53 protein-coding genes and 1 pseudogene (2 of these 54 cut by a window edge) are annotated in these 57,517 nt (G+C 56.1%); 28 read left to right on the top strand and 26 right to left on the bottom strand.

The window, feature by feature from the left end:
* On the top strand, nt 1-961 hold the 3' portion of the coding sequence (locus ABNV41_RS07740; RefSeq protein ID WP_349934526.1) for a DUF6538 domain-containing protein. 575 nt of this gene lie to the left of the window's left edge; 961 of the gene's 1,536 nt are visible here — the last part of the coding sequence; its start codon lies beyond the left edge, outside the window; it ends in the stop codon at nt 959-961.
* 161 nt (nt 962-1,122) lie between these two features.
* Here ABNV41_RS07740 and ABNV41_RS07735 read toward each other — a convergent pair whose 3' ends face one another.
* The 6 genes from ABNV41_RS07735 to ABNV41_RS07710 all read right to left on the bottom strand — a co-directional run bounded on the left by ABNV41_RS07735 (nt 1,123) and on the right by ABNV41_RS07710 (nt 6,781).
* Nucleotides 1,123-1,752 carry an HNH endonuclease gene (locus tag ABNV41_RS07735; RefSeq protein ID WP_050819419.1) on the bottom strand — a complete coding sequence of 210 codons (630 nt, stop codon included), beginning with the start codon at nt 1,750-1,752 and terminating at the stop codon, nt 1,123-1,125.
* Nucleotides 1,753-1,898: 146 nt separating this feature from the next.
* A complete protein-coding gene (locus ABNV41_RS07730) occupies nt 1,899-3,149 on the bottom strand; it encodes an IS701-like element IS1452 family transposase (protein ID WP_012812328.1) in 1,251 nt (416 codons plus the stop codon).
* Nucleotides 3,150-3,194: 45 nt separating this feature from the next.
* On the bottom strand, nt 3,195-4,190 hold the full coding sequence (locus tag ABNV41_RS07725; RefSeq protein ID WP_087652154.1) for an IS481 family transposase: 996 nt from the start codon (nt 4,188-4,190) through the stop codon (nt 3,195-3,197).
* A 106-nt stretch (nt 4,191-4,296) separates the two neighbouring features.
* A protein-coding gene (locus tag ABNV41_RS07720) for an IS5 family transposase (RefSeq protein ID WP_087651418.1) occupies nt 4,297-5,051 on the bottom strand; the annotation gives its coding sequence in 2 pieces (ribosomal slippage) (nt 4,297-4,712 and nt 4,712-5,051; 756 coding nt in all).
* A gap of 73 nt (nt 5,052-5,124) precedes the next feature.
* Nucleotides 5,125-5,970 (bottom strand): hypothetical protein, encoded by an 846-nt coding sequence (locus ABNV41_RS07715; protein ID WP_349934525.1) that lies wholly within the window; start codon nt 5,968-5,970, stop codon nt 5,125-5,127.
* 14 nt (nt 5,971-5,984) lie between these two features.
* Nucleotides 5,985-6,781, bottom strand: a protein-coding gene (locus tag ABNV41_RS07710) for an IS5 family transposase (RefSeq protein ID WP_082779839.1) whose coding sequence is annotated in 2 segments (ribosomal slippage) — nt 5,985-6,442 and nt 6,442-6,781 — 798 coding nt in all. Because the reading frame shifts where the segments join, the coding sequence is not laid out codon by codon here.
* 1,215 nt (nt 6,782-7,996) lie between these two features.
* Here ABNV41_RS07710 and ABNV41_RS07705 point away from each other — a divergent pair.
* From ABNV41_RS07705 to ABNV41_RS07680, 6 genes and pseudogenes are all read left to right on the top strand, one after another.
* Nucleotides 7,997-8,653 carry a recombinase family protein gene (locus ABNV41_RS07705; protein WP_310257829.1) on the top strand — a complete coding sequence of 219 codons (657 nt, stop codon included), beginning with the start codon at nt 7,997-7,999 and terminating at the stop codon, nt 8,651-8,653.
* Between the two features lie 344 nt (nt 8,654-8,997).
* Entirely contained in the window at nt 8,998-9,399 is a 402-nt protein-coding gene (locus ABNV41_RS07700; RefSeq protein ID WP_349934524.1) for a hypothetical protein, read from the top strand.
* 76 nt (nt 9,400-9,475) lie between these two features.
* A pseudogene (locus ABNV41_RS07695) lies at nt 9,476-9,904 on the top strand (recombinase family protein); the annotation flags it as partial.
* A 571-nt stretch (nt 9,905-10,475) separates the two neighbouring features.
* Nucleotides 10,476-10,748, top strand: a complete 273-nt coding sequence (locus ABNV41_RS07690) for a hypothetical protein (protein WP_050819422.1) — start codon at nt 10,476-10,478, stop codon at nt 10,746-10,748.
* Between the two features lie 751 nt (nt 10,749-11,499).
* Entirely contained in the window at nt 11,500-13,095 is a 1,596-nt protein-coding gene (locus tag ABNV41_RS07685) for a hypothetical protein (RefSeq protein ID WP_003628469.1), read from the top strand.
* 69 nt (nt 13,096-13,164) lie between these two features.
* Nucleotides 13,165-14,535, top strand: a complete 1,371-nt coding sequence (locus ABNV41_RS07680) for an amino acid permease (RefSeq protein ID WP_004448887.1) — start codon at nt 13,165-13,167, stop codon at nt 14,533-14,535.
* 29 nt (nt 14,536-14,564) lie between these two features.
* Here the strand turns inward: ABNV41_RS07680 and ABNV41_RS07675 are convergent, their stop codons facing one another.
* The 3 genes from ABNV41_RS07675 to ABNV41_RS07665 all read right to left on the bottom strand — a co-directional run bounded on the left by ABNV41_RS07675 (nt 14,565) and on the right by ABNV41_RS07665 (nt 20,002).
* Nucleotides 14,565-15,248, bottom strand: a complete 684-nt coding sequence (locus ABNV41_RS07675; protein WP_050819423.1) for a YoaK family protein — start codon at nt 15,246-15,248, stop codon at nt 14,565-14,567.
* Between the two features lie 205 nt (nt 15,249-15,453).
* Complete coding sequence (putA, locus tag ABNV41_RS07670) at nt 15,454-19,179, bottom strand: bifunctional proline dehydrogenase/L-glutamate gamma-semialdehyde dehydrogenase PutA (RefSeq protein ID WP_080986759.1); 3,726 nt, start codon at nt 19,177-19,179, stop codon at nt 15,454-15,456.
* 109 nt (nt 19,180-19,288) lie between these two features.
* Nucleotides 19,289-20,002: a GntR family transcriptional regulator gene (locus ABNV41_RS07665; RefSeq protein WP_349934523.1), complete on the bottom strand. Its 714-nt coding sequence runs from the start codon at nt 20,000-20,002 to the stop codon at nt 19,289-19,291.
* Between the two features lie 538 nt (nt 20,003-20,540).
* Here ABNV41_RS07665 and ABNV41_RS07660 point away from each other — a divergent pair.
* Nucleotides 20,541-20,975 (top strand): DUF4148 domain-containing protein, encoded by a 435-nt coding sequence (locus ABNV41_RS07660; protein WP_003628464.1) that lies wholly within the window; start codon nt 20,541-20,543, stop codon nt 20,973-20,975.
* Between the two features lie 217 nt (nt 20,976-21,192).
* Complete coding sequence (gene acs, locus ABNV41_RS07655; protein ID WP_050819426.1) at nt 21,193-23,115, top strand: acetate--CoA ligase; 1,923 nt, start codon at nt 21,193-21,195, stop codon at nt 23,113-23,115.
* A 24-nt stretch (nt 23,116-23,139) separates the two neighbouring features.
* Here the strand turns inward: acs and ABNV41_RS07650 are convergent, their stop codons facing one another.
* A complete protein-coding gene (locus tag ABNV41_RS07650) occupies nt 23,140-23,403 on the bottom strand; it encodes a DUF1653 domain-containing protein (RefSeq protein WP_230844482.1) in 264 nt (87 codons plus the stop codon).
* A gap of 99 nt (nt 23,404-23,502) precedes the next feature.
* On the opposite strand from ABNV41_RS07650, the gene ABNV41_RS07645 reads away from it, so the two are divergent.
* Together ABNV41_RS07645 and ABNV41_RS07640 are read left to right on the top strand one after the other, a co-directional pair.
* Nucleotides 23,503-24,078: a hypothetical protein gene (locus ABNV41_RS07645; protein ID WP_174714313.1), complete on the top strand. Its 576-nt coding sequence runs from the start codon at nt 23,503-23,505 to the stop codon at nt 24,076-24,078.
* Between the two features lie 10 nt (nt 24,079-24,088).
* Nucleotides 24,089-24,376 (top strand): hypothetical protein, encoded by a 288-nt coding sequence (locus tag ABNV41_RS07640; RefSeq protein ID WP_050819427.1) that lies wholly within the window; start codon nt 24,089-24,091, stop codon nt 24,374-24,376.
* A 64-nt stretch (nt 24,377-24,440) separates the two neighbouring features.
* Here the strand turns inward: ABNV41_RS07640 and ABNV41_RS07635 are convergent, their stop codons facing one another.
* Both ABNV41_RS07635 and ABNV41_RS07630 read right to left on the bottom strand, forming a co-directional pair.
* On the bottom strand, nt 24,441-25,415 hold the full coding sequence (locus tag ABNV41_RS07635; protein WP_087651435.1) for an SAM-dependent methyltransferase: 975 nt from the start codon (nt 25,413-25,415) through the stop codon (nt 24,441-24,443).
* A complete protein-coding gene (locus tag ABNV41_RS07630) occupies nt 25,412-25,870 on the bottom strand; it encodes a DUF423 domain-containing protein (protein WP_080986761.1) in 459 nt (152 codons plus the stop codon). Before ABNV41_RS07630 ends, ABNV41_RS07635 begins: the two co-directional genes overlap by 4 nt.
* 70 nt (nt 25,871-25,940) lie before the next feature.
* Here ABNV41_RS07630 and ABNV41_RS07625 point away from each other — a divergent pair, with 70 nt between their 5' ends.
* The 3 genes from ABNV41_RS07625 (at nt 25,941) to ABNV41_RS07615 (ending at nt 27,939) form a co-directional block, all read left to right on the top strand.
* Nucleotides 25,941-26,507 carry a cob(I)yrinic acid a,c-diamide adenosyltransferase gene (locus tag ABNV41_RS07625; protein ID WP_050819429.1) on the top strand — a complete coding sequence of 189 codons (567 nt, stop codon included), beginning with the start codon at nt 25,941-25,943 and terminating at the stop codon, nt 26,505-26,507.
* Nucleotides 26,508-26,781: 274 nt separating this feature from the next.
* The gene (locus tag ABNV41_RS07620; protein WP_050819430.1) at nt 26,782-27,438 is read left to right on the top strand and encodes a hypothetical protein; all 657 of its coding nucleotides are present in this window, start codon (nt 26,782-26,784) and stop codon (nt 27,436-27,438) included.
* A gap of 33 nt (nt 27,439-27,471) precedes the next feature.
* Entirely contained in the window at nt 27,472-27,939 is a 468-nt protein-coding gene (locus ABNV41_RS07615) for a hypothetical protein (protein WP_003628451.1), read from the top strand.
* A gap of 89 nt (nt 27,940-28,028) precedes the next feature.
* Here ABNV41_RS07615 and ABNV41_RS07610 read toward each other — a convergent pair whose 3' ends face one another.
* From ABNV41_RS07610 to cysQ, 4 genes are all read right to left on the bottom strand, one after another.
* On the bottom strand, nt 28,029-29,498 hold the full coding sequence (locus ABNV41_RS07610) for an FAD-binding oxidoreductase (protein WP_349934522.1): 1,470 nt from the start codon (nt 29,496-29,498) through the stop codon (nt 28,029-28,031).
* Between the two features lie 15 nt (nt 29,499-29,513).
* Entirely contained in the window at nt 29,514-30,077 is a 564-nt protein-coding gene (locus ABNV41_RS07605) for a hypothetical protein (protein WP_050819432.1), read from the bottom strand.
* Nucleotides 30,074-31,075, bottom strand: a complete 1,002-nt coding sequence (locus ABNV41_RS07600) for an L-threonylcarbamoyladenylate synthase (RefSeq protein WP_050820363.1) — start codon at nt 31,073-31,075, stop codon at nt 30,074-30,076. Before ABNV41_RS07600 ends, ABNV41_RS07605 begins: the two co-directional genes overlap by 4 nt.
* A gap of 89 nt (nt 31,076-31,164) precedes the next feature.
* Nucleotides 31,165-31,935, bottom strand: coding sequence for a 3'(2'),5'-bisphosphate nucleotidase CysQ (cysQ, locus tag ABNV41_RS07595; protein WP_012812650.1), 771 nt, complete (start codon nt 31,933-31,935; stop codon nt 31,165-31,167).
* A gap of 143 nt (nt 31,936-32,078) precedes the next feature.
* On the opposite strand from cysQ, the gene ABNV41_RS07590 reads away from it, so the two are divergent.
* Complete coding sequence (locus ABNV41_RS07590; RefSeq protein WP_050819433.1) at nt 32,079-33,563, top strand: leucyl aminopeptidase; 1,485 nt, start codon at nt 32,079-32,081, stop codon at nt 33,561-33,563.
* A 61-nt stretch (nt 33,564-33,624) separates the two neighbouring features.
* Here ABNV41_RS07590 and ABNV41_RS07585 read toward each other — a convergent pair whose 3' ends face one another.
* Complete coding sequence (locus ABNV41_RS07585) at nt 33,625-34,071, bottom strand: DNA polymerase III subunit chi (RefSeq protein ID WP_050819434.1); 447 nt, start codon at nt 34,069-34,071, stop codon at nt 33,625-33,627.
* Between the two features lie 106 nt (nt 34,072-34,177).
* Between ABNV41_RS07585 and ABNV41_RS07580 the strand changes: the two genes are divergently transcribed.
* A complete protein-coding gene (locus tag ABNV41_RS07580) occupies nt 34,178-35,032 on the top strand; it encodes an aldo/keto reductase (protein ID WP_050819435.1) in 855 nt (284 codons plus the stop codon).
* A 15-nt stretch (nt 35,033-35,047) separates the two neighbouring features.
* On the opposite strand, the gene ABNV41_RS07575 is transcribed toward ABNV41_RS07580, so the two are convergent.
* From ABNV41_RS07575 to ABNV41_RS07545, 7 genes are all read right to left on the bottom strand, one after another.
* Nucleotides 35,048-36,166 carry a S1C family serine protease gene (locus tag ABNV41_RS07575; RefSeq protein WP_050819436.1) on the bottom strand — a complete coding sequence of 373 codons (1,119 nt, stop codon included), beginning with the start codon at nt 36,164-36,166 and terminating at the stop codon, nt 35,048-35,050.
* A 138-nt stretch (nt 36,167-36,304) separates the two neighbouring features.
* Entirely contained in the window at nt 36,305-38,872 is a 2,568-nt protein-coding gene (gene hrpB / locus ABNV41_RS07570; RefSeq protein ID WP_349934521.1) for an ATP-dependent helicase HrpB, read from the bottom strand.
* Between the two features lie 100 nt (nt 38,873-38,972).
* A complete protein-coding gene (locus ABNV41_RS07565; RefSeq protein WP_230844484.1) occupies nt 38,973-39,962 on the bottom strand; it encodes a hypothetical protein in 990 nt (329 codons plus the stop codon).
* 101 nt (nt 39,963-40,063) lie between these two features.
* A complete protein-coding gene (locus ABNV41_RS07560; RefSeq protein WP_050819439.1) occupies nt 40,064-41,014 on the bottom strand; it encodes an Hsp33 family molecular chaperone HslO in 951 nt (316 codons plus the stop codon).
* A 124-nt stretch (nt 41,015-41,138) separates the two neighbouring features.
* Entirely contained in the window at nt 41,139-41,456 is a 318-nt protein-coding gene (locus ABNV41_RS07555; RefSeq protein WP_050819440.1) for a hypothetical protein, read from the bottom strand.
* Nucleotides 41,457-41,460: 4 nt separating this feature from the next.
* Nucleotides 41,461-42,447 carry an ornithine carbamoyltransferase gene (gene argF, locus ABNV41_RS07550; RefSeq protein ID WP_349935099.1) on the bottom strand — a complete coding sequence of 329 codons (987 nt, stop codon included), beginning with the start codon at nt 42,445-42,447 and terminating at the stop codon, nt 41,461-41,463.
* Between the two features lie 11 nt (nt 42,448-42,458).
* Nucleotides 42,459-43,706, bottom strand: a complete 1,248-nt coding sequence (locus tag ABNV41_RS07545) for an aspartate aminotransferase family protein (RefSeq protein WP_197687353.1) — start codon at nt 43,704-43,706, stop codon at nt 42,459-42,461.
* Between the two features lie 199 nt (nt 43,707-43,905).
* Between ABNV41_RS07545 and ABNV41_RS07540 the strand changes: the two genes are divergently transcribed.
* The 12 genes from ABNV41_RS07540 to ABNV41_RS07485 all read left to right on the top strand — a co-directional run bounded on the left by ABNV41_RS07540 (nt 43,906) and on the right by ABNV41_RS07485 (nt 56,037).
* The gene (locus ABNV41_RS07540; protein WP_050819443.1) at nt 43,906-44,565 is read left to right on the top strand and encodes a RecX family transcriptional regulator; all 660 of its coding nucleotides are present in this window, start codon (nt 43,906-43,908) and stop codon (nt 44,563-44,565) included.
* Entirely contained in the window at nt 44,562-45,020 is a 459-nt protein-coding gene (locus ABNV41_RS07535) for a CHAP domain-containing protein (RefSeq protein WP_050819444.1), read from the top strand. Before ABNV41_RS07540 ends, ABNV41_RS07535 begins: the two co-directional genes overlap by 4 nt.
* 128 nt (nt 45,021-45,148) lie before the next feature.
* The gene (locus tag ABNV41_RS07530; RefSeq protein ID WP_050819445.1) at nt 45,149-45,406 is read left to right on the top strand and encodes a twin-arginine translocase TatA/TatE family subunit; all 258 of its coding nucleotides are present in this window, start codon (nt 45,149-45,151) and stop codon (nt 45,404-45,406) included.
* Nucleotides 45,407-45,439: 33 nt separating this feature from the next.
* Nucleotides 45,440-46,063 (top strand): methylthioribulose 1-phosphate dehydratase, encoded by a 624-nt coding sequence (locus ABNV41_RS07525; protein ID WP_128105051.1) that lies wholly within the window; start codon nt 45,440-45,442, stop codon nt 46,061-46,063.
* Nucleotides 46,060-46,605: an acireductone dioxygenase gene (locus ABNV41_RS07520; RefSeq protein ID WP_349934520.1), complete on the top strand. Its 546-nt coding sequence runs from the start codon at nt 46,060-46,062 to the stop codon at nt 46,603-46,605. The genes ABNV41_RS07525 and ABNV41_RS07520 overlap by 4 nt, the downstream gene beginning before the upstream one ends.
* An 11-nt stretch (nt 46,606-46,616) precedes the next feature.
* The gene (gene mtnC, locus ABNV41_RS07515; protein WP_080986856.1) at nt 46,617-47,321 is read left to right on the top strand and encodes an acireductone synthase; all 705 of its coding nucleotides are present in this window, start codon (nt 46,617-46,619) and stop codon (nt 47,319-47,321) included.
* 3 nt (nt 47,322-47,324) lie between these two features.
* Nucleotides 47,325-48,272: a bifunctional riboflavin kinase/FAD synthetase gene (locus ABNV41_RS07510; RefSeq protein WP_196332534.1), complete on the top strand. Its 948-nt coding sequence runs from the start codon at nt 47,325-47,327 to the stop codon at nt 48,270-48,272.
* Between the two features lie 172 nt (nt 48,273-48,444).
* Complete coding sequence (ileS, locus tag ABNV41_RS07505; protein ID WP_050819448.1) at nt 48,445-51,360, top strand: isoleucine--tRNA ligase; 2,916 nt, start codon at nt 48,445-48,447, stop codon at nt 51,358-51,360.
* Nucleotides 51,357-51,872 carry a signal peptidase II gene (gene lspA, locus ABNV41_RS07500; RefSeq protein ID WP_050819449.1) on the top strand — a complete coding sequence of 172 codons (516 nt, stop codon included), beginning with the start codon at nt 51,357-51,359 and terminating at the stop codon, nt 51,870-51,872. Before ileS ends, lspA begins: the two co-directional genes overlap by 4 nt.
* 46 nt (nt 51,873-51,918) lie before the next feature.
* Entirely contained in the window at nt 51,919-52,449 is a 531-nt protein-coding gene (locus ABNV41_RS07495) for a DUF3035 domain-containing protein (RefSeq protein ID WP_050819450.1), read from the top strand.
* A 17-nt stretch (nt 52,450-52,466) separates the two neighbouring features.
* Nucleotides 52,467-54,401: a DNA mismatch repair endonuclease MutL gene (gene mutL, locus ABNV41_RS07490; RefSeq protein ID WP_080986764.1), complete on the top strand. Its 1,935-nt coding sequence runs from the start codon at nt 52,467-52,469 to the stop codon at nt 54,399-54,401.
* Between the two features lie 118 nt (nt 54,402-54,519).
* A complete protein-coding gene (locus tag ABNV41_RS07485) occupies nt 54,520-56,037 on the top strand; it encodes a NuoM family protein (RefSeq protein WP_050819451.1) in 1,518 nt (505 codons plus the stop codon).
* 24 nt (nt 56,038-56,061) lie between these two features.
* On the opposite strand, the gene ABNV41_RS07480 is transcribed toward ABNV41_RS07485, so the two are convergent.
* Nucleotides 56,062-56,988, bottom strand: coding sequence for an EamA family transporter (locus ABNV41_RS07480; protein WP_349934519.1), 927 nt, complete (start codon nt 56,986-56,988; stop codon nt 56,062-56,064).
* Between the two features lie 69 nt (nt 56,989-57,057).
* Nucleotides 57,058-57,517, bottom strand: partial view of a DNA topoisomerase IV subunit B gene (parE, locus tag ABNV41_RS07475; protein WP_050819453.1) — the 3' end only. Its footprint extends 1,580 nt past the window's final position; 460 of the gene's 2,040 nt are visible here — the last part of the coding sequence; its start codon lies beyond the right edge, outside the window; its stop codon occupies nt 57,058-57,060.

Here is a 57,517-nt window from a genome sequence, read left to right as displayed (position 1 = left end):
CAGGAGAGTCTTGGCGATCTTCTTGGAATACCTGGATAGCGTTGGTGTGGCGCGTGTTGTGCAGAAGGTGGACAAGAGGCAGGCAAGGCGCTTCAGGGAGTGGCTGATAGCCCAGGGCAAGGAAGCCAACACCGTCAATTCGTATTTGTCCTCTTTGCGGTCTTTCTGGACGTGGCTGGATGATGCTGGGGAGGTGAGTGACAGCAATCCTTGGTCTGGCATGTCTGGGGGCTTGAAGAAGCTAGCCAAGAAGGATGCAAAGGCAAGAGGTGAGAAGCGGCCCTTCACTGATGATGAATTGCTGCTCCTGCTCAAAGGTCAGCCTAGCAGCCGACAGCGTGCCCAGATGATCAAGGATGTGTTCCGCTTGGGCTTGCTGACAGGGGCAAGGCAGAATGAGCTTTGCAGCCTCACAAGAGGCCGTGTGGTGGTGCCTGATGATCCTGCCGAGCTTTGGGGCGTTGAGGTGACTGAGGATGTCAGCAAGACGGAAAACAGCGTCAGGACAATCCCGCTTCATCCCTTGGCAAGAGAGATTGTGGAAAGACGCCTGAAAGACTGCACAAGCCAGCTAGACGGTGACTTGGATGCGTCCTTGTTTCCTGAATGCCCGCCGGGTGGTGAAGATAACAAAAGGGGCTGGACGTTCTCAAAGGACTTCCTGCGCTATCGAAAGGCTGTCTTGGGTGATGAAGGCAATGGCACAGACTTCCACAGCACCAGAAGATGCTTCTCCACCTTCATGGAAGTGGCAAGGGCCAATGGTGTGACTGCCTGCACTGATTTGGTGATTGATCACCTCATTGGACACAAGGCGGAAAGGCTTGCAGCAAACACCTATGCAGCAAAGCAGCTTGATTGGTCTCTCTATTCAGAAGCCATCCTTGGCATGGTTGAAAAGGGCATGTCTGAGAAGGTGAGGGCTGCAATGCTTGATGAGAGTCAAAAAGAAGCCCGCTGAGAGCCTTGCAGCCTTTCCGTGGTGAATGACACCATGAGAAGGTCTTGAAAGCTATCAGCGGGCAAATATGAGGCTGTATGGGCCTATATGGCTCACCTGTGGCTTCGTTAGTTTCTAGAGTGCGGGCAATCTATCAGCTAGCGGCCTGAGAATGAGGTTGATTAGACCGATAATTCAAGCTGCTTGATGTGACGGGCAAGATTTTGCAGTTCTTCAACGGCCACAATATCTTTGTAGCTGAAAATCAGTCTGTATTGACGCAAATATGTTGCTATTTCATCCCCGAAAACTGCCTTTTGAGCTTCGTAAAGACTGGCATCCTCAATGTTGAACTCTAGCAGCCGTTCAACTTCATACGTCGGTATACTCAGATCATCAGCAATATCATTAAGTGATGAGCCGTTAGCAGATAGTTCCACCGCTTTATTGAGTTTGGTCAAAGGCTTGCCAGTGGTGTGTCTGCCTTTCGCAATGCAATCCTGCATGTTTTCTTGCTGTGTCCCATCTACAAGGTGATCAGGGCTGACGCATAGATGGTTGTCGCACAGATGGTTAACGGTTTTCCCTGCTGACAACGGGTGTTTGAAATGCTCGAAAGCCCAGCGGGCAGCTGTCGTGTTTTTCTGCTGGCTGCCATTATGTTGATTGAACTGAGGACGGCCTGCACCATCACAGCTTGCAGTCCATTTCCAGCAAGGAGAATGCAGCTTTGAATCTTCCGGTGGTGGTGTTTCGGTGACATGCGACAGGAATCGTTTTTCTGCTTCGTTCTGAGGAGTTGGTAGGGTCATAATGTTCGTTCCTTTTGTGTATGTTTCTTACCACTACAGTTGCATTTTGTGTCGTGAGTGAGCGCGGATAGCACTGGCCTGATGCGTTCGTCGAAAGACGGACCATCTGAGGATGTGAGAGACGGGTAGTCTGCGTTGTGCAAGTTTTACGACGAGGCGCCTGATCTCCTGAATGGACCAGCGGACAAGGACTGTCGTGTTCTGAGTTGTGTTTTTTTCGGTTTCAGTGAGTTTGCCTGGTAACGGACACTGGCCATGACGGCATAGGCCAGCATGACCAGAGAGACATGCCGATGCCAACCATGCCAGGAGCGGGTCTCGTTATGATCAAGACCAAATTCGTTTTTGGCCGTCTCGAACCCTTCTTCGATCCTCCAGCGCGTCCCTTCAACGTTCACCAGTTCCTGCGTGGTTGTCCCTTTCGGGCTCCAGGTCGTAAAATAGGCAAGGTCCCCGTCAGCGATGTTTCGGCGGATCAACAGGCCACGTGTCCATGGTCCGGCTATAGGGCAGTCAAATTCTTCAGCATCCAGATCAGCAAGCGGAAGATACGCCCAGTCATAAAGTCGCTCACCTTTTGTGCCGTGCCCCGCTGACAGACGACGCCAGGCCTGGTCTGGCAGTCCTGCTGCAATATCTTTCGCCTCTCCGGCAATCAGCGGTTCCGTTGCCCATGATCCGAACCAGTGATTGCCCTTGACCCCAAGCACATATCCAATTCCTGCCCGGCGAAGCGTGCGTTCTACGTCGCCCACGCCATACACGCTGTCTGCTGCAACCCAGCGGAACGGCACACCGGCCTCAATACTTCGCTCAATCATCATCGAGGCTAACGCCGGTTTGGTTGCAAACACCACGTCATCGGGAACGTGGGCCCGCTTCAGACGCTCAGGCTTTGATGTCCAGTCTTTCGGGAGATACAGGGCGCGGTCAATAAAGGCATGCCCCCGTTCCGAAACATAAGCGCCAAACACACCAATCTGGCAGTTCGTGATCTTGCCGGCAGATCCCGTATACTGCCGCCCCACACCGCAGGACGCCTGACCCTTCTTCAGAAAACCGGTCTCATCAATGACCAGCACGCCCTCTTCAGTGCCCAGATGCTCAATCACATAATCCCTGACGACGTCACGAAGGGCATCGGCATCCCAGTGCCCGCGTCCCAGAAGCGCCTGCTGCCGCCATGGACCAGGATCTCCTGCGGCTTCCGCTCGCATCCATCCCGTCTTGCGTGGTTCATTGCCAATCAAAACATCAAGAAAAGCACAGGCCGAATCTACGACACGTTTTTGCGTGAACAGCGGCGCCATCCGATCCTTGGCGGACCGAAGCGAGCGCGCCCATAATTCCAGCGTCTCTTCAACAGACGTACCGCCACTCATCATATCCTGAATCATGGTTACCCATAGATTCAGAACTCAACACAAAATGCAACTGTAGTGTTACGTGTCAGGTTGTGAGACGTCATTGGCGTAATCAAGGATTTCGTCGACCTGTTTCATGATGTCACGACCAGCCGGTTTGATATAGTCTTGATTACGTGACGCGGGATGTTTTTCAAGCCATGAGATGATGCATTGGGCGGGAGCGATGCCGCCCAGAACACGCTGCGGGCGATGATTGTAGGCGAAACAGAAGCCTCTGAGCAGAATTTCCAGATCTTCATGGTTTGAGACACAGACCTGCAGTACTTCTGTAGCGACACGGCCATTGAAGCGTTCCACCATTCCATTGGTCTGAGGGGAGTAAGCCTTGGTCCGGCGTCGGTCGATTCCCATGTCATGACAGGCTTTTTCGAAGGCGTCCGCTGTAAAGCAGGAGCCACGATCGGTCAGGATATGGGTGATCCGGAAAGGAAAGGCCGATTTGACGGCATTGAGGAAATCAACGGAATTATCCGCATTTTCCGCGTCATAAACAGCCAGGTGCACTGAACGGGAACAGCGATCGATGGCGACATACAGAAAACGTTTCCGCCGGTCCCCATCTGCTGTCTGTAATTTTGGCAGATGTTTCACATCGATATGGACATAACCGGGATCGTAATCGCGGAACTTTCCCTGTCCCCGAACTGGTCCGGCCTTTGGAACAGGAGGCAGCCTGTTCAATCCGGCGTCTTTCAGTATCCGCCAGATATTGTCCCGGTTCAGATGCGGCAGGAAATGCCGTAAGACAAAGGTCAGATCATCCAGACCAAAACCGGTAGAACGCCGAAGCTGACAGACAATGGCGCGCTCCTCCTCCGAGGCTTTCCAGGCCAGCCTCCAGGGACGGCTGCTGCGGTCCTGACAGGCGTCCGAACCACGCCTGCGCCACTTGCGGACTGTTTCATCGCTGATCCCGTAGCGTCTGGCGAGCACGGATGTCGGTTCTGACGAACGAGCTATCTCAGCCCGGACAGCCGGTGTCGTGCGTGCCTGTGGGTGGATCTGAAGCATCATTCGGTCTCCCTGCAAACGGAAGAAAACAACGAAGCATAACGCGGTATCGCCCACGCTACATCATCCCAATGACGTCTCACAACCTGACAGTTACGGCGTGTCGTCAGTTAAGCAGGATGATGATTGAGGCGAACTGCACGGCTGCGAGGAAGGTCGATTTCAGTTTATCGTAGCGGGTTGCGATAGCGCGAAACTGCTTGAGTTTATTGAAGAACCTCTCAACAAGGTTCCGTTCGCGATAGAGAGAAAAATCGGTTTTCCGTCGTGTCGTTCTGTTGCGTTTTGGCGGGATGACCGGGGTAATCCCGCGCTGTATCAGCCGATCGATCAACCTGTCCGCGTCATACGCCTTGTCAGCAAGGAAAGCATCCGGTTCGATGTTTTCCAGAAGTGGTTCTGCCTGGGTGATATCGGCATCCTGTCCCGGTGTGATGCCGAGTTCCACTGGATTGCCCAGAGCGTCGCAGATGGCATGGATCTTTGTAGTTAGCCCGCCTCGTGATCGTCCGATGGCCTGATCCGTGCCCCTTTTTTGAGAGCTCCGGCACTATGCTGATGCGCTCGGACAATTGTGCTGTCGATCATCATGTATTCGTTGTCGTAATCAGCGGCCAGATAACGAAATATCCGTTCGATGACGCCGCTTTCACACCAGCGGCGCAGACGCCGGTGCACGTTTTTCCAGTCACCGAAACGGGCAGGAAGGTCGCGCCATGGAATACCCGCGCGATAGCGATACAGCACCGCCTCCACGAACAGACGGTTATTCACCGCAGTGCCGCCGACATAGCCTTCTCGACCAGGAAGAAGATCCTTTATCCGCTCCCACTGGTCATCGCGTAAACTATAGCGCCGCATCTGTCTGTCTCCCCAAAAAATGGGAAAACAGTCAGCACACGCAGACACAAAGTACAACCCTCACGTGCCACTCTCAGGGCTTAACTGACGACACGCCGTAGTTGTTTGTTGGTTTGGCTTTGGCCCGCTTTACCGATGCTAAGGCCATGCCTGAGAGGTCAGATAAGGTGTTGGTGGGTAAATAGGCGTGACGGTTCATTAGCCATCCCAGACGCTCTTGCTTGCGTGGAAAGGCTGACACGTTGCTGATGATTTGTGGCCACCCCAGAGAAGCAACCACCTCCGGCACACGTGCTGTCCAAAATACCGGAAAGGGAAAGCTCCGCTTGGCACCACTAAGCCTGATGCTGTGTATTGCTGATGGGTCTATGTTGTCGCCATAGCCACCATTGATTGTCTTGTCTGTTGCTAACGTGCGGGCCTGATTGCGCCCATATGGTGCAGTCGTTAGCCAACCATGCTCAATCATGAGGCGGCGGACGGCTTCTGCGGATGGTGTTGCTGCTTTATCAGCGCCAGCCCAGAAACCATCAGTTTGCCACAGTGCTGCATCCTCAGCTATTTCAGAAACGGTAAGCCCTTTCTGCGTCTTTGCGGGCTTGTGGTTTCTTGCTGACTTAGACAGCCGTGGTCGTTTTGCAGCCACATATGGCGTGCAAGACATACCATCATAGGCGCAATCATAACTCGCTGGCCCGAAATGGGCGTCACGGTTCCTCTGCGTCTCCGTGAATATGCTGGCCACTAGATGTGGGTCATCACGGTATAAGCGGTGCTGTGCTTCTGCCACGTCTGAGCAGCCGTCCATGATCATGTCATGTGCGGAAAGCCTTATGCGAAGCGTGTCTGGTGTGGTGCCTTGCTGAAGGGCATAACAGACCACAGGGGCCTGCTGGCTCTGGTTGAGAGGCAGGTGCAAGATACTAGGGCCTGTTAGGGCTTGATCCAGTCTGCTGCGGCAGCGATGTGGATGACCGCGAGGAACGACGTTGCTGTTTTTTCATATCTGGTTGCGACAGCGCGCCACTCCTTGAGGCGAGCCCAGAGGTTCTCAACGAGATGCCGACACCGATAGGCCCATTTGGGGCAGGCGACCGGGCCATCGCGTCGTTTCGCAGGAATGGCTGGCCGTGCTCCCATGTCCCATATCCGTTCACGCATGGCGTTCGACGCGTAGCCCTTGTCCGCTACTACCCACAGGGGAGTGGCGGGAAGGCTGTCGAGCATGGCTGGTGCCAGAGGCAGTTCATGAGCCTGTCCAGGGGCCAGCGCAAAACCGAAGGCTTTTCCATGTCCATCAGCGATCACGCAGACTTTTGTGCCATAGCCGCCGCGAGAGCGGCCAAGTGCTTCACGATGGTCTCGCTCTTCGAAAGAGGCCCCTTTTTTTGGGCTCCCGCCGCTTTGTGGTGAGCCCTGATGTTTGTGCCATCCAGAAAAGTCATTCCGAATGCCACTCCCTGTTGTTCCTGAACCAGTGCGAGCAGCCGCTCCCATACGCCGAGCTTCGCCCAGCGGATGAAAAGCTGCGCAGCCCGCCACCACGGACCCAGTTCAGCGGGGATACTCCGCCATTTCGCGCCATTCTCATGACGCCAGAAAATCGCTGCTATCGTCCGCCGCAGATCATGTGGCGGCGTCTTGCCCCTCGGGCGAACCTCCTCAATCAGAGGTTCCCAGATCGCCCATGTCTCGTCCGTAAAGGTGCCTGTTCTGTCTCCTTCTTCCATCCCTACAATATGGGAAGAAATTCAAGATCTAACAGGCCCTAGAAGTTCCTAGAAACAAGTTTTACGGATTTACGACACCCGCAAGAACTCCTGCGGATGTCAGCAAGGATATGTGGCGATTGCTTTATGTAATGCAAGTCATTTTTTGATGATTTAGTGTTTTTATAAATGTTGATTTTATTTTACGCATGTTTGATTTGCGTCCACGTCATTACTAATATTTGGTTCTAATGGTCTTTATTGCTGTAATAGATAAATGAGCCTCGTAAGTTATAATATAGTGTCTGCCAGTGTTCTCAGCAGCAAACCTTCGGTGGTATCGCTGAGAGTGCTTAGCAGAAGGTCTTGCAGCCCTTACGGTGTTTAACACCAAATAAGCATATTCATGCTTCAGCATTATGCAGCATTTATAAATGCCTCTCTTAGCATGGGTGTTATTAAGACATAAGAAAACCCTGCAAGATTACCTTACAGGGCTTCTTTAAGATGTCTTATAGTAATGGTGGACGGTACAAAGCTGTTTTGAGCAACCTTCTAGTATATATCTACAACCTTATGAAATCCTTAAGCGAACGCATATTTGGCCTCCAAGACCCCTTCGAGACACAAGTCACCGGGCAGTGGAGGAGGACCAACTGGCTTCCTTTTATCGCCCTCTACAGGCTTTCCTTGAAGCAACTGAAAGCCCTCATCTGAGAGCCTCAATCCTGCCTCATCATAGATGGCCCACATGCTGGCCTTGTCAGCCCTTGGGCGACCACTTCTCATAGAGCCTCCAGAGCATCTCCAAGATGATCTTACGCATCCCCTGCATGTTCCCTGCGTGGCTCATGAACTCATCGTGGACAAAGAGGAAGTCTTGTATCCAACACCACCAGTAAGGCAGGCTTTAATCCCCCTTTTTGAAATCCTCCTGAAACCATGAAACGGAAACAAGGAACCTTCTAGGCCTCTTTCAGTTTTTCTAAAAGCCTCACAGATGCCCGCTGAGTGCGGTCTGCTTCTTGTCTGCTGTCATTATGCTGGAATGTCTGCAAGGGCACTGTGCGGGCTTCTATGAGCTTATATGAGCCAGCAAGGCATGACGTGCAGGAATCCCAGCGATTCCAAAGTGTGCATGGTTTCTTGTCTGCTTGGGTGTGTATCAATACCGCACAACCAACGTTGCAGATGATGAAACACAAGGAAGCCGTGATGCAGGACTTGCCAACCTTCGTGACATATCTCCGTGTCAGCACCCAGAGGCAGGGGCAATCTGGCCTTGGTCTGGAAGCTCAGAAGAAGGCTGTGCAGGATTATGCGGCTTCCTCTGGTGGCAAGGTGCTGGCTGAGTTTGTGGAAGTGGAAAGCGGCAAAAGGAATGACAGGCCACAGCTTACGCAGGCCATGCAGCGTTGTAGGCTGACAGGTGCCGTGCTGCTTATAGCCAAGCTCGACAGATTGAGCCGTGATGCTCATTTCCTGATTGGTTTGGAAAAGGCTGGGGTGGAGTTTGTGGCTGCTGACATGCCTCATGCAAACAGGCTGACGGTCGGCATCATGGCCTTGGTGGCACAGCAGGAGCGGGAAGCTATTTCAGCACGCACCAAAGCGGCCCTTGCAGCGGCAAAGGCTCGTGGCGTGAAGCTTGGGGGCTATCGTGGAGGCCCTGCACTCAATCCAGCGGAGGGCACACAAGCAGCCTCAGAAGCACGCAGGAAAGCAGCACAGGGCTTTGCTGAGCAGGTGGGGCCGATGGTGAAGGAATTGACCGGACAAGGTCTGTCATTGCGCCAAGTGGCTGCAAAGCTCACAGAGCAGGGAATCAGGACGGCAAGAGGCGGGAAAGTCTGGACGGCAGCGGGTGTTTCTCGTGTGATGATGCGGATTTGATGCTTGTTATAACACTCTTCGGGCATCGGCTTCTGATGAATGAAGCAAAGGAGAAGAAAACGGCTCTCTTGCCGGGTCTGCTTTGCTCCGTTATGGCTGTCTCATTGATGGCAAAAAGGTGTGACCAACCTCACAACCGCACAGATACAGACTGAAAACGTTACAAGTCCTTGCTGATTTTTGGCAGTTTTCTGCGGGTTCTATGAAGGTGGAGTTTTTCCAAGGATATTCCCTTCATCCGCTCCAATGTGCATTTTCCCAATGAAATCAATGGCTTACGAACATCACCCAGCAGCACGATATACCGTGTTGGTAGTGGGTCAGCGGTAGTTCTTCCTATGGGTATGAAGAAGGATGCCGAGAAGATGTTCGGACTGAGAAGGGCTGCAAGTGGCTTGTGGTCTGCCCGCCTGTCTATTCCAAGAAACCGCTGGAAGGACGTGGGGCAAGCTTTCCAGACCAAGTCGGGAATCCGGCAAGACTTCGTGAAGTCACTTCAGACCAAGGACAAGCAGGAAGCTATCCAGCGCCGTGATGCTGCTCTTGCTGCCCTCCGTTCTGTGGTCAATGAGAAGCTCAGAGAGATAGGCAAGCCGCCCCTTGGTGGTGAGTGGGAAGCCTCTGGCATGGGCATAACTGAGAAGGCTGTGGTGGATGCCTTGTCAGCAAGGAAGCAGATAGACCAAGCCTCAGACGCCTATGAGCCAGTCCAAGATGCTTATGGGAATGTGAATGAGAACATATAGAATGAAAAAGAGGCCACCTTGCAGGGGCTAACACCAGCATATTCATGCTTCAGCATTATGCCATCTTGCAGGGTGTCTTGCTGCTGCATTGGAACACATGCGCCAAGATGATGTCTTGATGGTCATGAAGCCAGATAGGCTTGCACGTTCAACCGCTGATCTTCTTGGTTATGTGAAGGCCATTCAGGCCAAAGGGTGCCACCTGATTGTTCAGAGCATGGGCGGGCAGACTCTGGACACCAGCAACCCGACAAGCAAACTGATGCTCACCATGCTGGGTGCTGTGGCTGAGTTTGAACGTGATCTGATGAAAGAGCGACAAGCAGAAGGGATTGCCAAGGCCAAGGCGGAGGGCAAATACAAGGGCCGCAAACCCACAGCACGAAGCCAAGCCCATGAAGTCAGCAAGCTGCATGAGCAAGGCATGACACCCACAGAAATCGCCAAGAAGCTCGGCATGGGTCGCACAAGTGTCTATCGGCGTCTTTCTTCTCTAACTGATTGATATATAACACTCTTCGGGCGTCGGTGTCTAGTGAATTAGGCAAACAAGAAGAAAACGGCTCTCTTGCAGGCTTCTTGTGGATGCTGATATGACGCCATGCAACTGAATTGCTTGCTGATAATCGTGCAAGGCTCTGGTGCTGCCAGTCTGGTAGGATATATGTTGGTAGCTGTTTTTCTTTGAGAAACTGCCATTTATCGAGTGTTTCGAATGGGTCTGTGACATTCCCTTCATCCGCTCCATTTCCTTAAAATTCAGAAAATTCAATTGGTTGTGATCAGCCTTTGTTGTTGGCGCTGTCAGTCTGCGTTACAGGGCAGGCGTTCCATATCTGGTGGATGAAAAAGCATTCAATTCGCAAAATCTATTGTCTACACAGCATAAATTCTGCGCAAGGAACCCATTTGGGTTCCTTTTTTTATGCCGCCATTGCAGGCCCGTGTAGGTGCGGGGCCGTTTGGGATGACTGCTTTTTAAAGAGCAGACATACAGAGAATGCACAGTACTCGTGTTGAAAATAAGCAAATAAGAAATACATTGTGTTACAGTTTTGTTAAACGAGGAGAGAAAAATGAAAAAGACACTTTATATGTGTGTCGCTGTTCTTGGCCTCGGGTTTGTGCAGAGCGCTTCTGCCGCCACTTGGGATGGTGGCGTTTCCAGACATGTTGAGGTCAAAAACCCGGATCAGCCCGATACAACCAAAGGCGGTGTATGGGATGGCGGCATAGACAAGAAGGTAAAGGTGGAAGATCCGGATACATCGGATACCATTAAAGGCGGCGTGTGGGATGCCGGTATATCTGAGCACGTGCCCGTAAAATACCCCAGCACGCCGCAGTAATGTGGTGAGGCCCTGTTTCAATGTTGTTGTGATTGTTCACAAAATATTGGGGCAGGGCACAGTTTTCCCGTTCCAAAAATACAGGGTTTGCGACACGGAAAACGTGCAGGGTATTTTCTGTATTGCGGGTTTAGCGTTAAAAATAATGAGATGTATACCTGCGTATACATACCCAAAGTATTATTTTACATTCTCATTAAATGAACGATAATTCTGTAATATATATAAATATTTACGCAAAAATAATTACAGAAACAAAAATTTATATAAATATATTCTATATTTTTATTTGTAAGAAAAATAATTATACATTCCGTGTATAAAATCAGAACTGACAAAAGGCGCATGCGTGCGCGCCGGTATGTACATTGTGCCGATGGCAAGATAATTTTCCATGAAATTATTGTTTCACATCCGATATGGTAAGCATTCTTTGTTTTGGAATACATAAAAGAAATACAAAATACTCTTTTTATTATTTAACAATACATCTTGATTATACAAAATATAGAAGTAAAAAAGATTTGGAATTTTTTATTATAATCTCTTGAATATCATATATTGTTGTGTGATGATTATAAAAAGAGATGTGTATATGCAGTACATGTCTGTCCCGTAACAGATTGCAACAAGGAGATCCTCTACACGTGGCATATCTGATGCAGGATATCATTTTTGTACAGAAACGGCTTTACCGCTTTTTTTGTGCGTGTGCGTCTGGGTTTCAACTTCATGCAGGCGCTGGCTGATTATGAGTAATTCCTTTGTCCGGCATGCGCGTTCTCATGCCACTTCAGTGTGTCGCGGGTCTCGCGGGTTTGTTAAGGCAAGCTGCTCTTTAGTCGCGCTCGGGCTAGCGGCTTTTGCTGCACCAGAGGAGGTGCGGGCAGAGCAAACGCTTGTTTCCATTAAGGGTATTACCCTTCAGGGCGCGCTGGATATTGGTGGGTCTGCTTTTTTCCTGCCCAATACCAACTTTGGCGCCGGGTCTTACGGCACCAAATCTTCTGGTGCCCTGGTGCGCCATAAAAACAGCACCTATGGCGAATTTTACGGCAAGCCCATGCTTATGGGGTCTTGGCAAACAGGCTGGGGCTTTACCGTTATTGGCAAGGCTTCTGCCATTGGCGCCACCACGCTGGGTGATGGTGATGCGGAGGAAGTTTCTCAAACATCGGGCACGCCGCGCTCCATTTATCTGGAAGAAGCCAATCTGGGCGTAGAAGTGCCGCTCAAGATGGCGGGCGGTCACCAGATTCTAACGGTGCAGGGCGGCAGGCAGGCCTTTGCTGTGGATGATGGCTTTCTGATTGGTAAAGGCACCTATAGCGCGGGTGATAGAGGCGCATGGTGGTATGCACCGCGATATGCGTTTTCTGGCCCCGGCGTGATCAAGCTGGAAGGTGATTCCGTGCGTGGGGATGTCTTTATGTTGGAAAGCAATTCCGACAATGATATTGACCGCGGATATGATCGCCCCAAAACCAAGTTTGTCGGGTTTGATGTCTCCTGGTTCAAAAATAAACCCGGAGGGCATGGTGGGTCTACATATGCAGATCGTGCTGCGTATGTAACGTTAACCTACTTCCATGTGCGGGATGCAGATGGATCATCTCATTACGATTATTCTACGCGTGCAGATCGTAACGGCATGAACGTGGCAGCCCTGAGCTGGGGCGGCACGCTGTTTCCCGTCAAGGCGCTAGGGATTTCAAAGAACTTTACGTTCTATGGCAATTTTGTATCCGAACAGAACAGCCACGCAGGCAACGGCTACAAATCTGTAGAAGCCTACGGCATGTTTTTCGAGCCCGGGTATACGTTTTCCATGCTGCCGTGGAAGCCGCATCTGTTTTATCGGTACACGCGGTTTGGTGGCGGTAAAAATGCCGAAGGTTCGGTCAAGCGCAATTACGATACGTTCTTTTTGTATGATGGTAAGCGCTACACCTATGGCGGCTACTGGCCGGGTGAAATTGTGGGCATGTATCTGGCCCCGCTTTCTGATCTGGAAGTGCATCAGTTTGACCTAACAGGCACGCCACCTGTGCACCTGTTCCGTAAAAAGGATGAGCTTAAGCTGGGTGTGCATTTTTACGATCTTTCCCTGCTGTATCCCTCCGGCATGGGGCTGAAGAACGTGGGCCGCCATGTTTCCAACGAAGTGGATTTTACAGCCGAATATATGCTGGACGAAACCACATCAGCCGCCGTTGCCGCGGGCACAGCCTTTAGTGGCCCGGCAGGGCGTGCGCTTTCTCGCGCAGGGGTGCCAACGGGGTATCGCATGCACAATATCGGGCGGCATGCCGGCGTGCTGGAGGCCTATTTTTACAAGCATTTCTAACGAGAATTTCCCAAAACGTTTCGTTTTGGGGTAGAAACTTACAGGACAACAAGAATAAAGGATTTCCTGATGCCCGAACCGACGACCCTTCCTGCGGGAAAACCCGCAGACGGGCTGCGTAATCGCCACATAGCCATGATCGCTCTGGGCGGCACTATTGGGGCTGGTCTGTTTGTTGGCAGTGGCGCTGCCATTGCGGCAACAGGGCCTGCGGTTCTGCTGGCGTTTCTGCTGGTAGGATTTCTGGTTATCCTGGTTATGCGCATGCTGGGGGAAATGGTTGTGGCGGACCCCGGGCGCGGGTCCTTTGTAGAATACATTCGCGCCGCACATGGAGATAAGGTGGGCTTTACCGCAGGGTGGCTTTACTGGTTCTTCTGGGTGGTGGTGTTGGGAAGTGAGGCCATAGCCGGCGCCATTCTATTGCAGGATTGGGTGCATCTGCCGGTTTGGCTGCTTTCTGTTGTGCTTATTCTTGTTCTTAAACTTATCAACTTTGCTGCCCCACGCGTTTTTGGTGAATGTGAATTCTGGCTTTCCGCCATTAAGGTTTTCAGCATTATCGCCTTTATTGCCATTTCTCTTTTATATGCAGCGCATGTGTTTGGGCCGGGCGTTTCCGTAAAGGAAAATCTGCTGGGGCATGGCGGGCTTTTTCCGCATGGTGTTGTGGCGCTGCTTTCTATTATTCCTACCATTCTGTTCACCATGATGGGTTCGGAAATTGCCACAGTGGCAGCCGCTGAATCTCCAGAACCGGGTAAGAACGTGGCCCGCGTAACCCGCAGCCTTGGCCGCCGTATTACGCTGTTTTACGTGGCCGCCGTGGGCATGATCCTGATTGTGGTGCCATGGACAAACATTGTTGCCGGTAAATCACCTTTTGTGGCGGCCATGGATGTTATGGGCGTGCCCGGTGCCGGTTTGCTGATGCGCATTGTGGTGCTGAGCGCCATTCTGTCCTGCCTGAACTCCGCCATGTATATTACATCGCGCATTCTTACAGAGCTGGCTGCTCAGGGTGATGCTCCGGGCTTTCTGGCACGTAGCTCTGCTGCTGTTGTGCCGCGTAAGGCCATTATCGTCAGCAGCCTTGCGGGCACGCTGGTGGCTTTCTCATCCATTCTGGCGCCAGGCACCATTTTTGCCTTTCTGCTAAGCTGCAGTGGTGGCGTTATCCTGCTGATCTACAGCCTGATTGTAACGTCTTACATCGTTACGCGCCGTGCAGCGCGGCAGGCTGGCACAGAGGCAGAAAATTACACGCTGCCGCTTTTTCCGCTGTGCAATTACGTAACCCTTGCTGGTGTGGTGCTGGTGTTTGTGGCCATGTTGCTCAACCCATCTGAACGGATGACGGCTCTGGCAACCATGGGCAGTTCTGTGGTGTGCTACCTTATGGCTGTTTACTTCGCCACCAATAACAAAAAAGCTGGCTGAGCTTTGTGTTTACTGAGTATTCCCGTTGTTTAGGGAATACTCATTTTGTCCAGATGCAGGGCAAGAGGGTGGCGGCGCCAATGCAGCAGGCCGCCCGCCGCAAAAACGGTAGCACCCGCAGCGGCAATACCAATTCCAACATTTTTATCAGAAACCAGTGTGCCAATGACGGCACCCACAAACAGGCTGGCAATAGCGGCTAATCTGCGCCACGTGCCAGAGTTTGTGCCGCCAGCCACCGTGCTGTTATGGGCCAGCCCATGCAGCACCATAGTGGCGGCAGGCAGCACCATATCTGGCAGTTTGGCATGGCGCGTGGCAGAGGTTTGCAGCCCCATGGCCAGTGAGAGCATGCCCAACGTAATGTAAATGCCACCGCTAAGCTGTGCGCACCACACAAACGCGGCCAGCCCAACAAGGCAGCCAACGCCTAGCAGGATATCCCCCACCACAAGGCGCGTATGGCGCTCCCGCCGTACCAGACGGCCACCAATAATGGCCCCTGTAAAGTAACAGGCAATGGCCTCCAGGCCAGAAAGAACAATGGCCTGAGAAGTGGCAATGTTAACAGCCATAAGAATAATGGTGGCTGTCATATATCCTGCAAAAATCTTGAGATGCAGTAGGGATATGGCATCCAGCATGCCCATTGCCATTGTAACCAGCAGAATGGCAATAACCAGCTTGGCATCATGTCCCGTACGGGCTGTCATAATGTCTCCTCTAAAGAAAAAGAATGAAAAGAGAGGTTTTATGCGCGTTTTTTAATAGAAGGATGCGCGTTATATCACCATCTCTGATCACGAAAAGATGATCTCTGGTAAGATGAGCCATGCCCCACGCAGGAGGCACAGCCGTACAAACAAAACCCCCGGCGCATAAAAACGCCGAGGGCTTGGTGTATTCAGTGTAGGTTGATTAGTTCAGTGTCATCAGGCTGGCATTGCCACCCGCTGCGGTAGTGTTGATGCTGCGAGACTGCTCTTCCAGCACCACTTCAACAGAAGGTAGTGTTGCGCCCGTTACAAAGGCGGAAACAATGGGGCCATTGGCTTCTGCCAGTGTTCTGCGTGCACTGCGGAAGATGGCGTTATCATCTTCACCCAGCAGGATAGAGCAGGGCAGGGCCGTTGCGCTGGCAACCGGGCGAATGGCTTGGCGCAGAATATCTGGCAGTCTGTCCAGCCATCCTGTCAGTTCTTCTTCTGCCAGCACCAATGCCGTGTTGCCCCCAGCCAGCGCCAGAGAGATCTGATCATACAACCCGGCCAGCGTGATGGGCACACACAGCACGTTGCCGCGTGCGCTCAGGCGATAGATGTTTTGCTCACCCACAGGGCCGGGCAGAGTGATTTCTCCGCCCACCAGCGGCAGGCGTGCAAGGTTGCCAGCAATTTGCGCGGCTTTGCTTTCACCCTTTTCACGCAGCCAGTCTGTCCACTGCGCCATTTCTGGCGTGGTGCGGCCACGTACAATCTGCGCCACAGCTGGGGCTTCAGATAGCAGACGGCGCAGAATAAGCGGGCCACCCGCCTTGGGGCCGGTGCCAGAAAGGCCACGCCCACCAAAAGGCTGCACGCCCACAACTGCGCCAATGGTGTTGCGGTTGACGTAAAGATTGCCAGCCTCAACCTGTGAGAGCACGCTTTTTATTGTGGAATCCAACCGGGTGTGCAGGCCAAATGTCAGCCCGTAGCCGGTATCGTTAATTTCCAGCAGCAGTTCTTCCAGCTTGTCACGCTCAAAGCGCAGAACATGCAGCACGGGGCCAAACACTTCTGGCCCAATTTCCCGAATGTTCAGCACTTCAATCAGCGTGGGCGGCACGTAGCTGCCGTTGGCGCAGGTTTCTGGCACAGGCAGCGCCATAACCGGGGCCTTGCGGGCCTTAAAGGCGTTAACATGCGCGGTAATGTTTGCGGCAGCTTCCTCGGTAATCACCGGGCCTACATCGCAGGAAAGATGTGCGGGGTTGCCAATGCGCAGTTCACGCATGGCGCCACGCAGCATGGCCAGAACGTGGTCTGCACAATCTTCCTGCACACACAGAACGCGCAGGGCGGAGCAGCGCTGGCCTGCACTATCAAAGGCGGAGGCCAGAACATCGGCCACAACTTGTTCTGCCAGTGCGGAGGAATCCACAATCATGGCGTTCTGGCCGCCAGTTTCGGCCACAAATGGCACGGGCTGGCCGGTGGCTGTGCGCCGTTCCAGAAGCTGACGGTTGATAATCTGCGCCACGGTGGTGGAGCCAGTGAACATCACGCCCATAACGCGCTCATCTGCCACGGCGGCAGCGCCTACGTCACCTTCACCGGTCAGCAGTTGCAGGGCAGCGGGGGGCACGCCGGCTTCTTGCAAGATACCCACGGCCACGGCGGCAACAAGTGGTGTTTCCTCTGCCGGTTTGGCCAGCACAACGTTACCGGCAGCAAGGGCTGCGGCAATCTGGCCGATAAAGATGGCCAGCGGAAAGTTCCACGGGCTAATGCAGGTGACAATTCCCAGCGGCTTGTGGGTGGTGTTATCAAAATCCCGCCGGATGGTGGCGCCGTAATAGCGCAGGAAATCTACAGCCTCACGCACTTCCGCCACAGCATTGGGGAGGGATTTTCCGGCTTCACGCCCCAGAAGTGCCAGAAGATCATCCGTGCGTTCTTCCAGAATATCAGAGGCTTTTTGCAGAATGTCTGCACGTTCTGCCGGGCTGCGGTTGGCCCAGTCCTGCTGGCCTTTCTGTGCGGCATCCACAGCTTTTGTTACAACATCTGGCGTGGCGTAGGAAACTTTGCCTACCACATCGCGCCGGTCTGCCGGGTTGGTAACGGGGCGGAAAGCCCCTTTCTTTTTCACACCCACAACCATGGGGCTGGCTTCCCACGTTTGGGGGGCATCTTTAATGCCGGTTGCCAGTGCGGATAGAACCTTGTCATCCGCCAGATCCACCCCTGCGGAGTTGATACGTTCTGGCGCAAACAGATCACGCGGGTTGCGGATTTCTGTGTGCGGTGCGCCGTAAGGTGTGTAACGGCGGGCCACATCAATGGGGTTTTCAATCAGGGATGAAAGCGGAATGGCGCTATCCCCAATCTGATTGACGAAGGAGGAATTGGCTCCGTTTTCTAAAAGGCGGCGCACAAGGTAAGCCAGCAGGGTTTCATGCGTGCCAACAGGTGCATAAATGCGGCATGGGCGGTTAAACTTGTCTGCCCCCACAACCTGTTTATACAGCGGCTCGCCCATGCCATGCAGGCACTGAAATTCGTAAGAGCCAAGCTCGAACTTTTCACCCGCCAGCGTGTAAATGGTGGAAAGCGTGCGGGCATTGTGCGTGGCAAACTGCGGGAAAATTACATCTCGCGCGTTTAGCAGTTTACGGGCGCAGGCAATGTAGCTGATATCTGTGTGGCACTTGCGGGTATAAACGGGAAAATCCGCCATGCCCTCAACCTGTGCTTTCTTGATTTCGCTATCCCAGTAAGCACCTTTTACCAAACGCACCATAATGCGGCGGTTGGTGCGGCGGGCCAGATCAATAATGTAATCCAGAACATACGGGCAGCGCTTGCCGTAAGCCTGCACCACAAAGCCAATGCCGTTCCAGCCTTCCAGCCCCGGTGTGGCGCACAGGGCTTCCAGAATATCTAAAGAGACATCCAGACGTTCTGTTTCTTCCGCATCAATGTTCAGGCCGATATCGTATTTGCGGGCGAGCAGCGTAAGTTCCTGCACAACCGGCAGTAGTTCACCCATCACGCGGTCATACTGTGCGCGGGCATAGCGTGGGTGCAGGGCAGAAAGTTTGATGGAAATACCGGGCCGGTCATACACATTGTTGCCGGTTGCGCTGCGGCCAATGGTGTTGATGGCGTTGATGTAATCCTGCCGGTAGCGTTCGGCATCATGCGCGGTAAACGCGGCTTCGCCCAGCATATCGTAGGAATAGGAAAAACCCACAGCTTCCAGCTTGGCGCTGTTCTTGCGGGCCTGATCAATGGTCTGGCCCAGCACAAACTGCTCGCCCATCAGGCGCATGGCGGCATCTACGGCCTTGCGGATAATGGGTTTGGATGTGCGTTCCGCAAAGTTGAGCAGAGAGCTGGCAAGCGTGCCTTCATCATGCTCGGTCACCAGTTTGCCGGTTAGCGCCAGCCCCCATGCAGCGGCGTTGGCAAACAAGGGCTTGCCGCGTGCAACATGAGAAAGCCAGTTGCTTTCACCAATCTTGTCCTGAATCAGCGCATCGCGCGTGGCAACGTCTGGAATACGCAGCAGCGCTTCGGCCAGACACATCAGGGCCACGCCCTCGGTGGAGGAAAGCGAGAATTCCTGCACCAGTGTTTCCACCAGCCCCGGGCTGCGGCGCGCGCGCAGGGCTTCGGCCAGTTTGGAGGCCATGGTGGCAACAGAGCCGTTTTCTGCCTCTGTTAATGTGGCGTCTGGTGTCAGGGTTTCCACGCACTGGGCTTCGGGGCGGCGCATGGCTTCAATAATGGCCTGCCGAAGTGGGGTGTGGGATGCAAAATCAGGAGCGAACGTGTCTGTGGATGACATGGGCTTTTCATTCCGGATTGGTGAGCCAGAACCGGGCCTGCCGTGTGTGCAGGTAGTTTTGGCTTCATAATGATTATTCCCTCCTGACATGATAATATATGATTTGCAACATAATATATTATCCAGAAATGCAGAGGTGTTCCGCTCTTTAAACCCGACCTATAGCGCTGGGGTTTTTGTGAATTCCCGTGAGGGGAAGTCAGGTGCCTGTTGCGGCGGTTTTTGCGGCTTTGCGGCTGCGGAACACATCTATGGAAATGGCAGCCGCTTCCAGAATATGCGTGCGCGTGAGTTTGGCGCACAAATCGGTATCGCGGTTGCGGCAGGCGTCCAGAATCGCCTTGTGTTCCAGATCTGTAATATCCTTGCGGCCCTCTATTACCAGATGCCCACGAATATAACGGTCAAGCCGCACGTGCAGGTCTTCTATCATTTCAAGCAGGCGCGGGCTGCGGGCCGAGGCGTAAATGGCATTATGAAAAGCCCGGTTGAGCGCGCCAGAGCGGATACGCCCAGAAGGGCCATGCACACCTTCTACAAAGGCTTCATACGCATCTTCCACGCGGGCAAAATCAACGCGTGTCATGTTGCGCACGCCTTCTGCGGCGGCGCGTTCCTCTAAAATGGCGCGGATCTGGGAGTATTCCAGAATATCCGCCTCATTCATGCCAATCACCATCGCCCCTTTATTGGGCATGAAGGTGACAAGCCCTTCGGCTTCCAGATGTTTCAGGGCCTCGCGCACAGGAATAATGCTCACACCAAAGCCACTGGCCAGTTCAGATTGCGGCAGGGGTTGGCCGGGCTGAATCTGGTCTTCCAACATGGCGCGGCGCAGGGCATCGCATATGGCTTCAGAAGCGGTGCCGTGGCCTGTTATTTCTGTTTTTGCAAAAAGGCTGGCTGGCAGCATGCCTGGATATTCCCGCTTGTCGTTTCTTTTTCGATACAAGTTAACGTTGTACCCTGCTGGCTGGCTGTCCAATATTCGGTGGAAGTTGGGCGTATATTTGGGTGGAATGCCCGGCTTTCCCCATACACTCACTAGATCGTGATCTGGCGTGTGGGCTCACAGAAAGCACAAATAGCACCTGCCAAGCACTTTGTTATAACATATGCAGATTACTCAGGACTACCCGCTCACTCAAGATCAGCGCAACAGCGAAGTTCACAAAAACCCGGCTTTTTGTGTTGTGGTGGAATTGAGAAAAGTGAGGCAGATTCATCAATATTCGTATCTTTGCCATGTGTTGGCGGGCCGACAGCACTTGCGGTGCCGGTGCCACACATGGGCGGGTGCATAGTGCACATAACGTAAGCGCCGGATCAGGGGTTGCGGAAAAACCCTGATATATCTGTGGTCTGCCATGTGCGGGGTGCGCAATGGGGCTGCTTGATCTTTCGGGCAGATACAGGGCAGTTTGAGGCATATTCCGCTAGGGAGATTCTGAATGAAACTGATTGCCGTACGTGCCCTGTCGGCGCTTGCCCTCACCACATCTCTGCTGGCAGGGGCTGCTGTGTCTGCCCATGCGCAGGAAAACACAGATGCGCCCGTAACACGCGCCGGAGATACGTCCCGCCTGACAGATGTAGATCCGTCTGGCTTTGTTGGTTCCATTGATCCGGCAGAAAACGCTGGCCTGTTGAACTACTGTGTGCAGAACGAATACGTTGATTACGACGACGGCTGGCGCACGCTGCAGGAATACAACAAAAAGACCAACGCCGTGCCAGAAGGGCAGGAAGGCAACATGTCTTACGCCAATGGTTCTGCCGGTCTGCTGCATGCCAACAACCGCACCTACACCATTGCCATGGCTATTCTGCCAGTGCGTCAGAAAACCTGTAAGGCTGTGCTGGAACGGGCCAAGGCTTCTCTGTAAGCACAAGGCTGTTATTCCGGTTTTGTTGATAAGGCCGGATCACGCTGAACACGGCATGATGGAAGGGTCAGTCACGCAAAGTGGCTGGCCCTTTTTCTGTATGAACGCACTTTATTTGGTGTTCATGCGGTGCGGGGTCTTTCATGCAGGCGTGCAATATGGTCAAACCAGTTCTGTTTCGTAACAAGAACAACAGAAGCCGAAAGGGCCAGACAGAGTGGTAGATGCGTTTTTCCCCGCAACGGATAACCCCGTTTCTGATCGGTATCAGGATCTTGTGCAGCGGGCGCAACGTGATCCGGAGGAATTCTGGCTGGCTCAGGCGCAAAGGCTTGCATGGCATACGCAACCCATGCACGCATCCCGCTCTGATTTTACCGGCGATGTGCGCGTTTCCTGGTATGAAGACGGGCGGCTGAATGCGGCTGAAAACTGTCTGGATCGGCACGTTCTGTATCAGCCCGATAATGCGGCCCTGATCTGGCAGGGGCAGGAAGACGGCCACCGCGAGGTAATCTCATACCGTGAACTGCATGCCCGTGTGTGCCGCTTGGCCAATGTGCTGCGCCGCCTGGGTGTGAAAAAGGGAGACCGCGTGGCCATCCATCTGCCCATGGTGGCAGAGGGTGTTATTTCCATGCTGGCCTGCGCCCGTATTGGGGCCGTGCACGTGGTGCTGTTTGGTGGTTTTTCTGCCGAGGGTTTGGCCGAACGTCTGACAGATAGCGGCGCTGTGGTGGTAATTACCGCAGACGTGGCGCGCCGTGGGCCCAAGAAAATTCCCAGCAAGACCACAATGGATGAGGCCATAAAACTGTGCGGGGCACAAAGTGCGGTGCGCAATGTGCTGGTGGTGCCTGTAACAGGTGCTGATGTGCCCATGCAAAAAGGGCGGGACCTGTCCTACACAGCAGAAGTGGCGCTTGAAATGCCGGATTGCCCGGCAGAAGTGATGAACGCGTGTGATCCGCTGTTTCTGCTTTACACATCTGGCAGCACGGGGCGCCCCAAAGGGCTGGTGCACAGCACGGGCGGGTATCTGGTGTGGGCCTCTTTCACGCAGGAGCTGGTGTTTGATGCCAAACCCACTGATGTGTTCTGGTGTACGGCAGATACAAGCTGGATTACTGGCCACACTTATGTGGTGTATGGGCCACTGGTAAATGGTGGCACCATTCTTGTGTATGAAGGCCTGCCATCATGGCCGCAGCCCGGCCGCTGGTGGGATGTGATAGACCAGAATCAGGTTTCTGTTTTCTATACGTCTCCCACGGTTATTCGTGCTGCCATGCGTGAGGATGATTCCGTGGTGCAAAGCCGCTCTCTGTCCAGCCTGCGTGTGCTAGGCACGGTGGGTGAGCCTATCAGCCCGGAAGCATGGAAGTGGTTTTATGCAGAAGTAGGGCGCAATGCCTGCCCGGTAGTGGATACATGGTGGCAGACAGAAACCGGCGGCGTGATGATTACCGCCTGCGCCCAGAATGTTGCAGGTAAGCCGGGGGCCGCTGGGCTGCCTCTGCCGGGTGTGGCTGTTACGCTTACAGATGCCAAAGGGCAGGATATTGAAGGCGAGGGCGAAGGCCTGTTGTGCCTTGCGCAATCCTGGCCCGGACAGGCCATGACGCTGTGGCAGGACCACGAACGGTTCCGTAAAACCTATTTCACCACATGCCCGGGCCATTATTTCTCGGGCGATGGCGCACGGCGGGATGCCACCGGTTATTACTGGATTACCGGCCGTGTGGATGATGTGGTGAACGTATCTGGCCACCGTATTGGCACGGCGGAAATTGAAGATGCCGTGGCCGAAGATCATGCCGTGGTGGAAAGTGCCGCTGTTGGCGTGCCGCATGATCTGAAAGGGCAGGCCCTTGTAGTGTTTGTGGTGCCCAAGGCGGAGGGCGCGTTTGATGCCTCAGCCGTAAACAAGGCCGTGGCAGCTGGCGTAGGCCGCTATGCTGTGCCAGAAAAAATTTACGTGGTGCCGGACCTGCCCAAAACACGTTCGGGCAAAATTGTGCGGCGTTTGCTGCGCAAGATTGCGGCGAACGATCTGGATAATATGGGGGATCTGTCCACCTTGGCAGACCCGGATATTGTGGCCGAACTGATAAAGCTGGTGGTCCAGCAGAACGGCTGATCAACCTATAAAAGGCCGGGGCGTTTATGCCCCGGTTTCTGCCGCGTTGGCGGCTTTTAGCAACGCAAAGCGCGGTGCACCGTTTACACTTTCCTGCCACATGGCAAGGGGGCGCACCCAGTAATCTCCACGTGCTTCACTACGGTATGTTACAAGCCATTCTTCGGTTTCACTGTGGCGGCCTGTGCAGATCACAGTATAAAGTCCGCCCTTGTAATGTTGATAAAGACCGGGGCAGGGCATTTCTGGCACTTGGGTATCTGTATTATTCTGGTTATGTTCTGTCATGATCGGGGTATCCTGCTGGGGTAGGTTATGATCCTGTGTTGCGGAAGGAGCGCACTTTTGAACCATCGTGTTGTGCTGTGTCAGGCGTTAACTGGCTTTATGTTTCTGTTTTGCGTTAATCCCGGCCATGCCACAACCACGGGCCATGCCAAAACGCATGCGCATACATCCAAGCGCACACATCATGCCGCAGCAGCAGCCCGCAGCCCCGCTGGTGGCGCCCCGGTTGTGCTGACAAGCCAGCCCGGTACATCGCTGGACAAGGAAGCCCGCCGCCTGAATGCCGAGGATATGGCCGCCGCCGCCCGGCATAAGGAAAGGCCATTGGTGCTTATTGGCTCTGCCCCACTCAGCACCAGTGGCGGCAGCATGGCGCTGTTTGTGCAGGTGCAATCTGCCAGCCTGTGCGGCTCTGCCGGGTGTTCAACAGACGTGTATCTGAAACGCGGGAATGATTGGGACAAGATTCTGGATTCCGTCAGCGGGCCGATTGAACTGATGTCCACCTCCCACGGGGGCATGAAGGATATTGTGGTGGATGGCACAGACCGCTGGGTCTGGAAGAACAACACCTATGTAGATACCATTGTGGCGCAGGATGTGCCGGGGCTGAAAGATTCCATCGAGCAGCATCAGGCGCAGATGCGTAAACACGGTAAGTCTTCTTCCCGGTAATTTTGTTAACGTGCCTGCACATCAACCCGGTTTGGCCTATACGGCGCTGAAAACACTGGCCACGGTGGCCATCACCGTGGTGCTGATTGCCCTTTTGCGTGGCGGCTTGGCGCTGCTGCCAAAATTTGATTCCGCAACAGGTGGGCAGGCGGGCACGCACCTGTTGCAACTTCTGGCAGGAGATGGGCAGGCCCGCACCCAGAATGCCGTATCCATCGGGCTGATGTTGGGCTGCTTTATTCTGGCTGTTCTGGTGGTGCAGGTGCTGGAAAAATGGTGGCGCAGGCGGGCCAGATAACGCCGCTGCTAAAAAGCGGGTGTTATCTGGTTTTTAGCATGTCACTCTTACACTTGGTGTGTATTTAAGCGTCTTCTTGTGTAAGGTTTGTGCCTGCCAATGTGGGCCTGTTTTCGGCTGCGGCTGTTTTGTTCCAGAAAAATGTTAGCTCATGCTTGTTATGGGCCAGATGCGCCAGGCTGCCACCTGGAATGGCCTCAAACGCGGCCACAATTTCATGGTCTGTTTCACCCTGAAACTTCACCGTCAGCACAATGTTGTCTGTGTTGCCAGAGGCTATCCAGTTTTGTGTCAGCCGTAAAAGGCGCTGCGGGTAGGCAATGATGTCTGAAAACATCCAGTCCACGGCAGCAAGTTTTTCGGGTTCCAAACCAAAGGCGCTGGCTTGTTGGAAGGAGACACCCGGCGTGGCCGCCACTTTGGGGTCAAGCGGTGCGCGGTCAAACGCCGTAACCTGTGCACCAAGGTTGGCAATGGCCCATGTCCAACCGCCGGGCGTGGCGCCCAGATCATAACAACGTTCTTCAGGCGTGGGCCAGCGGCCAAGGCGCGTGCAGGCTTCCCACAATTTCAGATAGGCGCGGGAAGGTGGGCCGGTGCGGTTTTCTACAAACTGTGGCGCGCCATTTACAAATGGGCTGGTTTTGCGTGCAGAAAAAAGCAGTGTGTTGGTGTCCAGCAAAGTCCACGCGCCCAAGGGGCTTGTTGGTGGCAGCGTGGGAAACACCAGCGGGGCAGCCTTAACCGGGGGCAGCTTGTCTGTGATCAGCGCGGTACGCCGAAAGTGGTCGATAGTATACAGGCTCCAGTTCCGCTGAATGGCGCGCAGCGTATCTGCGGCATTGCGAATGGAGGTTATTTCTACCACTTGCGGATTGAGCCAGATATCCAGCGCCCAAGGGGAATACACAGGCTTGCTGCTGGAAAGAGCCAACCGGCCATGCCAGCGGTCAATAGTTACGCCGCGCCATGCCAGATCAGCTTCTAAAACGGATGTCAGCCCATCTGCGGCCAACCATGCGGTGCGAATGGTGCTCATGCCCGGCACATCCAGCCAACGGAAAGCAACAGCCAAGAAAGAATCAGCAAACTGCCACCTGTTGGGGCAACATGGGCTGCATGGTGGCCGGTAAAAGCTGTGTAATACACGCCCGCACAAAACAGCAGTGTGCCCAGCACCAGCCCACAGCCACCGGCCAGCAAGATACGGCCTGTCTGAGGTTTGGCTGTAAGACCCAGAGCAACAAGGGCAATGCCTTGCCACATCTGCATTTCCATGCCGCTATGGGCCATAACGCGGCCACCGGCAGCAAAGGCCGAATCTGGCAGATGGGCGGTAAGTGCGCCCATAACGGTGCCGGTAGCGGCCAAAAGGCCCCCGCATATGCGCCACAGGCGCGGAAGAAGAAGTGAAAAGGACATAAGTTCTGCTGTATAGGCGCAGCGGCCGTAATGGAAAACAGGAAAGGCAACATGCCCGGCCATTTCCTGCATGGGCCTTTATAAAGTGTGCGCCGCGTTGTGGCGGAACAGATGCAAAAATGAGAGCAGGAAAATCCAAAACATGAGCATCAGGCTGGACCGAATTGTGACGCGCGGTGGGGATGGAGGGCAGACATCTTTGGGCAATGGCGCGCGTGTTGCAAAAAGTAACGCACGGATAGAAGCACTGGGCACGCTGGATGAAGTAAACGCCATAACCGGCCTTGTGCGTGCCCACGCCCCGCAAGAGAGCGCCGTGGTGGGTCAACTGGCGGCCGTGCAGAACATGCTGTTCGATATGGGGGCAGATTTGTGCCAGCCAGAAGAAGGCCCAAAAGCAGCCCGTGCCAAGCGTATGCAGGAAAGTGCCGTTTTAAAGCTGGAAAAATGGGTGGAGCAGTTGCGCGCTGCCCAAAAGCCATTAACCAGTTTTGTGTTGCCCGGTGGTTCTGTTCCCGCAGCGTGGGCGCATCTGGCCCGTACACAGGCGCGTGCGGCAGAACGGCGTATGGTGGCGCTGGCTGAGAAAGAAACAATCAATCCTGTTCTGCTACAGATCATGAACAGGTTATCTGATTACTTTTTTGTTCTGGCGCGTCACTTTAATGCAGATGGGCAGACCGATCTGGTATGGATTCCTGAAAAATAAGAGAAAACCTTATGAAATCCCTGTCTTGTGCTTGAACATGGCAGGGAAGACATGATAATAGTAATCAGTAAGAACCAAAACACATTATAAAACGTGTGTAATAATTCTGTCTGTCCGTTTGTAATGTGTGCCCTCATGCCTGCTGTAACGCATCATGAAGGAGTGGCTGGAACCGTGTTGGGTATCGCGCGGGCAAATGCCAGAATATAACGGCTGATGGAATGTTTAAGAACTGTATCAACAGACCATTTTTCTTAAAGTGACTTCCAGATTTATGAACACAACATCTTTTATGCCACCCTTGGATGCCGATAGAGAACGGGATGAAGGGCTGGAAGAAGCCTCCATGCGCAATGCGCTGGAACGGCTTGGCGCATCTCATAAAGGGCGGGCTGCGCCGTCCGCTCCTCGTCCTGCGGCAGATGCCACAGGCAACAAGCGGCGGCGGTTTGTGCGTGATGGTGAAGTGCCGGTAGAAAAGCACTCTCTCGCCCGTATTACGCCCCGCACGGTTGCCGCCCCCCGCACCCCCACCACATCTCGCGCTGTTCATTTTTCTGAAGAAGAAAACAGCGAAGTTTCTCGTCTGCGCCGTTTGGTGGCGGAAGAAAAGCTGCGTGTGGAAGAAGTGGAGCGCCAGTTGGCAGAGGTGCAGGCCGCCCAGCGTGCTTTGCAAACCCAAAAAGGCCACGCTGATATGATGGTGCGTGAGCTGAAGGCCAAAGTGGCGGAGCAGGAAGCTGAACTGGCTGAATCTGGCCGTCAGCTGCGGGCTGCCCACCGTTTGGTAGCAGAGCGTGATGAAGAAATTACCAGCCTGAAACGGCAGGTAGAAGCCAAGCCGCGTGGCCGCCCGCGCCGCCAGTATGAACTGGCAAAAGAAGAAGTGGTTGAAGATGAACCACAGCCCGTAAAGTGGTGGAAGGACTAATATCCTGCTTCTGTTTGTAAAAAGACACTCTGCGTGAGAAATCCTCCTGTCACGCCAGCGTTGGTGTTGCTGGTGGCGGATATTGCCGTAGGGGTGGCCTGTGTGTTGCTGCCGCCTCTTGTTATGGGTTTTCTGGCCCTGTTGAAGGATATTTTTGGCGTGCTTATTCTGCCGTTCAGCTTTTTGTTTGGGCTGGCAGGGTGGTCATCCGATATGTCCTCTCTGGAAACCATGCAGGGCGGATTGGTGCCAGATATGATGGCCCATCCGTTCCGGGCCGCTTCTGCCGCTGCGTTGCTGGTGGTAGGGGGCGCGTGCTCTCTTATGGCGTGTGGCACGCCAGATGGCGCACGTATGGAGCGTAACCTGGCGCCGGTATTCACCTTTGCCGCCATGGTGCTGGTTGGGGTTGATCCGGGGCTTGTTGTGCTGCCTGCGTTTGTTTTGCAGCTTCTGGCGTTGCGTTATCCTGCTATGGATTTTTTAAAAATCCGCCGGTAATTCTGTAATCTGGAATATCTGTTCAAGTAATAAAAAGGGCGACCATTGAATTGGCCGCCCTTTTTATTTTGTAGAGTGTTATATTATTTTCAGGCTGCGGGAAAAATCTTGCCCGGGTTCATCAGGTTTTTGGGGTCCAGCGCATTTTTGATCCGGCGCATGGTTTCCAGCTCTGCACCGCCACGCCATTCGGGCATCATGTAGGTTTTAAGCTGCCCCACGCCGTGTTCGGCAGAAAAAGAACCCCCCAGTTTGCGCACAATAGCAGCCACAGTGTCCATCATGGCATGATCCTGCGCCAAAAATGCCTTGGGGTCTGCGCCTTCGGGCTGCACCAGATTGAAGTGGATGTTGCCATCTCCAATATGCCCAAACGGTGCTACCCGAATACCGGGAATAAGGGCTTCACACGCTTTGGTGGCTTCATCAATAAAGGTGGGAATAGCGGCCAACGGTACGGATACATCGTTTTTAACAGAGGCCCCGGCACGTTTCTGGGCTTCTGCATGTTCCTCACGGATCATCCATAGGCTCTGGCGTTGGGCTTCACTTTCTGCCAGCACGGCATCTGTTACCAAACCATCTTCCAGCGCGGTGCCCAGCACGTCTTCCATAAGGGAGCGCAGGCTGTCATCTCCACGTGGGCTTCCCAACTCTGCCAGCGCATAGGCGGGTGCGGGTTCGCTGAGTGGCAGTGGCGCGCCTTCAATCAGTTTGTTCACCAGCGCCATGCTTGTGCCGGACATGAACTCAAAAGCCTGAATGGCAGAAGGATCTTGCTTGCGGAAAGCGGCAAACAGATCCAGCGCACCCTTGGCATCCGCCACGGCACACAAAGCTGTCTCGCGCGAGCGGGGGGCTGGCTGAAGCTGAATAATGGCCTGCGTAATAATGCCCAGCGTGCCTTCAGACCCTACCAAAAGCTGCCGCAGGGCGTAGCCGGTGTTATCCTTGCGCAGCTTGCGCATCAGGTTCAGCACATTGCCATCGGGCAGCACGGCTTCCAGCCCTAATGCCAGTTCACGCGCATTGCCGTAGCGCACGGTGTTATTGCCACCTGCATTGGTGGCCAGAATACCCCCGATATCCGCAGAGCCTTCGGATGAAATGGAAAGCGGCAGCAGCAGCCCTTCCTTGGCGGCGGCATCCTGCGCGGCTTTAAGCGTTACGCCAGCTTCTACCGTCATGGTCAGATCAGCGTGGTCAATGTCATGAATGCGCGTCATGCGGGTGGTGGAAATCACCACAGCCTTGCCGGTGTTATCTGGCGTGGCGCCACCCACCATGCTGGTGTTGCCGCCTTGCGGCACCATGGGCACGTTGTGCTGGTTACACAAAGCCACGGCTTTTGCACATTCTTCCGTGTTGGCCGGGCGTAAAACGGCGGCGCATTTACCATGATAAAGCGCGCGCCAATCTATGCAGAACGGATCTACGTCTGAAGCCGCTGTCAGCAGGCCGGCAGGGCCCAAAAGCTGTAAAAGGGCATCATGCAGGGGTTGGGGAAGGGCGGCATTTTCAGACATGGGTGCGGGTTCCTGCAAAAGGGGTGAACACACAAAATAAAGAAAACATCAGTAAAGGTAACGGGCGTTTTCTGCCGCAGTATTGATGTGCGGTGAAAAAAAGGCGTGAAAAAGTTCGGTGCCTGCAATGCCAGCCAAAAGCCCGGCAATAGTGGCAATAACTATGGTTATCCGTCGCTGATACAGGCCAAAGTTTTGTATCTGCGCCATTTGGGCCTGCATTTCGGCACGGGCTTGCAGTGTAAGATACAGCTCAGATTTAAGAGTTTCATTCTGGGCAGTGGCGGTGCGCAGCTTGCGATCCAGAGAAACAATATTGTTTCTAAGCTCCTGCAACTGGGCGCGGTACGTTTCAGACATATCTGCCTGCGCCTTGCTGGCAGAAGCCCGGCTGTTGGCCCGTGTTTTGCTGGGACGTGCAGATTTTGCCTTTTCGGGGTCTTCTGCAATGGTCTGGAACAGGTTTTTAAGCGCGCCGCCGGTGGTGGCATTGCGTTTGGCCCGGTTACGCAAGGCTTCCAGTGCAGTGGCGGATTGGCCCGGCTGATCTTCCAGCACCAGCGCCAGAATATCCGAAAGGATTTTCAGTTCTTTAGGGTCAATATCGCTCATGCGGGCAAGTCTTCCGGGGGCAGGGCAGGGCGCGGTGCTGCCGCACGGTTCAGCCTATCCTGTATGGCAAGCCCAAGCCCATGCTGCGGAATGGGTTGTACCGCAATGCCACGCAAATGGTGGCTCTGGCCTTGTTTATCCAGCGTGCGCAGGCCGGCAAACAGGCGGGCGGCGGCTTCTTCCAGATTGCCACTTGCACTCAGGTTCCAGCTTATGGTGGCACCGCTGGGCTGTGTGTTGCCAAAGGCCAACAGGGCTTCATCTGGCGCAACGTCAACCGCATTGAGCCGCACGGGAAGGTGCGGTGCGTAATGTGAAAGCAGCCTGCCGGGAGATGCCGGGGCGGCATCTACCTCGGTTTCCGGCATAAAGATGGTGCCGCAAACGGCTTGCAGGGTTTCCAGCGTAATGCCGCCGGGGCGCAACAGGGTGGGGCGTTTAGGGTTGGAAATATCCAGCACGGTGCTTTCCACACCAACTTGGCAGGGGCCACTATCCAGCACGGCATCAATACGGCCATCCAGTTCCTCCAACACATGCGCGGCATCAGAGGGGCTGATGCGGCCCGAACGGTTGGCAGAAGGTGCTGCAATGGGGCGTTGCACCAGCTTGAGCAACGCCTGCACGGTTTCTCCCTTAGGCACGCGCACAGCCAAGGTGGGCAGGCCATCGGCGGCCAGATCGCTTACCGTGCTGTGGGGTGCGCGGGGCAGAATAAGCGTAAGCGGGCCGGGCCAAAATGCATTTGCCAGTTTATGTGCAAGCGGGTTGGCAACAACCTGAGTGAAGGCGGCCTGTGCATCTGCAAAGTGGCTGATAAGCGGGTTAAAGCGCGGGCGGTTTTTGGCTTCAAAAATCCGGGCCACGGTTTTGGGGTGCGTGGCATCTCCGCCAAGGCCGTAAACAGTTTCTGTTCCAAACGCCACCAGGCCACCTTCGCGCAGAATGCGGGCAGCTGTTTGAAGGCCAGAGGAGGAGGCATCCAGAAGGTTGGTCATACTTCTCTGTAATGGCGGCAACAGGGGCAGCCTGTTTGCTGCATTGGCCAGCCTTTGCACAAGGTTGGCCAAAGTGCAGCGTAATGGGTTTACAGCGTTCCGGTACAGACAAACGGCGGATTTTTCCAGCCTGTTTTACCATAAACCAGCGGAGAACCGTCCAGCAGCGTAATATTTCCGCCAGCGGCTTCCACAATCGCCTGCGGGGCTGCGGTATCCCATTCCATGGTGGGGCCAAGGCGTGGGTAAAGGTCCACCAGCCCTTCGGCCACGCGGGCAAATTTTACGGCAGAGCCAATATTGCCCAGCTTGGCTACAGGGCGGCCGTTCAGATAGTCTGCCAGACGTTTGTCATCTGCATGGTGGCGGGATGCCAGAACAGTCAGCCCTTCTGCAGGTGCCTTGCGTACATGAATGGGCTGCGTGCCGTTTTTATCCGTGCGGTGCGCGCCCAAGCCTACGCCACCTGTATAAAGCTGATGGTAGGCGGGCAGTGCCATAGCCCCCAGCACCGGGCGGCCATCGCGCACTAGCCCGATATTTACGGTAAAGTCATCACGTCCGGCGGCAAATTCACGCGTGCCGTCCAGCGGGTCTACCAGCCAATAGGCGGGGGCTACGGCGGTTTGTTTGCCAGCGGCCACTTCTTCTTCCGCAATAACGGGAATATCCGGTGTTGCTGCGCGCAGGCCGCGCAGAATATGCGCTTCTGCGGCGTGGTCTGCCTCCGTTACGGGGGAAGAATCGGTTTTGGTTATGGTTTCAAAGCCGCGCGCACGGATTGTACGAATAATTTCAGCAGCTTCATCGGCCAGTCTGGCGGCAAGGGCCAGAAGGTCGGCATCGGTATGGCTTGTCATGGTGGCTAGCATACGCCAGCACGCGGGCTGCGTCATGCCTACAATTGCAAGCGCATGTCATGCTCTCGCGGGCTTCCTATTGCCAAGCCGCCGGGGGAGACGTACGCAGGAAGGATGAGTTTACAGAAAGGGCAGTAAACACCATGCTTCAGATCAAGTTTTCTTCCGCTTCGCTGCCAGCAGGTGGCGCTCTGGCCATTTTGGTGCCGGAAGGGGAAAAACGCTCTGCCATTTTTCAGCAAGCCGATAAAGCCACCAATGGCGCGCTTACCCGCGCAGCCAAAGCGGATGATTTTACAGGCAAGGAAGGCACCGCCTGCGTTGTGCTGGCACCATCCGATGCGTTTGAACGCGTTGTGCTGATTGGCATTGGCAAGCTGGAAGCCGTAGATGCCTGGGCCGCAGAAAAGGCCGGTGGCGCTGCGGTATCTCGCCTGGGCCGTGATGAGCAGGCAACTTTGGCTGTGGGTGATCTGTCCGGCGTGCTGGCAGCACATGCTGCATTGGGTGCCGTGCTGGGGGCTTACCACTTTGGCCTGTATCATGGTGCGCCAGAAGCCAGCAAAAACCATCGCTTGGCTGAACTTTCTGTTCTGACAGACCACGTGGACGGCGCAGAAGAAGCATGGCCATCCCTTTCCGCCGTGGCACGTGGTGTGGTGCTGACGCGTGATTTGGTGACCGAACCCGCAAATGTGCTGAATCCGGTAGAATTTGCAGAACGCGCCACCACCTTGAAGAGCTTGGGGCTGGAAGTGGAAGTGCTGGACCGCGCTGCCATGGAAAAGCTGGGCTTTGGCGCGCTGCTTGGCGTGGCACAGGGCAGTGCGAACGAACCGCGCACTGTGATCCTGCGCTGGAATGGTGCCGCCAACAAGGATGAAGCCCCGCTGGCCTTTATTGGCAAAGGCGTGACGTTCGATTCCGGTGGTATCTCCATCAAACCTGCCGCGGGCATGGAAGACATGAAGTGGGATATGGCTGGTGCCGCTACGGTAACTGGCCTGCTTACAGCACTGGCTGGGCGTAAGGCCAAGGTTAACGCCGTTGGTGTTGTGGGGCTGGTGGAAAACATGGTGTCTGGTACCGCCCAGCGCCCCGGCGATGTGGTGCGCAGTGCCTCTGGCCAGACCATTGAAGTGCTGAACACCGATGCCGAAGGCCGCTTGGTGCTGGCAGATATTCTCTGGTATGCGCGTGAACGCTTTGCACCGCAGATTATGGTGGATCTGGCAACGCTTACGGGTGCCATTATCATCAGCCTTGGGCACGAATATGCGGGCCTGTTCTCTAATAACGATCAGCTTGCCGCGGGCCTTGCAGATGCTGGCGCGTTTGCGGGTGAAAAGCTGTGGCGTATGCCCATGGGCAAGGAATATGATGCCCTGCTGAAATCCGACATTGCGGATATGAAAAACATCAGCGGTGGCCGCGCAGGTGGTTCTATTACCGCAGCGCAGTTCCTCAAGCGCTTTGTGGGTGAAACACCTTGGGCGCATCTGGATATTGCCGGTGTGGCTTGGGCATCCAAGGCACAAAATGGCCAGCCCAAAGGTGCAACTGGCTTTGGTGTGCGTCTGCTCGACCGCTTTGTGCGTGATGGCTACGAATACGAACCCAAAGACTGAACCCGCTGTAATTTAAAGCAGTTGGTATAAGATCAAAGGCTGGAAGAGCGTTGCGGTAGGTTTACCGGGCGCGGTTCCAGCCTTTTTCTTCCTGCCGCCAGTAAGCCAGTTCATGCCCTGCGGCTTTGGCGGCACTCCAGCGGGTGCGTGCGGCGGCAACGGCTTCCTCATCATGCCCGTCAAACAGGTCAAACACCCGTTCAAAATCCGCCAGATCGGGAAAGCTGCGGTTTTCCAGCAAAAACAGAAAGCGCGCGTTATTGGGGGTATCTTCCCCCATGCTCAGCCAGATAGGTTGCAGATCCGGGCAGGCAATGCCTTCGCGCCCATGTGGCAGCCATGTTGGGGTTGTCACTTTCCACAAGGCTTTGTCCAGATCATCCAGCATGGGTTTGCTGGCGCACCACACAGCGGCTTTTTGCCCGCTGGCCAGTGTGCGGGCCAGCAGTTTGGGCAGGGCCTCGGTCACGCTTGTGCGCGTAAGGTGGTAAAAACCAATCTGAGTCATACGTGTTAGTATATCCAGCCTTACCTGCGGGCAGAAGGCTGATTGAACGCGTTTAGAAAATTAACAGGCAGATAAGCCGCCTGTTTGGCAAAGGAGAACCGGCGCAATGGCAAAAACAGTAACGCTGGCCGATGGCACTGTTCTGCCCGCTTTGGGGGTAGGTACGTGGAATATGGGTGAAGAACCCGCCCGTTGGCCAGAGGAAGTGGAAAGCCTGCGCTATGCCGTATTAAACGGCGTGCAGGTGGTGGATACAGCCGAAATGTACGGCAATGGCCGCTCCGAAAGTGTGGTGGGAGAGGCCATTTATCCTTACCGCAAAAAGGTTTTTCTGGTTACCAAAGTCTTACCTTCAAACGCATCTTCCCAAGGTGTGGCGGAAAGTTGCCGGAAGTCTTTGCGCCGTTTGGGAACGGATTGGATAGACCTGTACCTTCTGCACTGGCGTGGCGGTGTGCCGTTGGGCGAAACGGTAGATGCCTTTCGCAAGCTGCAACAGGAAGGTTTGATCCGCCATTGGGGTGTTTCAAACTTTGATACAGACGATGTGTATGAACTGGATGGATGTTCCCGCATTGGGGAATGTGTTGCCAACCAGGTATTGTACAATCTGGAACATCGCGGCGTGGAATATGATCTGTTGAAAACGGATTATCGCCGCAAAATTGTGACCATGGCTTATTCTCCCATCGGGCAGGGGCAGGAACTGCTCAAAAGCCCTGTTCTGGCAGATATTGCCAGCAGGCACAGCACAGCGCTTGGCCCGGCCACACCGGCACAAATTGCGCTGGCATGGGTGCTGCGCCAGAACAATGTGCTGGCTATTCCCAAAGCGGCCTCGCACGAGCACATGAAGCAGAATCTGGCTGCGCGAGACCTTGAACTGACAGAGCAGGATCTGGCCCAGTTGGATGCAGCGTTTCCGCCGCCTACCAAAAAGACACCGCTGGATATGATCTAAAAAGCGGGCAGGGGGTTATTTGCCCCCGTTGCCGTCCTCCCATTTGGGGCGGCGGCCAATGCGGATGGTCAGGGTTATGGGCTGATTATTGCGCAGCACGTTCAACTGCGCATCCAGCCCCGGCTTGGCGGATGCCACGGCGCGTATCATGGCGCGGGCGGTTTCTACATGCTCGTTATTCATACCCACAATGATATCACCCTTTTTCAGCCCGCCTTTGGCAGCGGGGCCGTTGCGGTCCACCTCTGTTACCTGCGTGCCGTTATGGGTCATGATATCTTCTAGTGTGGCACCCAGCCATCCACGCTCGATATGCCCGGCCTGCCGTAGCGTTTCCACAATGGGGATGACAATTTCGGAGGGGATGGAAAACCCAAGCCCCACAGAGCCACCGGTGGGGGAAACAATGGCGGTGTTAAGCGCCACCACCTGCCCGGCAAGGTTAAACGTGGGGCCGCCGGAATTGCCGGGGTTTATGGGGGCATCCAGTTGCAGAAAATCATCAAACGGACTGGTGCCGATATCGCGCCCGCGGGCGGAAACAATGCCTGCGGTTACGGATGACCCCAAGCCAAAGGGGTTGCCTGCAGCCATAATCCAGTCCCCCACCTGCACCAGCCTGCTATCCCCCCATGTTACGTAGGGGAGAGGCTGTGGGGAGCTGATTTTTATAACGGCAATATCCGTTAGGTTATCTATGCCGGCCAGTGTGGCTGTAAATTCCTTACCACTGGCAAGGGCCACGGTAATTTTGTCTGCATCTTCCACCACGTGGCCATTGGTAACAATGGTGCCTTCGGGGTCTACAATAAAGCCCGAACCCGCCCCAAGCAGCTCATCCCGATGGCGGCGCATGCGTTCGCGGTAACGCTTTTCTAGCGGGGTGCCTTTAACGGTAGATGGCAGCTTATGTTTGGCGCTGGTATCCGAATCTCGCGTAACAGAAATATTCACCACAGCGGGCACAACCTTGCGCACCAAAGGCGCAAAGCTGATAGGCCCGCCAGAAACCAGCGGCACTGCGGGCTCAAATGTCGGGAGAGATGCAGCCTGTGCCAAATGGTGCGCGCCTGTTTCCTGAAGGGAAAAGCAGGCTACGGCCAGTGCGGGCAGGTTCCGTAGAAGCGTCTTCATGGAAATGGCAATAAAGCTCCAGACATTACAAACTTGTGGCCCGGATTATCTGCTTTATGCAACCGGCTATACGGGTTTGCCCTTGATCTGGTACGTTTTTATGGCGCGAGGGTGTTGTTTGCGCCACGTCCATAGGCCTCAGCTGCGTTTGGCGCGTGGGCGTGCTGGGGCCAGTGCCGGGTTTTCTGGCCATTCATGCTTGGGGTAACGCCCCCGCATATCGCGCCGCATGTCTGCCCAGCCACCTTGCCAAAACCCAGCCAGATCCGCCGTAATGGCCTGAGGCCGCCCTGCGGGAGAAAGCAGCGCCAGCCGCAACGGCACGCGCCCTCCGGCAAGTTTGGGTGTTCCCGCTGTGCCATAAAAGGCTTGGGCACGAGCCGAGGCCACAGGCACGGGCTGCGTATAATCCACCTCCGCCACACCGCCGGGGAAGGGCAGAGAGGTCGGCAGTTCCTTATCCAGCCAGCTTGTGCGGGCGTAACCCAGGTAAGTGCGCAGTAGGCTGAGGATGTCCAGCTCCCGCAATGCAGTGATGGATGTGCAGCCTTCAACATATGGGGTCAGCCATTCATCCATACAGCCAGTAAGGGCTGAGGAGGAAAAATCGGGCCAGGCTTCTTCCATGCCGGTGTCACCGGGCAGGGTGCGGGCCAGTTCCACACGGGCTTGAAGCTGCCGCACGGCGTCTGACCAGTTGAGCGTGGTTTCCGGCGCCTCCTTGGCCTGTGCCAGCAGAAGTGGGCCTGCATCTTCCGGTTTTACTTTTTCTGTGCGGTCGCGCAGCACAAGGCAGCCAATGCGGGTGCGCCTGCGGGCCATGATGTTGCCCGATACGGGGTCTAGCGTGGTTTCAACCTGTTCACGCGTGCGCTCCAGCAGGGCTGGGGGCAGGGCGTTGCTATCCAACGGGGCCGCCATGCGTATTTCGGCAGCGGTGCGCAGATGCAGGCCCGCCACCGCCAGCAGCTTGTGTTTTGCCAGCCCATCATCTCGGCGCAGGCGGGCATTGCTGCCATTGGCCATGCGGTAACTGCCCATATCCCCCCGGCACAGGGCAATACGATCAGGAAAGCCTGCGGCCAGAAGGGCTGCGGCATCACCCGCGGCCGGGTGGCGCGCCTTCAACCCCATACGTGTGCGAAAACGGGCCGCTGCCTGCCGAATGCGGGCCAAGGCACCACGGTCTGCCTGCGGGTTGTTATCTTCCCCCGCAATCAGATCCAGCCGGAGGGTAATATCTGCAGGCGGAATGGGCGCCGGCCCACCACGCCCGGCAGCGCGTGGGCGCAGGGGGTCTCGTTCTTCCAGCAGGGCAGCAAGATCTGCGGCCAGCGCGGCTTCCTCGGCAGTGCGGGCGGCCAACATCATGGCGGCAAGGCGTGGGTGCGTGCCCAGATCGGCCATGCTGCGGCCCAGTTTTGTAATCTGGCCCGCATCATCCAGCGCGCCTAACAGAATCAACAATTCCTTTGCGGCGGCTACCGCGCTGCCGGGGGGCTGATCTGGCAGCGGAAGCGGCGTATCGGCTGAACCCACCGTATCGGCCCACAAGGCGGTTGCCAGCACAAAATCAGACAAATCGGCTTCCAGAATTTCTGGCCTGTCATGTTGTGGCAAGGCGCGCTCGGTATGGGCAGACCACAGGCAATACGCAATACCCGGAGCCTCTCGCCCAGCGCGGCCTGCACGTTGCCGTGCGGCGGCCTTGGAAATACGCACCGTATCTAGTCGGGAAAGCCCAGCCCCGGCATCAAACCTTGGCACACGGCGGAAACCGCAATCCACCACAACGCGCACGCCGGGCACGGTCAGAGATGTTTCGGCTATGGAGGTTGCCAGAATAACCCGCCGTTCCCCTTCATTTCCGGGGCGCAGTACGCGGGCCTGTTCTGCCGGGTGCAGTTCACCATGCAGGGGCAGCACTGTAGCGGGCACGCCATCCAAAAGCTGCATCACACGGCGGATTTCTCCCGTGCCGGGCAGAAAGGTGAGAATATCGCCTTCTGTTTCCGCCAGAGCCTGCCGCACGCCTGTTGCTGTGGCGGTGGCAATATCGCGCAGGCTGGGGATATCGTGCTTGGCATGGTGGACGGTAAGCGGGAACATCCGCCCTTCGCTTGTCAGCACAGGGGCGTGCATCAGCGCGGCAAGGCGTTCTGTTTCTGCCGTGGCGGACATGGCCACAAGGCGCAGATCAGGCCGCAGGGTGCGTTGCAGATCCAGGCAGAAAGCCAGCGCCAGATCTGCATCTAATGAGCGTTCGTGTATTTCATCCAGAATAACGCAGGCCACGCCTTCCAGCATGGGGTCACCCAGCAGGCGGCGCAGGAACAGGCCTTCTGTTAGCACCTCAATACGGGTGCGGTCAGAAACAGCAGATTCCAGCCGGGTGCGGAACCCAACAAAACCGCCAACATCTTCCCCCATGAGCGATGCAATGCGCTGTGCTGCGGCACGTGCGGCCAACCTGCGCGGTTCCAGCATGATAATTTTATCAGATGGTGCGCGCCATGCCGCAGCCGCCAGCACGGGCGGCACAGATGTGGTTTTACCTGCACCGGGTGGGGCCACCAGAATGGCGGATGCCGGATGATCTGTGGTGGGAGGATGAGCCAGCACCGCGCAAAGTTCTGGCAGTACATCCTGCACAGGCAGACCCTGCGCAATGGAAAACGGGTTCAGGCTGGGGGCAGAAGCACTCATGCCCTGCTTTATGGCGGCCCCACCGCCGCAGTGCAATGTTGTGCAGCAGTGGGGGCCGTATGAGCTAGGTAGTTAAGGTGCTGTGTTGAGCGTAACAGCTTTATTGCGGCTGAGACGGCAGCTTGAGATACCCCGGTTTGGGAGACGTTGCTTTTGTAGAGGCGGAGCTTGAGGACGAATCATCATCCTCACCTGCCGGGAAGATGGCGTTGGGCTCACTGTCCTGCGCTTTGGGGGCTGCGGCAGGTTTGGCTTCCGTTGTGCCAGTGGTGGACGGCGTTGCTGCATCGGTAGAGGGCGCAACAACAGGGGCATTTTCCGGCACTGTTACGGGGGATGTAGCCTGCCCGGTTTTAGCCGCCGAAACGGGGGAAAGTGCCTCTTGCGTAGCTGCGGCACCAGCACCGGCGGTCGCACCCGTAGCGGCAACTGGTGAGCCATCAGATGTGAGAGGTTGGGCCTGAATGGCACCATCTACGGGCATGCCCCCCGCATCCACCAGCCATTTACCAAGAGAGCGATGCACCTGCGTGTCCAGCTCGGTATTGATGCTGTCCATCATCCCTTTGGTCACGTTGTACAGATTGGCTTGGCTTTCTGTATCTTCCGTGGGGTCTGGGTGCAGGCTTTGGGTGGCGTGGGCTTCTGTATGTGCGGTTTTGCTGCCATCGGGGTTTAGAATATCCAGATGCACATCTATCTGGCCCTGTAGCGTGCCGCCGGGTTCATGCAGGATAGAGGCCCGATCAATTACAAACTGGGCGGAATTGGCGCTGGTAATGCCCCCTTTGGCGGCCAGCCTGTCCTGCACCATCTGGCGCAGGGCCTGCACGGGCGGGGTGGGGGATTTATAGCCGATATCGCCCGCAACCGGGTGGGTTACGGTGTTATCCACCAGTGTCAGGGTGTTTACGTTAAGGTTGATCTGGCTGAGGTTATCATACCGCAGTGGTGCAAACTGCGTGGGCTGCTTCTGATCCGCGCAGCCTGCCAGCAGGGCAGGGAACAGCAGCGCGGCTGTTAGGCCAGAAAGGCGCATGCGGGAAAACAGCATCATGGCGCAAAACCTCTTGTGAACTTTATCCGACATTCTAAAAAATGCCTGCCCCGTGGCAGATACCTTATACCAGCAGGCCTTAAGATATTGCGCTTAGGGCTCTGCTGGCAAACTTTGCGGCTATATTTACTGTTTTACTGCGCCTGTGTGGCAATGTTTTTGCGTGCAAAGCGAAAATCAACATTACAGAATTCGCACGTCATCACGATGTTTCCATCATCTTGGCACATGTGGTCCAGATCATCCTTGGGGAAGGTTTCCAGCACATTGGCCAACCGCGCGCGGGAGCAACGGCACCCAAAGGCCAAAGCCCGTGGCTGGCTGACATGCAGGTCTTCTTCATGGAAAAGCCGGTGCAAAAGCTGCAATGTGGGCAGGTTGTCGTCCAGCAGTTCCTTGGTGGAAAGTGTGCCGGCCAGAATGGTGGCGGTTTCCCAGCTAGCTTCTGCGGCTTCATCTTCCACCACGTGGCTGCCGCCTTCACCCGCAATGCGTTCCAGTATCAGGCCACCTGCGCGCCAGCCGGCATCTGTCATCTGGCAGGCCAGCATAATCCAGCAGGCGTGCTGCTCACTGCTGGCAAAGTAATGCATGGCCATTGCAGACAGATCATCCCCTGCAATTTCCACAATACCCTGATGGCGGTCCATCTCCGCGCCTTGGTCCACCGTAAGGGCCATATAGCCGTTGCCCAGCAGTTCGCGGTCTGTGGGTTTGGGTGTTTCAGCCAGCAGGGTTTCCAGCGCCTCATCATCCGTGCGGGCGTAAAAGCGTAGCGCGCCGGTGTTGGTGCAATCTGCCACCAGCATGGAAACAGGGCCATCGCCCTTGATCTGAAGTGAAAAAGAGCCAGAAAACTTCAGCGCTGAAGCCAAAGCCGCTACCAGCGCCAAGGCCTTGCCAGCAAGGCGGGTAACCGGGGCTGGGTGATCATGCCGTGTAAGCAGCGTATCGGCCAGCACGCCCAAACGCACCAACCGGCCACGCACGGGCCGACCAGCCAGATAAAAAGGTGTTACACCACCGGGTACTACCAAATCGGGCACATCTGGGCGGTCACGGTCAAGAAAAGCGGGTTTTTCCATGGGAATTTAAGTTTGTCCTGAGTCCATCAAGAATACGGGAATATCAAGAACGTGCGCCTGACGCGTGCGGACTCTGGGGATGCTTTTCAGGCGGACAAAAAAGTAAGATGGAAAGCAGGGGAGATTACGCCCCTGCGGAAATATCCAGTTCCAGCTTTTCCAGCTTCTGTTCAAGGGCGCGGCCGGTTTCTGAATCCATGTTCAAACCGTCCTTAAGCGCAACAAGCAGCCCCTTGCGGCAGGCATCGTGCTCGCTATCCAGATCTTCCGTACGGCCACAGCCTGCCAGACAATCCAGATAGGCATTACGGAACGGTGCCAGCTTATCTGCCGGGAACGGCAACGTAGCCAGAATAGCATCCAGACTGCTTTCCACCCAGCCGGGGGTGGCGGGTGTATCTTCGGTAGATGTCATGGAAACCGTTCTGTCTGTGCCGCTCATGTGCTTATTCCTTGCCGAAAGAGGTCCAGTTTGAGCCACCCATTGTCCATGCCAGCACGCCTTTCTGGGCATGAAGGCGGTTTTCCGCCTCATCAAACACCACAGAATGCGGGCCTTCAAACACGTCCTTGGTTACTTCTTCCCCTATATGGGCAGGCAGGCAGTGCATGAACAGGGCATCTGGCGCAGCAAGGGCCATTAAATCTGCATTTACGCGGTAGGGTTCCAGCTTGCTCATGCGGGTGGCGGCTTCCTTGGGGGAATCAGACATGCTGATCCATGTATCCGTCACCACGCAATCGGCGCCTTTTACGGCGGCTTTTGGGTCTACCGTCCATTCCACATCACCGCCTTCGGCACGGGCCCAGTCCAGCACATCCTGCGGGGGCTTCATGTCTGCGGGGGTGGCGGCACGCAGGGCAAAGCCAAAACGCACGGCTCCTTCAATAAGGGAGACAAGCACGTTGTTGCCATCGCCCGTCCACGCACAGGTGCGGCCACGCACAGGGCCACGGTGTTCCTCAAACGTCATGATATCGGCCAGAATCTGCACCGGATGAGAATGAGGGGTAAGGCCATTGATAACGGGCACCGTGCTCCACTGTGCCAGTTCGTGCATGGTTTTTGTGTTGCCGGTGCGCAGCATAATGGCATCTACAAAGCGGGAGAGCACGCGGGCTGTATCGGCAATGCTTTCACCACGGCCAATCTGCATTTCCTGAGGGCTGAGCACCACGGCATCCCCCCCAAGCTGGCGAATACCCACTTCAAAAGAAACACGAGTGCGGGTGGAAGGCTTGGAAAGGATAAGCCCCAACTGCCGCCCGGCCAACGGCTGGCGCGGGTGCAGCGGAAACCGACGGTTCTGCTGCATGCGCTTCATGCTGGCGGCTACATCCAGAATCTGGCGCAGGGTTGCGGCATCCAGATCTTTCAGATCCAGAAAATGGCGTGGCGTTGCCAAGGAAGAAGAGGGCAGGGCAGTGGTCATGTTGGCGGCGCTCACGCTGTTGGCTCCAGAACTGTCTTGTTGTTATGATTTTTTCTGAGTGTGCTGACAGCCTGCACCAGCATGGCCACAGCTTTGCGGCATTCTTCTTCGGAAACAGTAAGGGGCGGCACAAGGCGCAGCACGTTATCACCTGCTGTTACGCACAACAGGCCTTCATTTTGCGCAGCACTCTGCACATCACCCACTGTGGGCACGCAGCGCAGGCCTATCAGCAGGCCAAGGCCACGGCGCTGGGCAAAAATATCCGGCGCATCGGCCACAAGGCTGTCCAGCAGTTCATCCAGCAGGGCAGCGCGGGTGCAAACCTGATCTAAAAAGCCGGGGGCCAGAATAACATCCAGCACAGCGTTACCAGCCGCGCAGGCCAGCGGGTTGCCGCCAAATGTGGTGCCGTGCGTGCCCGGTGTCATGCCCTTGGCAATGGTTTCTGTGGTGAGGATGGCCCCAATGGGGAAGCCCCCGCCCAAACCTTTGGCCGTGCTGACAATATCGGGCTTGATGCCAGCCCATTCATGCGCAAACAGGCGGCCCGTGCGGCCAACGCCACACTGTACCTCATCCAGCGCCAGCAGCACGCCGGTTTCATCGCACAGCGCGCGCAGGGCACGCAGATATTCCGGGCTGGCCACCTTAATGCCGCTTTCACCCTGAATGGGCTCCAGCATAACGGCTGCCGTGTTGGGGGTAATGGCGGCTTTTACGGCTTCAATGTCGTTAAAAGGCACGTGCAGAAAGCCTTTTACGGGCTCACCAAAGCCTTCCAGATATTTGGGGTTGCCTGTGGCGGAAAGCATGGCCAGCGTGCGGCCATGAAAAGCCCCATCCATGCAGATAATGTCTGTGCGTTCGGGGTGGCCAGCCATCATCTGGGCGCGGCGGGCCATCTTGACCATGCCTTCGTTGGCTTCTGCGCCGGAATTGCAGAAGAACACGCTATCGGCAAAGGAGTTTTCAACCAGCCTGCGTGCCAGCTTTTCCGCCTGCGGAATCTGGAACAGGTTGGATACGTGCATGACCTTGGCGGCCTGCGTGCTTACAGCTTCCACCATCTTGGGGTGTGCGTGGCCAATGGAGCACGTGGCAATGCCCGCAGCAAAGTCCAGGAATCGTCGCCCGTCCGACGTTTGCAGCCAGGAGCCTTCTCCCCGCTCAAAGGCGAGATCAGCGCGCTTGTATGTCGGCATCAGGGCAGAAATCATGGAATCTGGTCTTTGTGTTGGCGGTTGTTGAACCTGCATGGTGAGAAGTGGAATGCAGAACGAAAAACGCCCGCTGCCTTGATATAAGGTGAGCGGGCGGCCCGTATTGCGGGCGTATCATGGCCTTTTGTGCAGATTAAAGTCAAATATTCTGTGTGAAAAAATTCTGCATACGCAACATGCGCGGCATGGCCCGTTGCGTATTTTCCTGCACGCAAGGAGTGGGTAATGAAGGGGAATGACGTATTCTGGTTCTTCCTCATCTGCTCATACATCATCGGGGTTTCCGCAGCTTGATCGCCGTGTGTTGCGAGAGGCCGCCTTGGCGCATCTGGCGCGGTTTGGCACCACGCGCCACGGGCTGGAACAGGTGCTTCTGCGCCGGATTGCACGGTGGGAGAAGCAGGCCCTCAAAGCCGGAGCAGATACGGAGGAAGTAGCCGAGGCCGCACAAGCGCTGCGCCCCGTAGTGGCTGAAATAGCAGAAGAAATGGTGCGCCTTGGCGCAGTGGATGATGCCAGTTTTGCCACATCCCGCGCACGCAGGCTGGTGCGCTCTGGCCGGTCTGGCCGGGCGGTGCAGGCGCATCTGGCCGCGCGCGGGGTGGAAGCAGATCTGCGCGATGCCGCCTTGCAAGATGCGGTGGAAGGGTTTTCTGCTGCGCAAAGAGAGTTATGTGCCGCGCTGGTTCTGGCCCGCAAACGCAGGATGGGGCCATTTGCCACACCTTATGTTGCGGATGATGAGGCCGATACCGAGCAGGCTCTGGCCCGCAGGCACAAGGCGCTGGGTGTGCTGGCCCGTGCCGGATATGCGCGGGATGTGGCGGAACAGGTTTTGGATATGTCCCCCACAGAAGCGGAGGACTGGATGCAACGTTTGAGGGCCGAATCGTGAAGCGTAGCCTTGTTCTTGTTCTGCCTTTATTGCTTGCCGCCTGTGCCGGTGGGCGCGGAAGCTGGAACGGATCTGTGCAGTGTGCGCCTTATGCGCGTGAACATTCTGCGGTAAACCTGCGTGGTGCTGCCGCAAGTTGGTGGGGGCAGGCGCAGGGGCAATATGCGCGTACGTCCTCTCCGCGTCCGGGGGATGTGCTGGTGTTCCGTTCTACTGGCAGGCTGCCATCGGGCCATGTTTCTGTTGTCAAACAGGTGCGGAATTCGCGCCTGGTGCTGGTAGATCACGCAAATTGGGAGCCAGGGCAGGTTACGCGCCACGCCCCTGTGGTTGATGTTTCACCCAATAATAACTGGACACGTGTGCGCGTATGGTGGAGCCCCATTCATGCCATGGGCAAAACGGTTTATCCGGTTTATGGCTTTATTGAACCAATAGGCACGGGTGGCAGTTAACACCCAATAGGCGGATAGGCCACGCAAGGAAAAACTTGCAAGAAAGTGTTTCCGCCATCATGTACAAACAAGGATGTGCAGCACACGATCATTTTGGCCGGGTGCCGCAAGTGTAGGGGACTGGTTTGATGGGTAGCTTAAGTATCTGGCACTGGCTGATCGTGCTTGTGGTTGTGCTTGTGGTTTTTGGTGGTGGCGGCAAGATCAGCTCGTTGATGGGTGACATGGCCAAGGGCATCAAATCCTTCAAGAAGCACATGGCGGATGATGAATCGATGGATGATGGCACGGCACGCCCCGGTAACGGCCATATTGCTCCGCCGCCTGCATCTTCCACAGTGGAGCAGCGCACGGCTGCACCAGCAGATAAATCTGTTCAGCCGTAAGGCTCTACCAGTTCAAGACGGGCAGAGAACGCCATGGATCAAACCGTTACGGATTTTGCCCGCGCCGTACAGGATATTCTGTTTGCCGGGCAGCGGATGGATCAGCGCGGGTGGGTGCCTGCCACAGCAGGCAATATCAGCCGCAGGCTGGCAGATGGCCGCATAGCCATTACGCGCTCTGGCTGCCACAAAGGCTTTTTGCAGGCGGCAGACGTTATTACCGTAGATATGCAGGGCAAACCGCATAGCCCGGAAAACCGGCCTAGCGCAGAAACGCTGTTGCATTGCCAGATTTACCGCCATTTTCCGCAAGTGGGCGCAGTGCTGCACGGCCATTCCGTGGCCTCCACTGTTTTGTCTATGGAAGAAGAAACAGCAGCACTGACGCTGGCGGACTACGAAGTTCTGAAAGTGTTTGAAGGGCAGACCACGCACGAAACATCCGTGCAGGTGCCCTTGTTTGAAAACGATCAGGACATCGCGCGGTTGGCGGAAGTGGTAGAGCCCTTTTTTGGCACCGGTATGCCAGCTGGCTACATTATTCGCGGCCACGGTGTGTATGTGTGGGGCAAGGATATGCCCACCGCCCTTGCGCGGCTGGAAGGGCTGGAGTTCCTGCTGGCCTGTGCGCTTGAGCGAAGGAAACTGCACGTATGAGTTCCCTGACAGTTTACAAGGATACCACCCCCGAACACCCCGTGCTGCAAACGCAGGACCCGGTAGAAATGGCCCGCGTTCTGGCGCCACTAGGCGTGCGGTTTGAGCGTTGGGAAGGCCCGCAAATTCCCCCAAGGGATGCGGATGAGCAGGCCGTGCTGGATGTGTATGGCCCGTTTTTGGACAAGCTGATGGGTGAAACGGGCGCAGGCTCTGCCGATGTGCTGCGCGTTAGCCCTTCCACCCCCAACCGTGAGGCCTTGCGGGACAAATTCCTGTCCGAACATACGCATAGTGAAGATGAAATCCGCTTTTTTGTACATGGCAGCGGACACTTCATTCTGCATATTGCAGGCTATGTTTACGATGTGGAATGCACGCAAACTGATCTGATTTCTGTGCCAGAAGGCACAAAGCACTGGTTTGATGCCGGGCCAGAGCCAGATATGGTCACGCTGCGCATTTTCACACACAAGGAAGGCTGGGTAGCCCGCTATACAGGCACCGATATTGCCCGGCAGTTTCCTTCTTACGCAAACTGATTGAGGGCATGATGGCCGATACCCGGATTCCTCCGCGCGTGGTGCTGCTGGATATTGAAGGCACCACCCTGCCAGTGGCTTTTGTGCATAAAGTGCTTTTTCCCTATGCGCGCAAACACCTGCCCGCATTGCTGGAGCAGCGTGAAAACCCGGTGGTGCAGGAAGCACTGGCGCAGATTGCCCAAGCCGCTCCCGGCGTGCCACCTCTAGAGCAGCTTGAACGCTGGATGGCGGAAGATGCCAAGGTTGCCCCGCTTAAAAGCCTGCAGGGCCTATGCTGGCAGCAGGGGTATGAAAAGGGGGAGCTGGAAGCCCAGCTTTACCCGGATGTTGAGCCCACCTTAAAGGCATGGAAAGCCGCGTGCCTTACGCTGGCCGTGTATTCCTCTGGTTCCGAAGCCGCGCAGAAGCTGATTTACGGCTATACCGAGCAGGGGAACCTGACCTCGCTTTTCAGCGCGTTTTTTGATCTGCGCGTTGGTGGTAAGAAAAGCGCGCAAAGTTATCGCCATATTCTGGAACAAAGTGGCTGGCAGGGGCAGGATGTGCTGTTTCTGTCCGATGTGGTGGCAGAGCTGGATGCAGCGGCCCAAGCGGGCCTGCGTGTATGCCAGATTGCCCGCCCGGAAGATGGCACGGTGGCAGGTACTACCCACCCTGTAGCGCAATCTCTGCCGCAGGCGGGGCAGATGTTTGGCCTGCCGGAAGGAGCATAAAAAGTGCTGAAAGCCCGGTTGCACACAAACTGGCGGGATATTCCGCCGGAAGCGCATGGCTGTGCGGCAGCGCTTGGCAATTTTGATGGTGTGCATCTGGGCCACGCCCATCTGGTTCATTCCACCCACGCGGCGCGGCCAGATCTGCCCTTGGCGGTTGTTACGTTTGAACCCCACCCGCGTGAACTCTTTCGCCCGCAGGACCCACCATTCCGCCTGAGCCTGCCGGATGAGCGCTTTGCCGCTCTGCAGGCGCTGGGTGTGCAGCATGTGTTCCAGATCGGGTTTGATGAAGAGTTCTCCCGCATGACGGCGGAACGGTTTGTAGAAGACGTGCTGCACGATGCCCTGTGCCTGCGCCACGTTGCCTGCGGGCCGGATTTTGCCTTTGGGTATCGGCGCGGGGGCGATGTTACGTTTCTGGCTGAACGCACGGGTGAGCTGGGCATGGGCTTTACATCCGTGCCCGCACTGGCAGATGCCGCAGGGCCATATTCCTCCACCCGTATTCGGCGGCTGTTGCAGGAAGGGTATCCCGAACGTGCAGCGGAAGAACTGGGCCGGCCGTGGTTTATTCGTGGCCAAGTGCAGCATGGTGATAAACGCGGGCGTCTGCTGGGCTTTCCGACAGCCAATATTCCGCTAGGGCGGCATCTGGAGCCCGCACGTGGGGTTTACGCCGTAACGGTGCGCCTGCCCGGTGGTTATACACGCCCCGGCGTGGCCAATATTGGCCGCCGGCCCACCATTAACGATGGGCAGGAAAGCCGCGTAGAAGTGAACCTGTTTGACTTTGATGGTGATCTGTACGGCCAAACACTTTCTGTAGCGCTGCACAAAATGCTGCGGCCAGAGCAACGCTTTGCCGGGCTGGATGAGCTCAAGGCCCAGATCGCGCAGGATGCGCAGCAGGCGCGCATGGTTCTGAACGCCGAACTGGCAGGCATATAACCCCCTGTAAAAGTGCGGGCAGATAGGGCAGAATATAATTTGCGGCTGCAATGTGGCCGTTCATGCTTGACCCTGCGCTTGTCCTTTTTGATAAGAGCCTGAATGCAAGATGGTTTGACCAGCACATGCAGGGCCAGACCATGAACCCGAACTGAAGTGACATCACCCGCTCATGACCACATCCAGCAGCGACCAGGACACCCAATCCCCCGCCGATCTGTATCGTGATACGGTGTTCCTGCCCCGTACCTCTTTCCCCATGCGCGGGGGCCTGCCAAAGCAGGAACCGCAGTGGCTGAAAAAGTGGGAAGAAACCGGGCTGGATGCGCGGCTGAAACAGCAGGCTGAAGGGCGGCCTGTGTTTACGCTGCATGATGGCCCCCCGTATGCCAATGGCCACCTGCACATTGGCCATGCCATGAACAAGATCAACAAGGATGTGATCAACCGCGCCCATCGCATGTCTGGTTATGGCGTGCGCTACGTGCCGGGGTGGGATTGCCACGGCCTTCCCATTGAATGGAAGGTGGAAGAAAAATACCGCAAGGCCAAGAAGGACAAGGATTCCGTACCTGTGCTGGAATTCCGTGCCGAATGCCGTGCCTATGCGGGTGAGTGGCTGAATATCCAGATGCAGGAATTCAAGCGGCTTGGCGTGCAGGCGGAATGGCAGAACCGCTACGCCACCATGGATTTCTCATCCGAAGCGGCCATTGTGAACGAAATTGGCAAGTTCCTGCTCAACGGGCGGCTGTATCGTGGCCTGCGGCCCGTAATGTGGAGCCCGGTTGAAAAAACCGCTCTGGCCGAAGCCGAAATCGAATATCACGATCACACCTCCACCACCATTCTGGTGGCCTTCCCGGTTGTGCGGGACCCCACGCCAGCCCATGCGCTGGAAGATGTGTCTGTTGTGATCTGGACCACCACACCGTGGACCATTCCCGGCAACCGCGCCTTGGCTTATGGGCCGGAAATCACCTACGTGGTGCTGCGGGTGGATGAAACGGGTGAGGGCGCATTGCTTGAGCCCGGCGCAAAGGTGCTGGTGGCCGAAGCGCTGGTGGATGCCTTCTGTCAGGAAGCCCACGTTACTGCGCACCATATCCTCTACACCCTGCCGGGCAGCGCGCTGAAGGGGGTTGTATGTTCCCATCCGCTGCGTGGTGCCGGGTATGATTTTGATGTGCCCATGCTGCCGGGTGAATTTGTGACAACCGAGGCCGGCACCGGCCTTGTGCACATGGCGCCTTCTCATGGTGAGGATGACTTCCAGCTTTGCCGCATGTACGGCGTGGAAGTGCCAGAAGTGGTGCAGGCTGATGGCACATACGCCCCGTGGGTGCAGGGTTTTGCAGGCACGCATGTGTTCAAGGCGGCAGATGTTGTGTGCTCCACGCTGGAAGCCGTGATGGAACATGCCAACGCCAATGGCACAGCCCCGGCTGGCTTGGTGGGGCGTGGTGAAATTGTGCATTCCTACCCGCATTCATGGCGTTCCCGCGCGCCGGTTATCTACCGTGCCACGCCGCAGTGGTTCATCCGCATGGATGGTGAAGATTCGCTGCGTGAAAAAGCCCTCAAGGCGCTGGAAGATGTGACTTTCGTGCCCGCACAGGCGCGCAACCGTCTGACATCCATGATCCGCACCCGCCCAGACTGGTGCATCAGCCGCCAGCGCGCATGGGGCGTGCCCATTGCCGTGTTTGTTGAAAAACGCACCGGCGAAGTGCTGCGCGATGCCGATGTGATGCAGCGCGTGGTAGATGCCTTTAAGGAAGAAGGGGCAGATGCATGGTATAGCTCTGAACCCGCACGCTTCCTCGGCCCGGATCGGAACCCGGATGATTACGATCAGGTGTTCGATATCGTGGATGTGTGGTTTGAAAGTGGTTCCACCCACGCCTTTGTGCTGGGCCAGCCGGGGCTGAACTTCCCTGCTGATCTGTATCTGGAAGGTTCAGACCAGCATCGCGGCTGGTTCCAGTCCTCTTTGCTGGAAAGCGTGGGTACGCGCGGCGTTTCACCCTACAAGGCGGTTGTGACCAACGGTTTTGTTCTGGATGAACAGGGCCGCAAGATGTCCAAATCCCTCGGCAACGTGATTGCCCCGCAGGATGTGAATGACAGCTTGGGCGCAGACGTGCTGCGCCTGTGGGTGGTGAACTCCGATACCAATGATGATCTGCGCATTGGCAAGGAAATTCTCAAACAGCAGGGTGAGCTGTATCGCCGCCTGCGCAACACGCTGCGTTGGCTGCTTGGTGCGCTGGATGGCTACACGGAAGCAGAAGCCGTACCGTATGCCGAACTGCCAGAGCTGGAACGCTGGGTTCTGCATCGTCTCACAGAACTGGGTGGGCTGATTGCCCGCGCGGTGGAAACGCATGAATGGGTGGGTGTGTATCCGGCCCTGCATGGGTTCTGCACCACGGATCTGTCTGCATTCTACTTCGATATCCGCAAGGATGCGCTGTATTGCGATGCACCTTCCAACCCCACACGCCGCGCAGCCCGCACGGTGCTGGACATTCTGCACCGCTGCCTGACAACATGGTTGGCCCCCGTGCTAGTGTTTACGGCGGAAGAAGCATGGACATCCCGCTTTGGGCCAGACCAGAGCGTGCATGAACAGGCCTTTCCTGAACTGCCCGCAGAATGGAATGATCCGGCATTGGATGAACGCTGGGCGCGTATTCGTTCCGTGCGGCGTATCATCACCACGGAAATTGAAGGCGCACGGCGTGAAGGCACCATCGGTTCCTCCCTTCAGGCGCAGGTTGAACTAACGTTCTCTGAAGAAGAAGCCGCACTGTTTGCCGGTGTAAACTGGAGCGAACTGGCCATTGTCTCCCACGTGGATGTGGTGGTGGACCCCACGTCTTCCTCCATTTACGTGGAAGGGGATGAAGGTGGCACGCTGCATGGTGCGCCGGTTGTGCAGGTTGCAGACGGTGAAAAATGCGTGCGCTGCTGGAAGGTTCTGCCAGAAACTGGCACGCGGGATGATTACGCTGGCCTGTGCCTGCGCTGCGCCGATGTGGTGGAACAACAGGGTGGCCCGCACACAGGGCAGGAGGGCGCGTGAGTTCTCGCCCCTTTATGCTGCGTCCGGCAGGCCTTGGCCTGCTGGTGCTGATGCTTACGCTTTCAGCAGATCAGCTGAGTAAATACTGGATTCTGTATGGGCTGGACTTGCCCGCACGGGGTTCTGTTAAAGTGCTGCCGTTCCTTAACTTCACTATGGTATGGAACCACGCCGTTACTTTTGGCATGTTTGGCGGGCTTGGCGGGGCGGGGCGCATTGTGTTTTCTGCCATTGCGCTGGCCGTGGCCTGCTGCCTTCTGGTATGGATTTTTCGCACCCACAGCAAACTTACCGCTGCGTGTGTTGGGGCCATTACAGGTGGAGCCATTGGCAACGTTATGGACCGTGTGCGCTATGGGGCCGTGGTGGATTTTCTGCATGCCCACGCTTTTGGGTGGTCATGGTATGTATTCAACGTGGCAGATTCCGCTATAGTATGCGCCGTATGCATGCTGCTGGTACAGAATTTTCTGGCAGGCGGGCAGCAACAAGACAACGTAAAAACCGGGTAACCCCCAAAGGGCTTGGTGTTTTTTCAGGATGAGTGGAAGGCAGACGATGGCGCGCCGTGTTTCGACACTGATTTCTCCGCTGCTGCTTCTTGGCGGCTGCTTTTTGCTAAGTGGCTGCTCAGGGAACGAAGCCGCCCGTGCTTTCGGGCTGGAACGCAGCCTGCCGGATGAATACACGGTTACAACCCGTGCCCCCCTTTCCATGCCGCCATCAGATGAGCTGGTAAAGCCCTCAAAGGGTGATGACCGGAGGCAGGATGAAAGTGAACGCCTGCAGGCGCTGGAAACACTTTCCCCCGATGTGGCGCTGCGCGGCACAAACGGTGATACCAGTGAAGGCCAGACCATTCTGGTGAACGAGGCCACAGAGGCATCGGATGCGCCAGACCGGGGTGAGCTGGGTGAAGCCGGTTCGGGCTTTGTGCAGGAACTGATGTTCTGGAAAGGCGGCAAGGCCGGGGCTGTGGTGGATGCAGATGCAGAAAACCGCCGCCTGAAAACCAATGCTGCCCTTGGCAATTCCCCCACCAAAGGGGTTACACCCACACAGCACGCCAAAGGTTCCGGTCTGTTCTGATCGGAAAGGTCTAACCCATGTCCGGCCTGTTTGCTGAACCCGGTATGGATACAAACCAGCCCGAAACGCCGGCCCATGTGCGGCGGCTGCCAGAGGTTATTGTCAACCGCATTGCTGCGGGTGAGGTGATAGAACGCCCCGCCGCAGCAGTGAAGGAACTGGTTGAAAACGCCATAGATGCAGGTGCCCGCAGGCTGGAGGTTTCTCTGGCTGGTGGGGGTGTGGACCGCATTATCGTTACCGATGATGGTGTGGGCATGTCCGCCGATGATCTGGCTTTGGCGGTAGATCGGCACTGCACATCCAAACTGCGCGATGAAACATTGGTGCATATCAGCACGCTCGGCTTTCGGGGGGAGGCTCTGCCTTCCATCGGCGCGGCGGCGCGGCTGTGCATTACCTCCCGCCCAAGGGGGGAAAGTGGTGCGTGGCGTATTCGGGTAGAAGGGGGCAAGGTTTCCCCCGTTGAACCCGCAGCCGGTGCGCCGGGCACCAGTGTGGTGGTGGAAGACCTGTTTTTTGCCACCCCCGCCCGTCGTAAGTTTCTGAAAAGCGCGCGCGTGGAAGGCCGACACGCTGAAAATGTGGTGCGCCGTCTGGCCTTGGCTGTGCCGCAAACGGCTTTCCGGTTTGTGCTGGATGAGCGCGTGCTGTTTGATCTGCCCGCGCAGGATATGGCCGCCCGGTCTGCCGCGCTGCTGGACGCCAGCGAGGCTGATGGTTTTTTAGAAATTTCTGGTGAACGCGATGGCATGACCCTTAGCGGGTTTATCTGCCCGCCATCAGTCCATCGGTCCACGGCCAATGGGCAGTTCATGTTGGTAAATGGCCGCCCCGTGGTGGACCCGGTGCTTAAAACCGCCGTGCGCGTGGCTTATAGGCGTGTGATTGAGCCCGGCAGGCACCCTGTGGTGGCGCTTATGCTTACGGTGCCGCCGGATAGGGTGGATGTAAACGTGCACCCCGCCAAAACGGAACTGCGTTTTGCGGATGAAGCCAGCGTGCGCTCGCTGGTTATTGGCACCATTCAGCGTGCGTTAGAGCATGGGGCTGGCAGTGTGGGTGTGCGGCCTGTTCTGTCTTCCGCACCACGGCAGGCACGTATTTGGTATCCGCCAGAAAAGGGGGCCGCACCCCCTATTCCGGCTCCTGCGTTTCATGCTCCCACACCAGAGGGGGTGCGGTTTGCAGAAGGCCGCTTGCAGTTTGGTGATGCCCCGGCAGCCAGAACCTTGCCGCCTGTTGCCATGCCTTCACCCGGTGCTGGGTGGGATGCTCCGGTGGTAAGCGCACCACCGGCAATCGGGCAGGCTGAGCCTGCTTATGGGGCCTCCGTACAGCCAGTGGCGGCAGATCACCCCTTGGGTGCGGCTGTCGCACAGGTGCTGGACACCTATATTCTGGCCGTAGCCGCAGATGGCAGCTTGGTGCTGGTGGATCAGCACGCGGCGCATGAGCGGCTGACGCATGAGCGTTTGCGGGCGCAGTTTTTAAGCGGGCATGTGCAGGCGCAGCGTTTGCTGGTGCCCGATGTTGTGGATCTGCCGCGCGTGCAGGTTGAACTGCTGCTGGCACGCCAACCCACGCTGGAAAAACTGGGTTTGGAAATTGAAGCCTTTGGCGGCGACTCCGTTTTGGTGCGTGCCTTGCCCGCCATGCTACGTAGCAGTGATGCCGTAAGCCTGCTGCGTGATCTGGCCGATGAGCTGGAAGCAGATGAAAACGGTGCGCCGGATGAAATGGCAGCACTTGATGGGCGGCTTGATGCGGTTATTGCCCGCATGGCCTGCCACGGCAGTATTCGGGCCGGGCGCCGGCTGAGCGTGGAAGAAATGAACGCGCTGCTACGCCAGATGGAAGAAACACCCCGTGCAGGCACGTGCTCACACGGGCGGCCTACGTGGCTGAAGCTCAGCAAGGCCGATCTCGAAAAGTTGTTTGGCCGCCGTTAGGGATATGGCTGTTCTGCGTAGTGTGATCGGCTGAACGTGAACGGCCACCTGCTGGCATCAGCCCGCAAAAAAGAGCAGGTTTGCAGCATCTTCATATAACCTGAATGGTGGTGATGCCGTGCAGCCCATCCTGCTTTCGCTCATAACCTATCTTCCTCTTGTTGCGGCGCTGGTGGCATTTTTTGCTCCCGGCAGGCCAGAACAGCAGGATAGTACAGCCCGGTGGGTTGGGCTGTGGAGCAGCCTGATCACCCTTGGCCTTGGCGTGCTGATGTGGCTGGAGTTTGATCCCGCCCAGCCCGGCCTGCAATTTGAAACACGCCTGCGCTGGATGGGGGATTACGGTATTTCCTACCATACGGGGGTAGATGGCATTAGCCTGGTGTTCATTCTGCTTACAGCGTTTTTAACCCCGTTGGCGCTGGGGGCTGGCTGGCGCAGTGTGCATACACAGGGGCGGCAGTTTGTAGCCGCCATGCTGGCGCTGGAAACAGCCTTGTTTGGCCTGTTTTCTGCACAGGATATGCTGCTGTTTTACGTGTTTTACGAAGCAACGCTTATTCCCGGTAGCCTGATGATAGGCGTTTGGGGTGGGCCAAAGCGCGTTTGGGCTTCGCTTCAGTTCTTTCTGTTTACGTTTGGTGGCTCGCTGTTCATGTTGGTGGGGCTTATCACCATGTGGCTGCAAACGGGCACTACGGATATTCCGGCTTTAATGCACGCGGGCTTCTCCCAGCCCTTGCAGGGGTGGTTGCTGCTGGCCTTTCTGTTGGCCTTTGGTGTTAAACTGCCGCTGTTTCCGCTGCACGCATGGTTGCCCGATGCGTATTCCGAGGCCCCAACACCGGCATCGGCCATGCTTTCTGGCGTGCTTTCCAAAACCGGCGCTTACGGGCTGCTGCGCTTTGGGGTGCTGATGTTTCCCGATGCTGTGCGGCTATTTGCGCCCTATGTGCTGGCGCTTGGGGTTGTGGCCATTATTTACGCAGCCTTTGTGGCCTTTGCCCAAACAGACATGAAACGCGTGATTGCGTATTCCTCCTTTTCCCACATGGGCATGATTGCCGTGGGCCTGTTTACGCTAACAGCGGAAGGCATTGATGGTGCAATCTTTCAGATGCTCTCGCACGGGGTGGTAATTGCCGCGCTGTTCTTCTGTGTGGCAGCGGTGGCGTGGCGGTCTGAAACCCAGCAGATTGATGCGCTGGGTGGCGTTGCGCGCCAGATGCCGGTGCTGGCTTTGTTGGCTATGCTGTTCACAATGGCCAATGTGGGGCTGCCGGGCACAGGCTCCTTTGTTGGGGAGTTGCTGGTGCTTATGGGCGCTGTGCATGTGTCCTTCTGGGTGGCGCTGCTGGCAGGCAGCACCATGATTATGGGGGCGGTTTATATGCTCTCATTGTATCGGCGGGTGCTGTTTGGGGGCGTAAAAGGCACGGTCAGCCTGCTGCGAGACCTGACAGCCGCAGAAATTGCCGTGCTGGCCCCGCTGGCCATTGTTACATTGTGGATGGGTGTGCACCCGGGCAGCTTTACCCGGTTGTTTGACCCCGTGATTATGCAGGCCATTCATGGCAGTGCGGCCAATGTGGCTTCGGCTGCTGGCCACAGCGTTTTGCATGTGGCGGCCCGTTAACAGGGTTTAAAAGTGTAGGTTCTTCTAGTTGGGCAGTTCTGGCACATCTCGTGCTGGAGCTGCCTTTTGTTTTGGTGTGCCAGGGCTGAGAATAATACCGGCCGATGCCGCCACCACGCACAAAATACCGCAGAGCTGAAGGGGGGATGGCGTTTCGTGCAGGATAACCGCGCCAGCCACCGTGGCGCATACGGGTTCCAGACTGCTGAGAATGCCGATATCGCGGGCGTTCAGGTTCTGCATGGCCAGCATTTCCAAAGAATAGGGCAGGGCGGAAGAACAGAACGCCACCAATACGCCCAGCCCCAACATGGCGGGGGCTGAAAAGCCTATAATCAGGGCTGGCACAAAGCAGGGCAAAAACACCACGCATGCACCGCATGCCATGCCCAGTGCGCAGGCATGTGCCCCCGGCACCTTGCCAGCCACACGCTGCCCAAACAGAATATATAGTGCCCAGCAGAGCGCGGCCAACAGGGCAAACCCCACACCTGCAAAATCGGTTTTGGTGGAGGCTGAAGGGTTAAGCACCAGTGCCAGCCCCAATATGGTAAGCAGAATCCAGCCAATATCAGAAAGTTTGCGAGAGCCCACAAAAGCCACAACAAGCGGGCCAATGAACTCCAATGTAACCGTTGTGCCTAGCGGTATGTGCTGGAGCGCCAGATAGAAAAAGGCGTTCATGCCTGTCATGGCCAAGCCATAAGGCAGCACCAGCCGCAAAACAGGGCCTGACAGAAACCTCCAGCTTCTAAAAAGCGGCACCAGCATAAATGCTGCCAGACAAACGCGCAGGCCAACCACCCCGGATGTGCCAAATACCGGAAAGATGGATTTGGCAATGGAAGAGCCAAACTGAATGCACACCATGCTGATCAGAAGTTGAGACAGCGCCAGCAGGCGTGCGTGAAGGGGCAGTGCAACAGCGGCAGAAGAGGGGGCTGCTGTCATGCACACTCATATAGTGGCAGATGAACAAGCCCTATGATGGGTTGCCCATCTGCCGTGTTGGAGAGCGGGTTAGACATCCAGCAGGTCATCCACTGTGCGTGCATGTTCCTGAATGAAGGCAAAGCGCAGCTCTGGCTTGCGGCCCATCAGGCTTTCTACCCGCTGGCGTGTTGAAAGCCTGTCTTCCTGCGGGGTGACTACGCGCAGCAGGGTACGGCGCTTGGGGTCCATTGTTGTTTCTTTCAGGTCCCCCGGCGGCATTTCCCCCAGCCCTTTAAAGCGGGAGACATCAATTTTACCGCGCGCCTTGAACTCGGTTTTCATTTTGCGGTCACGGTCTGCATCATCCATGGCGTAAACTGATTTTGCGCCTTGTGTCAGGCGGTACAGCGGGGGCTGGGCCAGATACAGGTGGCCGTTACGGATAAGCTCCGGCAACTCACGATAAAAGAATGTCATGAGCAGCGAGGCAATGTGCGCGCCGTCCACGTCTGCGTCAGTCATGATAATCACGCGGCCGTAGCGCAGC

Origin of the sequence: Acetobacter sp. A11-2 (assembly GCF_040208445.1) — a bacterium.
Taxonomy (GTDB): domain Bacteria; phylum Pseudomonadota; class Alphaproteobacteria; order Acetobacterales; family Acetobacteraceae; genus Acetobacter; species Acetobacter oryzoeni.
Note: the sequence above shows the minus strand (reverse complement) of the source record. Positions and strands in the feature narration are given on the sequence as shown.

Bases quoted from the DNA above. Each gene is read 5' to 3' on its own strand.
- ABNV41_RS07685 (WP_003628469.1), top strand. From the start codon at position 11,500: ATGAGTAATTCCTTTGTCCGGCATGCGCGTTCTCATGCCACTTCAGTG.
- ABNV41_RS07660 (WP_003628464.1), top strand. From the start codon at position 20,541: ATGAAACTGATTGCCGTACGTGCCCTGTCGGCGCTTGCCCTCACCACA.
- ABNV41_RS07565 (WP_230844484.1), bottom strand. From the start codon at position 39,962: ATGTCGGATAAAGTTCACAAGAGGTTTTGCGCCATGATGCTGTTTTCC.
- ABNV41_RS07525 (WP_128105051.1), top strand. From the start codon at position 45,440: ATGGATCAAACCGTTACGGATTTTGCCCGCGCCGTACAGGATATTCTG.
- ABNV41_RS07680 (WP_004448887.1), top strand. From the start codon at position 13,165: ATGCCCGAACCGACGACCCTTCCTGCGGGAAAACCCGCAGACGGGCTG.
- ABNV41_RS07605 (WP_050819432.1), bottom strand. From the start codon at position 30,077: ATGAGCGATATTGACCCTAAAGAACTGAAAATCCTTTCGGATATTCTG.
- ABNV41_RS07700 (WP_349934524.1), top strand. From the start codon at position 8,998: ATGAAGAAGGATGCCGAGAAGATGTTCGGACTGAGAAGGGCTGCAAGT.
- mutL (WP_080986764.1), top strand. From the start codon at position 52,467: ATGTCCGGCCTGTTTGCTGAACCCGGTATGGATACAAACCAGCCCGAA.
- ileS (WP_050819448.1), top strand. From the start codon at position 48,445: ATGACCACATCCAGCAGCGACCAGGACACCCAATCCCCCGCCGATCTG.
- ABNV41_RS07495 (WP_050819450.1), top strand. From the start codon at position 51,919: ATGGCGCGCCGTGTTTCGACACTGATTTCTCCGCTGCTGCTTCTTGGC.
- ABNV41_RS07675 (WP_050819423.1), bottom strand. From the start codon at position 15,248: ATGACAGCCCGTACGGGACATGATGCCAAGCTGGTTATTGCCATTCTG.
- ABNV41_RS07590 (WP_050819433.1), top strand. From the start codon at position 32,079: ATGCTTCAGATCAAGTTTTCTTCCGCTTCGCTGCCAGCAGGTGGCGCT.
- ABNV41_RS07650 (WP_230844482.1), bottom strand. From the start codon at position 23,403: ATGACAGAACATAACCAGAATAATACAGATACCCAAGTGCCAGAAATG.
- cysQ (WP_012812650.1), bottom strand. From the start codon at position 31,935: ATGACAAGCCATACCGATGCCGACCTTCTGGCCCTTGCCGCCAGACTG.
- ABNV41_RS07620 (WP_050819430.1), top strand. From the start codon at position 26,782: ATGAACACAACATCTTTTATGCCACCCTTGGATGCCGATAGAGAACGG.
- ABNV41_RS07665 (WP_349934523.1), bottom strand. From the start codon at position 20,002: ATGCTGCCAGCCAGCCTTTTTGCAAAAACAGAAATAACAGGCCACGGC.
- ABNV41_RS07575 (WP_050819436.1), bottom strand. From the start codon at position 36,166: ATGAAGACGCTTCTACGGAACCTGCCCGCACTGGCCGTAGCCTGCTTT.
- ABNV41_RS07635 (WP_087651435.1), bottom strand. From the start codon at position 25,415: ATGAGCACCATTCGCACCGCATGGTTGGCCGCAGATGGGCTGACATCC.
- ABNV41_RS07560 (WP_050819439.1), bottom strand. From the start codon at position 41,014: ATGGAAAAACCCGCTTTTCTTGACCGTGACCGCCCAGATGTGCCCGAT.
- ABNV41_RS07480 (WP_349934519.1), bottom strand. From the start codon at position 56,988: ATGACAGCAGCCCCCTCTTCTGCCGCTGTTGCACTGCCCCTTCACGCA.
- putA (WP_080986759.1), bottom strand. From the start codon at position 19,179: ATGTCAGGAGGGAATAATCATTATGAAGCCAAAACTACCTGCACACAC.
- ABNV41_RS07555 (WP_050819440.1), bottom strand. From the start codon at position 41,456: ATGAGCGGCACAGACAGAACGGTTTCCATGACATCTACCGAAGATACA.
- ABNV41_RS07630 (WP_080986761.1), bottom strand. From the start codon at position 25,870: ATGCAGGAAATGGCCGGGCATGTTGCCTTTCCTGTTTTCCATTACGGC.
- ABNV41_RS07585 (WP_050819434.1), bottom strand. From the start codon at position 34,071: ATGACTCAGATTGGTTTTTACCACCTTACGCGCACAAGCGTGACCGAG.
- ABNV41_RS07645 (WP_174714313.1), top strand. From the start codon at position 23,503: ATGTTTCTGTTTTGCGTTAATCCCGGCCATGCCACAACCACGGGCCAT.
- hrpB (WP_349934521.1), bottom strand. From the start codon at position 38,872: ATGAGTGCTTCTGCCCCCAGCCTGAACCCGTTTTCCATTGCGCAGGGT.
- ABNV41_RS07735 (WP_050819419.1), bottom strand. From the start codon at position 1,752: ATGACCCTACCAACTCCTCAGAACGAAGCAGAAAAACGATTCCTGTCG.
- mtnC (WP_080986856.1), top strand. From the start codon at position 46,617: ATGGCCGATACCCGGATTCCTCCGCGCGTGGTGCTGCTGGATATTGAA.
- ABNV41_RS07520 (WP_349934520.1), top strand. From the start codon at position 46,060: ATGAGTTCCCTGACAGTTTACAAGGATACCACCCCCGAACACCCCGTG.
- ABNV41_RS07600 (WP_050820363.1), bottom strand. From the start codon at position 31,075: ATGACCAACCTTCTGGATGCCTCCTCCTCTGGCCTTCAAACAGCTGCC.
- ABNV41_RS07725 (WP_087652154.1), bottom strand. From the start codon at position 4,190: ATGCTTCAGATCCACCCACAGGCACGCACGACACCGGCTGTCCGGGCT.
- ABNV41_RS07580 (WP_050819435.1), top strand. From the start codon at position 34,178: ATGGCAAAAACAGTAACGCTGGCCGATGGCACTGTTCTGCCCGCTTTG.
- ABNV41_RS07530 (WP_050819445.1), top strand. From the start codon at position 45,149: ATGGGTAGCTTAAGTATCTGGCACTGGCTGATCGTGCTTGTGGTTGTG.
- ABNV41_RS07545 (WP_197687353.1), bottom strand. From the start codon at position 43,706: ATGCAGGTTCAACAACCGCCAACACAAAGACCAGATTCCATGATTTCT.
- argF (WP_349935099.1), bottom strand. From the start codon at position 42,447: ATGACCACTGCCCTGCCCTCTTCTTCCTTGGCAACGCCACGCCATTTT.
- ABNV41_RS07730 (WP_012812328.1), bottom strand. From the start codon at position 3,149: ATGATTCAGGATATGATGAGTGGCGGTACGTCTGTTGAAGAGACGCTG.
- ABNV41_RS07690 (WP_050819422.1), top strand. From the start codon at position 10,476: ATGAAAAAGACACTTTATATGTGTGTCGCTGTTCTTGGCCTCGGGTTT.
- ABNV41_RS07625 (WP_050819429.1), top strand. From the start codon at position 25,941: ATGAGCATCAGGCTGGACCGAATTGTGACGCGCGGTGGGGATGGAGGG.
- ABNV41_RS07540 (WP_050819443.1), top strand. From the start codon at position 43,906: ATGACGTATTCTGGTTCTTCCTCATCTGCTCATACATCATCGGGGTTT.